General features: G+C 61.8%; 45 protein-coding genes. 27 read left to right on the top strand and 18 right to left on the bottom strand.

Going from position 1 to position 41,786, the window contains the following annotated elements:
* Nucleotides 1–554: 554 nt before the first annotated feature.
* Together trfA and AC3WKX_RS28340 are read right to left on the bottom strand one after the other, a co-directional pair.
* Nucleotides 555–1,790: a plasmid replication initiator TrfA gene (gene trfA / locus AC3WKX_RS28345; RefSeq protein ID WP_015061661.1), complete on the bottom strand. Its 1,236-nt coding sequence runs from the start codon at nucleotides 1,788–1,790 to the stop codon at nucleotides 555–557.
* Between the two features lie 51 nt (nucleotides 1,791–1,841).
* A complete protein-coding gene (locus AC3WKX_RS28340) occupies nucleotides 1,842–2,183 on the bottom strand; it encodes a single-stranded DNA-binding protein (protein WP_031942755.1) in 342 nt (113 codons plus the stop codon).
* 116 nt (nucleotides 2,184–2,299) lie between these two features.
* Between AC3WKX_RS28340 and AC3WKX_RS28335 the strand changes: the two genes are divergently transcribed.
* The 18 genes from AC3WKX_RS28335 (at nucleotide 2,300) to AC3WKX_RS28250 (ending at nucleotide 16,714) form a co-directional block, all read left to right on the top strand.
* Complete coding sequence (locus tag AC3WKX_RS28335; protein WP_015061659.1) at nucleotides 2,300–2,677, top strand: transcriptional regulator; 378 nt, start codon at nucleotides 2,300–2,302, stop codon at nucleotides 2,675–2,677.
* Nucleotides 2,678–2,962: 285 nt separating this feature from the next.
* Nucleotides 2,963–3,925: a P-type conjugative transfer ATPase TrbB gene (trbB, locus tag AC3WKX_RS28330; RefSeq protein WP_015061658.1), complete on the top strand. Its 963-nt coding sequence runs from the start codon at nucleotides 2,963–2,965 to the stop codon at nucleotides 3,923–3,925.
* 13 nt (nucleotides 3,926–3,938) lie between these two features.
* Nucleotides 3,939–4,400, top strand: a complete 462-nt coding sequence (gene trbC / locus AC3WKX_RS28325) for a conjugal transfer system pilin TrbC (protein ID WP_015061657.1) — start codon at nucleotides 3,939–3,941, stop codon at nucleotides 4,398–4,400.
* A gap of 3 nt (nucleotides 4,401–4,403) precedes the next feature.
* Nucleotides 4,404–4,715 carry a conjugal transfer protein TrbD gene (locus AC3WKX_RS28320; protein WP_015061656.1) on the top strand — a complete coding sequence of 104 codons (312 nt, stop codon included), beginning with the start codon at nucleotides 4,404–4,406 and terminating at the stop codon, nucleotides 4,713–4,715.
* A complete protein-coding gene (locus tag AC3WKX_RS28315; protein WP_015061655.1) occupies nucleotides 4,712–7,270 on the top strand; it encodes a VirB4 family type IV secretion/conjugal transfer ATPase in 2,559 nt (852 codons plus the stop codon). Before AC3WKX_RS28320 ends, AC3WKX_RS28315 begins: the two co-directional genes overlap by 4 nt.
* Nucleotides 7,267–8,031: a conjugal transfer protein TrbF gene (locus AC3WKX_RS28310; RefSeq protein ID WP_031942756.1), complete on the top strand. Its 765-nt coding sequence runs from the start codon at nucleotides 7,267–7,269 to the stop codon at nucleotides 8,029–8,031. Before AC3WKX_RS28315 ends, AC3WKX_RS28310 begins: the two co-directional genes overlap by 4 nt.
* 18 nt (nucleotides 8,032–8,049) lie before the next feature.
* Nucleotides 8,050–8,943, top strand: a complete 894-nt coding sequence (gene trbG, locus AC3WKX_RS28305; RefSeq protein ID WP_015061653.1) for a P-type conjugative transfer protein TrbG — start codon at nucleotides 8,050–8,052, stop codon at nucleotides 8,941–8,943.
* 1 nt (nucleotide 8,944) lies between these two features.
* The gene (locus tag AC3WKX_RS28300; RefSeq protein ID WP_015061652.1) at nucleotides 8,945–9,394 is read left to right on the top strand and encodes a TrbH protein; all 450 of its coding nucleotides are present in this window, start codon (nucleotides 8,945–8,947) and stop codon (nucleotides 9,392–9,394) included.
* A 3-nt stretch (nucleotides 9,395–9,397) separates the two neighbouring features.
* Entirely contained in the window at nucleotides 9,398–10,786 is a 1,389-nt protein-coding gene (locus tag AC3WKX_RS28295; RefSeq protein ID WP_015061651.1) for a TrbI/VirB10 family protein, read from the top strand.
* Nucleotides 10,787–10,803: 17 nt separating this feature from the next.
* Complete coding sequence (trbJ, locus tag AC3WKX_RS28290) at nucleotides 10,804–11,571, top strand: P-type conjugative transfer protein TrbJ (RefSeq protein WP_015061650.1); 768 nt, start codon at nucleotides 10,804–10,806, stop codon at nucleotides 11,569–11,571.
* 9 nt (nucleotides 11,572–11,580) lie between these two features.
* Nucleotides 11,581–11,805, top strand: a complete 225-nt coding sequence (gene trbK, locus AC3WKX_RS28285; protein ID WP_015061649.1) for an entry exclusion lipoprotein TrbK — start codon at nucleotides 11,581–11,583, stop codon at nucleotides 11,803–11,805.
* A gap of 7 nt (nucleotides 11,806–11,812) precedes the next feature.
* Complete coding sequence (gene trbL, locus AC3WKX_RS28280) at nucleotides 11,813–13,588, top strand: P-type conjugative transfer protein TrbL (RefSeq protein WP_031942757.1); 1,776 nt, start codon at nucleotides 11,813–11,815, stop codon at nucleotides 13,586–13,588.
* 17 nt (nucleotides 13,589–13,605) lie between these two features.
* Entirely contained in the window at nucleotides 13,606–14,193 is a 588-nt protein-coding gene (locus AC3WKX_RS28275) for a TrbM/KikA/MpfK family conjugal transfer protein (protein WP_015061647.1), read from the top strand.
* A gap of 11 nt (nucleotides 14,194–14,204) precedes the next feature.
* Nucleotides 14,205–14,849: a transglycosylase SLT domain-containing protein gene (locus AC3WKX_RS28270; RefSeq protein ID WP_015061646.1), complete on the top strand. Its 645-nt coding sequence runs from the start codon at nucleotides 14,205–14,207 to the stop codon at nucleotides 14,847–14,849.
* Nucleotides 14,846–15,103: a hypothetical protein gene (locus AC3WKX_RS28265; protein WP_031942758.1), complete on the top strand. Its 258-nt coding sequence runs from the start codon at nucleotides 14,846–14,848 to the stop codon at nucleotides 15,101–15,103. Before AC3WKX_RS28270 ends, AC3WKX_RS28265 begins: the two co-directional genes overlap by 4 nt.
* A complete protein-coding gene (locus AC3WKX_RS28260; RefSeq protein ID WP_031942759.1) occupies nucleotides 15,084–15,815 on the top strand; it encodes a TraX family protein in 732 nt (243 codons plus the stop codon). Before AC3WKX_RS28265 ends, AC3WKX_RS28260 begins: the two co-directional genes overlap by 20 nt.
* Nucleotides 15,816–15,829: 14 nt before the next feature.
* Nucleotides 15,830–16,261, top strand: coding sequence for an OmpA family protein (locus tag AC3WKX_RS28255; protein WP_031942760.1), 432 nt, complete (start codon nucleotides 15,830–15,832; stop codon nucleotides 16,259–16,261).
* A 45-nt stretch (nucleotides 16,262–16,306) separates the two neighbouring features.
* A complete protein-coding gene (locus AC3WKX_RS28250; protein ID WP_015061643.1) occupies nucleotides 16,307–16,714 on the top strand; it encodes a hypothetical protein in 408 nt (135 codons plus the stop codon).
* 29 nt (nucleotides 16,715–16,743) lie between these two features.
* On the opposite strand, the gene AC3WKX_RS28245 is transcribed toward AC3WKX_RS28250, so the two are convergent.
* Together AC3WKX_RS28245 and merR are read right to left on the bottom strand one after the other, a co-directional pair.
* Nucleotides 16,744–17,406, bottom strand: coding sequence for a recombinase family protein (locus AC3WKX_RS28245; RefSeq protein ID WP_219736778.1), 663 nt, complete (start codon nucleotides 17,404–17,406; stop codon nucleotides 16,744–16,746).
* Nucleotides 17,407–17,502: 96 nt separating this feature from the next.
* A complete protein-coding gene (merR, locus tag AC3WKX_RS28240) occupies nucleotides 17,503–17,937 on the bottom strand; it encodes a mercury resistance transcriptional regulator MerR (RefSeq protein WP_000429838.1) in 435 nt (144 codons plus the stop codon).
* A gap of 71 nt (nucleotides 17,938–18,008) precedes the next feature.
* On the opposite strand from merR, the gene merT reads away from it, so the two are divergent.
* Genes merT through merE form a run of 6 tightly spaced genes read left to right on the top strand, consistent with a single transcriptional unit; the run spans nucleotide 18,009 to nucleotide 21,156 of the window.
* Nucleotides 18,009–18,359, top strand: a complete 351-nt coding sequence (gene merT / locus AC3WKX_RS28235; protein ID WP_001294667.1) for a mercuric ion transporter MerT — start codon at nucleotides 18,009–18,011, stop codon at nucleotides 18,357–18,359.
* Between the two features lie 15 nt (nucleotides 18,360–18,374).
* Complete coding sequence (gene merP, locus AC3WKX_RS28230) at nucleotides 18,375–18,650, top strand: mercury resistance system periplasmic binding protein MerP (protein WP_000735441.1); 276 nt, start codon at nucleotides 18,375–18,377, stop codon at nucleotides 18,648–18,650.
* Nucleotides 18,651–18,652: 2 nt separating this feature from the next.
* A complete protein-coding gene (merF, locus tag AC3WKX_RS28225; protein WP_000654684.1) occupies nucleotides 18,653–18,898 on the top strand; it encodes a mercury resistance system transport protein MerF in 246 nt (81 codons plus the stop codon).
* Nucleotides 18,895–20,541, top strand: a complete 1,647-nt coding sequence (gene merA, locus AC3WKX_RS28220; RefSeq protein ID WP_000136268.1) for a mercury(II) reductase — start codon at nucleotides 18,895–18,897, stop codon at nucleotides 20,539–20,541. The genes merF and merA overlap by 4 nt, the downstream gene beginning before the upstream one ends.
* A 16-nt stretch (nucleotides 20,542–20,557) precedes the next feature.
* Nucleotides 20,558–20,923 (top strand): mercury resistance co-regulator MerD, encoded by a 366-nt coding sequence (gene merD, locus AC3WKX_RS28215; protein ID WP_003465059.1) that lies wholly within the window; start codon nucleotides 20,558–20,560, stop codon nucleotides 20,921–20,923.
* The gene (gene merE, locus AC3WKX_RS28210; RefSeq protein ID WP_001087809.1) at nucleotides 20,920–21,156 is read left to right on the top strand and encodes a broad-spectrum mercury transporter MerE; all 237 of its coding nucleotides are present in this window, start codon (nucleotides 20,920–20,922) and stop codon (nucleotides 21,154–21,156) included. Before merD ends, merE begins: the two co-directional genes overlap by 4 nt.
* 52 nt (nucleotides 21,157–21,208) lie before the next feature.
* Here the strand turns inward: merE and AC3WKX_RS28205 are convergent, their stop codons facing one another.
* The 11 genes from AC3WKX_RS28205 to traJ all read right to left on the bottom strand — a co-directional run bounded on the left by AC3WKX_RS28205 (nucleotide 21,209) and on the right by traJ (nucleotide 37,626).
* A complete protein-coding gene (locus tag AC3WKX_RS28205) occupies nucleotides 21,209–21,823 on the bottom strand; it encodes a recombinase family protein (RefSeq protein ID WP_000904941.1) in 615 nt (204 codons plus the stop codon).
* Nucleotides 21,824–21,935: 112 nt separating this feature from the next.
* A complete protein-coding gene (locus AC3WKX_RS28200; protein ID WP_488656217.1) occupies nucleotides 21,936–23,048 on the bottom strand; it encodes a TniQ family protein in 1,113 nt (370 codons plus the stop codon).
* 50 nt (nucleotides 23,049–23,098) lie between these two features.
* Nucleotides 23,099–24,007, bottom strand: a complete 909-nt coding sequence (locus tag AC3WKX_RS28195; protein WP_000393453.1) for a TniB family NTP-binding protein — start codon at nucleotides 24,005–24,007, stop codon at nucleotides 23,099–23,101.
* A gap of 2 nt (nucleotides 24,008–24,009) precedes the next feature.
* Entirely contained in the window at nucleotides 24,010–25,692 is a 1,683-nt protein-coding gene (locus AC3WKX_RS28190; protein WP_103406877.1) for a TnsB C-terminal domain-containing protein, read from the bottom strand.
* 385 nt (nucleotides 25,693–26,077) lie between these two features.
* Nucleotides 26,078–30,085 carry a zincin-like metallopeptidase domain-containing protein gene (locus AC3WKX_RS28185; protein WP_031942762.1) on the bottom strand — a complete coding sequence of 1,336 codons (4,008 nt, stop codon included), beginning with the start codon at nucleotides 30,083–30,085 and terminating at the stop codon, nucleotides 26,078–26,080.
* A 3-nt stretch (nucleotides 30,086–30,088) separates the two neighbouring features.
* The gene (locus AC3WKX_RS28180) at nucleotides 30,089–30,469 is read right to left on the bottom strand and encodes a hypothetical protein (protein ID WP_031942763.1); all 381 of its coding nucleotides are present in this window, start codon (nucleotides 30,467–30,469) and stop codon (nucleotides 30,089–30,091) included.
* Nucleotides 30,470–30,473: 4 nt separating this feature from the next.
* Nucleotides 30,474–32,549, bottom strand: a complete 2,076-nt coding sequence (locus AC3WKX_RS28175) for a DNA topoisomerase III (RefSeq protein ID WP_102606323.1) — start codon at nucleotides 32,547–32,549, stop codon at nucleotides 30,474–30,476.
* 14 nt (nucleotides 32,550–32,563) lie between these two features.
* Nucleotides 32,564–33,100 carry a conjugative transfer signal peptidase TraF gene (gene traF, locus AC3WKX_RS28170; protein ID WP_102606324.1) on the bottom strand — a complete coding sequence of 179 codons (537 nt, stop codon included), beginning with the start codon at nucleotides 33,098–33,100 and terminating at the stop codon, nucleotides 32,564–32,566.
* Nucleotides 33,097–35,001 (bottom strand): type IV secretory system conjugative DNA transfer family protein, encoded by a 1,905-nt coding sequence (locus AC3WKX_RS28165; protein ID WP_031942766.1) that lies wholly within the window; start codon nucleotides 34,999–35,001, stop codon nucleotides 33,097–33,099. The genes traF and AC3WKX_RS28165 overlap by 4 nt, the downstream gene beginning before the upstream one ends.
* Nucleotides 34,998–37,220, bottom strand: coding sequence for a TraI/MobA(P) family conjugative relaxase (gene traI, locus AC3WKX_RS28160; protein WP_031942767.1), 2,223 nt, complete (start codon nucleotides 37,218–37,220; stop codon nucleotides 34,998–35,000). Before traI ends, AC3WKX_RS28165 begins: the two co-directional genes overlap by 4 nt.
* A gap of 31 nt (nucleotides 37,221–37,251) precedes the next feature.
* On the bottom strand, nucleotides 37,252–37,626 hold the full coding sequence (traJ, locus tag AC3WKX_RS28155) for a conjugal transfer transcriptional regulator TraJ (protein ID WP_015061636.1): 375 nt from the start codon (nucleotides 37,624–37,626) through the stop codon (nucleotides 37,252–37,254).
* Nucleotides 37,627–37,966: 340 nt separating this feature from the next.
* Here traJ and AC3WKX_RS28150 point away from each other — a divergent pair, with 340 nt between their 5' ends.
* Genes AC3WKX_RS28150 through AC3WKX_RS28140 form a run of 3 tightly spaced genes read left to right on the top strand, consistent with a single transcriptional unit; the run spans nucleotide 37,967 to nucleotide 39,524 of the window.
* Nucleotides 37,967–38,359, top strand: a complete 393-nt coding sequence (locus tag AC3WKX_RS28150; RefSeq protein ID WP_031943025.1) for a TraK family protein — start codon at nucleotides 37,967–37,969, stop codon at nucleotides 38,357–38,359.
* Nucleotides 38,359–39,084: a nucleotide-binding protein gene (locus tag AC3WKX_RS28145; RefSeq protein WP_015061634.1), complete on the top strand. Its 726-nt coding sequence runs from the start codon at nucleotides 38,359–38,361 to the stop codon at nucleotides 39,082–39,084. The genes AC3WKX_RS28150 and AC3WKX_RS28145 overlap by 1 nt, the downstream gene beginning before the upstream one ends.
* Complete coding sequence (locus AC3WKX_RS28140) at nucleotides 39,084–39,524, top strand: conjugal transfer transcriptional regulator TraM (protein WP_015061633.1); 441 nt, start codon at nucleotides 39,084–39,086, stop codon at nucleotides 39,522–39,524. The genes AC3WKX_RS28145 and AC3WKX_RS28140 overlap by 1 nt, the downstream gene beginning before the upstream one ends.
* A 46-nt stretch (nucleotides 39,525–39,570) precedes the next feature.
* Here the strand turns inward: AC3WKX_RS28140 and AC3WKX_RS28135 are convergent, their stop codons facing one another.
* The 3 genes from AC3WKX_RS28135 to AC3WKX_RS28125 form a co-directional block, all read right to left on the bottom strand.
* Complete coding sequence (locus AC3WKX_RS28135) at nucleotides 39,571–40,182, bottom strand: IncP plasmid survival protein KfrC family protein (protein WP_256579842.1); 612 nt, start codon at nucleotides 40,180–40,182, stop codon at nucleotides 39,571–39,573.
* A gap of 25 nt (nucleotides 40,183–40,207) precedes the next feature.
* Nucleotides 40,208–40,555: an IncP plasmid survival protein KfrB gene (gene kfrB / locus AC3WKX_RS28130; RefSeq protein WP_031942772.1), complete on the bottom strand. Its 348-nt coding sequence runs from the start codon at nucleotides 40,553–40,555 to the stop codon at nucleotides 40,208–40,210.
* Between the two features lie 163 nt (nucleotides 40,556–40,718).
* Nucleotides 40,719–41,660: a DNA-binding protein gene (locus tag AC3WKX_RS28125; RefSeq protein ID WP_102606325.1), complete on the bottom strand. Its 942-nt coding sequence runs from the start codon at nucleotides 41,658–41,660 to the stop codon at nucleotides 40,719–40,721.
* Nucleotides 41,661–41,786: the final 126 nt, after the last annotated feature.

Raw genomic sequence — 41,786 nt, 5'->3', positions numbered from 1 at the left:
ACTTGCTAACAGGGTTATCCACAATTCCTGTGGAAAACTTCCCCGAAATCAGCCGGATACGTGCCATGAAACGCGGTTTCGGGTGGCGATCTGGCCAAAATCGACCGTAGCCCCTCAAGTGTCAGTAGTGCGCCGGCATGGTCGGCCCCTCAAGTGTTAACAACGGCCCTTCAAGTGTCATCGTCGGCCGAGTTGTCCCAAAACTATCCACACCGTCGCCGGTATCCAGGCGGCCGGTGGTCGCCGGCACTTCCTGGCTTCCGGTCGGCTCCTGGAAGGGCCACAAGGCCCGCAGGCAGGCCGCAAGCCCAGCGGCTAGGGCCATAGGCCCGGTGAGCGTCGGAAAGGCGCTGGAAGCCCCGTAGCGCAGCGAAGAGGGGAGAGACTGGCGGCCTTGGTCGCCTGGCTCGATGCGCAGCACGACATAGCCGGTTTTCGCGGCCGCGAAAATTCCCCGGAGCCTGCTGCTGTGGCTCTGCCCCTCAAGTGTCAATGAAAAACGGGAGCCGAAGCCCCCGTTGGTTGATCCTGGCCAGCTTGGCCAACTCACGCGATCACCGCTTGCAATGCACCAGGTCGCTGTTCACCCATGCGCTTTCGACCAGGCCGCTCTTTTGCAGCTCTTCGCAAGCCTCGCCTACCTGCTCGCGCCACTTCTTCGGCCGGGCCGACTGCGAGCCGCACATCAGGCGGAAGGTTTCCAGCTTCATCGGGTAAGGCTCCTGGTGCGATGCGAAGTAATCGAACATGCGTCGGGCCGTGGGCGTCAGCTTGCGGTACTTCTCCCAAATGAACTTGCTGTAATGGTCGCCGGCGAACAGGACAACCATTTCTTCGTCAATCTCGACCTGGCAACGCGAATTGCGCGTGCCACGGTTCAGGACACGGAAGCGGCGAATCAGGGATACCGATTCGAGCCGGCCGATCCGCTTGGATGAAAACTGCATGGCCGATGCTTGCAAGCGGCTAAGGCATTCTTCGGCCTTCGTGTAGTACCGGCTGTTGATCGACCAATCCAAGTCCTGGCAAAGCTCGTAGAACGTGAACGAAACCGGGTCGCCCAGCGGCGACCGTTTGGCGTACTCAAGGATCTGTTGCCACACCAGTTCGTCATCCTCGGCGCGCAGCTCGACGCCGGTGTACGTGATGGCCACGTCCTTGTTGATGTGGAAGATTTCCTTGCTCTGTAGGGCCTCACGCGCCACGCGCTTGTTGCGCGTGGTGAAGAGGGCTGACCGGGCGTAATCGTTGGGCAAGGCGCGCATGTTGTCGGGCCACGGCGCAATGTCGAACAGCGATAGCTGGTTCTCCTTGATCTGCTGCTTGGTCTGCTTGAGCAAGGCGGCCTGCTTGGCCTCGCTGACCTTGGCGGCCAGCTCGCCGCCGGCGGCCCCTGCTTTGCTCTGTTTCTTCGCCGGCATTGCGTCTCTCCGTTTGTTCTCGGCCAACGTGGCCACCTTGGCGGCCACGGTATCAACTACCGTGCGCCGTTCTTCTGGAAGGCCCAGCGTCGCCGCCAGTTCGGCCGTCTCGGCGGCCATGCGCCGCGAGCGCAGCACGGCCGCGCTCTCTTCGGCAGGCGGTAGCGGTAGCGGTGGTGCTACTTCATCGGCTGGCTTGCTGGCCAGCGTATCGAAGAGTGATCCGACCGGCCGCATGGTCTTGCCGGTGTTGCCGGAACTCCGGCGGGCCTCCGCTGTGCGGGCGGCGAGGCTCGCCGCGTCGTTGGCATTCAGCCCGCCCTCGATGAGCTTGCGCTTATATTCCTGCTCGTCGAATTGATCCGGCATACAACCTCCCTTATAAGCATAACGCCCGGCCGAAGCCGGGCGCTTTTATCGTCATTGGCCGCCTGGTGCTTTCGTATCCAGGTATTCGATCTGTTCGGCAATGAAGTCGATGCCGTATTCCGTCTTTCCTTCCTTCTCGAACTTGGTGGGTTCAACGCGGCCCTGGACGAACACCTTGGAACCTTTGCCCAGGTACTTGCCGGCGTTCTCCGCCAAGGCGCTGAAAGCCTTGATGCGGAAAAAGTCGGTTTGCTCCTGCTTTTCACCGCTGGAATTTCGCCACACCCTATTGACAGCGAGATCAAAAATAGCTCGGCTGCTGCCGGATTCACTATGCCTAACATCGGCATCGCGGGTAAGATTACCGATAAACTGGAATTGGTTATGGCTCACTCGATGGCCTCCTTTGCTATTGGAGCCTGTAGTTTAGCTAAACCTGCTCCAACGTGTCAAGAACTTTAGCGGCTAAAATTTTCTATGGGTCGCCCCACCATGAGGCAGTCAACCCGGTGTACAAGTACATCTTCTTTACTAACGTGCTTCGCATCCTCGATGAACGAGGCATGACAAAAAACGAACTCTCCGAGCGGTCGGGAGTGTCGATTTCGTTTCTGTCCGACCTCACTACCGGCAAGGCCAATCCGTCGCTCAAGGTGATGGAAGCGATTGCCAACGCGCTTGAAACCTCTCTGCCGCTACTCCTGGAATCAACCGACCTGGACAAGCACACCCTGGACGCCTTGGCCGGCGGCAAGGCTCCTAGTAGCCTGCCTGCTGGGTACGAAAGGGTGTCGGCGGTACTCCCCGAACACCGGGCCTTCCAGGTCAAAAAATGGGGTGAGGAAACAAGGAAGAAACTAGGGGGTCGGAACGCCAAGAAGAAGTAAGGGGAGGGCAGCGGCATGGATCACGCAGACAAGAATCCACGCCCAAGGTCTTTTTAGCCGCTAAAGCTCGCCGGGGTGGCTCAACCCCCGGATTCCCATCAAAAGCCAGCAGTATCGGTGCCACGGACGCGCCCGAATTGTCGCGCCGTGTTGTGGCCACCATACGCATATTCGAGAATGCCGCACTTCGGCATGTCCATATTGTTGCGCGGTGGTGCATTTCGGTATATCGTATGACCCTGTACAGCCATTGGACGATGAAACGTACATCAAGGGGCCAACGTAGTGACCGATTTAAAAGAACACGACAGCATCAAGGAACGGGCGAAGAAGAAGCTCGAAAGGGACATGGGGCCGCAGCTCCTGGAAGCCCTGCACGATCCTAAAACGGTTGAAATCATGCTCAACGCGGACGGCAAGCTATGGCTTGAGCGTCAAGGCGAGCGGTCGCAGTGCATCGGCACGCTGCGCCGCGCACAAGCGCAAGCCATCGTGGAAACCGTCGCTGGCTACCACAACAAGGAAATCACCAAGAACAGCCCCTTGCTCGAAGGCGAATTCCCGATTGACGGTTCGCGCTTCGCGGGTCAGCTCGGCCCGGTAGTGACCGGGCCAGTCTTTGCCATCCGGAAGAAAGCCATTGCGGTGTACACGCTCGCGCAGTACGTCGAAGCCGGGATCATGACCGCAGCACAAGCGCAGTCCATCGCGGACGCGGTTGCAGCGCACAAGAACATCCTGGTGATTGGCGGCACCGGCTCGGGCAAGACCACGCTGGTCAACGCGATCATCCAGGCGATGGTCGATCACGATGCCTTGGAACGGTTCGTCATCATCGAGGACACCGGCGAAATCCAATGCACGGCCGCCAACTTCGTCCAGTACCACACCAGTATCGAAGTCAGCATGACCATGCTGCTGAAAACCACGCTGCGTATGCGGCCCGACCGCATCCTGGTTGGCGAAGTCCGTGGCGAAGAAGCCTTAGACCTGCTGGACGCCTGGAACACCGGGCATCCCGGCGGCGCTGCCACTCTCCATGCGAACAGCGCATCGGAGGGCCTGACTCGTTTGAAGTCGCTTGTTTCTCGGAATAAGTCGGCTCCATCGGAGATTGAACCGCTGATCGGCGAGGCGGTTCATGTCGTTGTTCATATCGCCAGAACCCCGGATGGCTCTCGTCGTATCCAGGAAATCCTAGAGGTTTCCGGTTACGCCGATGGCCATTACAAAACTGTGTCCCTTTAAGGAGTTAAGACCAATGCAAGCACTCTTCCCGGCCTTCCGGCTCAACCAGCGCACGATGTTTTACCTGGGCCTGGCTGTTGTCCTGGCGTTCCTTCTGCTGGCTCCCCAGCACGCTTTCGCCTCTGAAGGCACCGGCGGTTCGCTGCCGTATGAAAGCTGGCTGACGAACCTGCGTAACTCTGTCACCGGCCCGGTCGCTTTCGCGCTGTCGATCATCGGCATCGTGGTCGCCGGCGGCATCTTGATCTTCGGTGGTGAACTCAACGGCTTCTTCCGCACGTTGATTTTCATTGTCCTGGTCATGGCTCTGCTGGTCGGCGCGCAAAACATGATGAGCACCTTCTTCGGTCGTGGCGCGGAAATCGCGGCGTTGACCGATGGCGCAATTCACCAGGTCAAGGTCGGCGCGCTGAACGCCTTGGGCTTTCCTGGTGATGCCGTCATGCGCTGGGTCGAAACCGGCCGGGTTGCATAAGTCATGGCTCTGCGCGCGATCCCCATCCGCCGGGCCGGCAACCGAGAAAACCTGTTCATGGGCGGGGATCGTGAGCTGGTGATGTTCTCGGGCCTGCTGGCCGGGGCGCTGATTTTTAGCGCCCAAGAAGTACGGGCAACGGTGTTCGGCATTGTTCTGTGGTTCGGCGCGCTTTGGGCGTGCCGACTCATGGCGAAATCCGATCCCAAGCTACGCAAGGTGTACCTGCGGCACCGCCGCTACAAAGGGTACTACCCGGCGCGTAGCACGCCTTTTCGTGACAACACGCCAAGTCAAGGGAAGCAATACAAATGATTGAGTCAATTGCATTTGCCATTGCTGTCCTCGGGGCGGTTTTGTTGCTCATCCTGTTTGCCCGCATCCGTGCGGTCGATGCCGAACTGAAACTGAAAAAGCATCGCTCGAAGGACGCGGGCCTGGCCGACTTGCTCAATTACGCCGCGATGGTCGATGACGGTGTGATCGTGGGTAAGAACGGCTCCTTTATGGCCGCCTGGCTGTACAAAGGGGATGACAACGCCAGCAGCACCGATGAACAGCGGGAAATGGTGTCGTTCCGTATCAACCAGGCTCTAGCGGGCCTGGGCAGCGGCTGGATGGTGCATGTCGATGCCGTGCGCCGTCCGGCTCCCAACTACTCCGACCGGGGGCATTCGACCTTTCCCGATCCTCTGTCGGCGGCAATGGATGAAGAGCGTCGGCAGTTGTTCCAGGGCCTGGGCACGATGTACGAGGGTTATTTCGTACTAACCGTGACCTGGTTCCCGCCGCTCCTGGCGCAGCGCAAATTTGTCGAACTGATGTTCGATGACGATGCAATCTCGCCCGACCACAAGGCCCGCACGATGGGGCTTATCAAGCAGTTCAAGCGCGAAACAACCAGCATTGAATCGCGGTTGTCCTCGGCCGTGAAATTGACCCGCCTACGCGGTCAAAAGGTGGTCACGGAAGAGGGCAGGGAAGTCACGCACGACGACTTCCTATCGTGGCTGCAATTCTGCATCACTGGCCTGCATCATCCGGTGCAGCTCCCCAGCAATCCGATGTACCTGGACGCCTTGATCGGCGGGCAGGAAATGTTCGGTGGTGTAGTGCCCAAGGTCGGCCGCAACTTCGTCCAGGTCGTGGCAGTCGAGGGCTTTCCCTTGGAGTCAACACCGGGCGTTCTAACCGCCCTGGGTGAGCTGGCGTGCGAATACCGTTGGTCGTCGCGTTTCATCTTCATGGATCAGCACGAGGCCGTGGCCCACCTGGACAAGTTCCGCAAGAAGTGGCGGCAGAAGGTGCGCGGCTTCTTCGACCAGGTGTTCAACACGAACAGCGGAAACATCGACCAAGACGCGCTTTCGATGGTCGGCGATGCCGAAGCCGCGATTGCCGAAGTCAATAGTGGACTGGTGGCCGTGGGGTATTACACCGGCGTCGTCGTGCTCATGGATGAGGATCGTACCCGCCTGGAACAGTCTGCACGCCAAGTAGAAAAGGCCATCAACCGCATGGGCTTCGCGGCCCGGATCGAGACGATCAACACGCTGGACGCCTTCCTGGGCAGTTTGCCGGGGCATGGTGTCGAGAACGTGCGCCGTCCGCTCATCAACACGTTGAACCTGTCCGATCTGCTGCCTACCAGCACGATCTGGACGGGCTTGGCCAACGCCCCATGCCCGATGTACCCGCCGCTTGCGCCGGCGCTCATGCACTGCGTTACGCATGGCGCTACGCCTTTCCGGCTCAACCTGCATGTGCGCGACCTGGGGCACACCTTCATGTTCGGGCCAACTGGTGCCGGTAAATCAACGCACCTGGGCCTTATTGCCGCGCAGCTTCGCCGCTATGCGGGCATGTCGATCTTCGCCTTTGATAAGGGCATGTCGATGTACCCGCTGGCCGCCGGTATTCGGGCCGCCTCCAAGGGGAAAAGTGGCCTGCATTTCACGGTGGCCGCCGATGATGACCAGCTCGCGTTTTGCCCGCTGCAATTCCTGGAAACCAAGGGGGATCGTGCCTGGGCAATGGAATGGATCGACACCATCCTGACGTTGAACGGGGTGGAAACCACACCGGGCCAGCGTAACGAAATTGGCAACGCGATCTTGAGCATGCACGCCAGCGGCGCGCATACGCTCTCGGAGTTCAGCGTAACGATTCAAGATGAAACGATCCGCGAAGCCATCCGGCAATACACGGTGGACGGCACGATGGGCCACCTGCTCGATGCTGAAACGGACGGCCTTTCGCTCTCTGATTTCACGGTCTTTGAAATCGAAGAGTTGATGAACCTGGGCGAGAAATTCGCGCTGCCGGTGCTGCTGTATCTGTTCCGCCGGATCGAGCGCGCCCTTCATGGCCAGCCCGCCGTCATCATCCTGGATGAAGCCTGGTTGATGCTCGGCCATCCGGCCTTCCGCGCCAAGATTCGGGAATGGCTCAAGGTGCTGCGTAAGGCTAACTGCCTGGTGCTTATGGCCACGCAAAGCCTCTCTGACGCGGCGAACAGCGGCATTTTGGATGTGATCGTGGAATCGACCGCAACCAAGATTTTCTTGCCGAACGTGTACGCCCGCGATGAGGACACCGCCGCGTTGTACCGGCGCATGGGCCTGAATGCACGCCAGATTGAAATCTTGGCCACGGCCATTCCGAAGCGCCAGTACTACTACGTGTCGGAGAACGGCCGCCGACTCTATGACCTTGCCCTGGGGCCTCTGGCCTTGGCCTTCGTCGGTGCATCCGACAAGGAATCGGTCGCCACCATCAAAAGCCTGGAAGCCAAGTTTGGCTACGCCTGGGTGGATGAATGGCTGGCTGGCCGGGGCCTGAATCTCAATGACTATTTGGAGGCCGCATGAGCTTTGCAGACACGATCAAGGGCTTGATCTTCAAGAAGAAGCCCGACCGCCGGCAATCGCCGCAATCATCAGAAGCCGGCCCGCGCAGTAGTGGGCTGGAAAATCCCTACCTGTCGGCACGTCGCACCTGGAACGAGCATGTTGGCTCGGTCGTCTCGTCGCGCCAGACCTGGCAAGTGGTGGGCATCCTCTCGCTGTTGATCGCACTCGCCGGCGTCGGCGGCGTGATCCATATCGGCAGCCAGTCGAAGTTCATTCCCTACGTGGTGCAAGTGGACAAGATGGGGCAGACCATCGCGGCCGGGCCTGTTACGGCGGCCGACAAGGCCGACCCTCGCATCGTCCACGCCACGGTTGCCGACTTCATCACCAGCGCCCGCATGGTCACGCCTGACGTGGCTTTGCAGCGCAAGGCCGTGTTCAAGGTGTACTCGGTTCTGTCTCCCAACGATCCGGCCACGGCAAAAATGAATGAATGGCTCAACGGCAATGCCGATGCCAGCCCATTCAAGCGTGCAGCGAAAGAAATGGTGAACATCGAAATCACTTCGGTCATTCCGCAGTCGCCGGATACCTGGCAAGTGGATTGGACAGAAACCACCCGCGACCGCCAAGGGGCGTTGAAGGGCCAGCCCGTACCAATGCGCGCCCTTGTCACCGTCTATACCGCCGAACCCACTTCGCAGACCACGGACGAGCAACTACGCAATAACCCAATGGGGATTTATGTGCGTGATTACTCCTGGTCGCGCCTTCTTTAATTACGAGGCTAATTCACCATGAAGAAACAACTTTTCGCTGTGCTGTTGGGCGCTTCGCTGACGATCCCGACCCTGGCCCTTGCCGCCGATGACCTGGCCGACAAGTATTTTTCCAACAACAACCCGACCCTGACCGCGCAGGAAAAGGCGGCCATTGCCATCGCCAAGCGGTGGGAGGCCAGTTCGGCGACCGGCATGAAGCCGGTCGCCGGCTCCAATGGCGCGATCAAGTTCCTGTTCGGCGCGCAGCAGCCCAGCATCGTTTGCGCGGTGCTCCAGGTGTGCGATGTGGCTTTGCAGGCTGGCGAGCAAGTCAACTCGATCAACCTGGGCGATACGGCCCGCTGGACAGTCGAGCCGGCCATCACTGGCAGCGGTGCCGGCGAAGTGCAGCACCTCATCATCAAGCCGATGGACGTGGGCCTGGAAACCAGCCTGGTCGTGACCACGAACCGCCGCACCTATCACTTCCGGCTGCGCTCGCATCGCACGCAGTACATGCCGCAAGTCTCGTTCACGTATCCCGAGGACGCGCTTGCGAAGTGGGACGCGATCAAGACCCGCGAAGTGCAACACCGCACCGACAACACCATCCCTTCCACCGGGGAGTACCTGGGCGATCTGTCGTTTGACTATGACGTGTCCGGCTCGGCCTCCTGGAAGCCTGTGCGCGTATTCAACGATGGCCGCAAGACCATCATTCAAATGCCGCGCTCGATGGAGCAAACCGAAGCGCCGACCCTGTTGGTTGTGCGCCGTGATGGCGGCCTGTTCCGTGACGCTGAAACCGTCATGGTCAATTACCGCGTCCAGGGCGACCGCTTCATCGTGGACACGGTTTTCGACAAGGCAATCCTGATTGCCGGCGTCGGCAGCGGGCAAGACCGCGTGACCATTACAAGGGGGAAATAACATGCGCAAGCTAATCATTGCCGCGCTGTTCGCGTTGACGCTGGCCGGCTGCGCCACGACTGGCCAATACGGCAACTTCGTTCCGGCAGCAGCAGGCCAGCAGCAGATTGCTACCGATGCCGTGCAGCAGCTCGCCACGCTGTACCCGCCGGCCAAGACCCGTTTCGAGCTGCACCAGGCCACGCCTGACGCCTTCGGGGTAGCCCTGGTCAACACGCTGCGCGAACGCGGATACGCCCTCTTGGAGTTCAACCCAGCCGACAAGGCGCAAGCCTCGGCGGCACCGGCCGAAGCATCGGGCGCATTGCCGCTGCGCTATGTGCTCGACCAGGCCGGAACGTCGAACCTGTACCGCCTGACCTTGTTGGTCGGCAGTCAATCCATCACTCGCCCATACCTGGAAGAAAACGGCACGTTTGCGCCGGCCGGGTATTGGGCGCGCAAGGAGTAAGCCATGAGCGAAACAGCCGATCAAATGGCACCTGACGCCTCGCCGGGCGCGGTGTCGAAAAAGTCCGGCGTCCGTCGCGTCAACAACCTGCCGATGTACCTGCTGGCTGGTGTGCTTGGCTTGTTCCTGCTCGTCATGGCCCTGGTGGCAGCGGATCGTTCAGCGAAGCAGAACGCGCCGGCTACCGGGCCGCAGGAACGGGCTGGAAACACGTCGATGTTCGCCAAGGAAATCGCAGGCGATCAGGACGGTGGCATGGTGGCTCCGGCTCAAGCCCTGACGCCACCCGACATGCCGACCACGGCGGCCGCCGATCCGGTATTGATTGCCCGGCCGGACAACCTGGACGCGCCGCCGGCTCCGCCAACTGGCGGGCATCTGGATCAGCCGGCCAACGATGACGAGGCCCAGCGCATCCGCATGGCGAAGCTGCAAATGCTGGAAGAAGCCATCAAGGCAAAGACCACGGTTCAAGTGGTTGCGCCGCGTAGCTCCGGCTCGGCTCCTGGTGGCGACACGTCAACCCCGCAAACCCGCGATGAAATGCTGGCTCGGCTGGCGGCGGTTCGCCAGCAGATCGACGCCCAGCGCACCGATGACCCGACAGCCGCCTATCAAGCTCGCCTGGCGCAGCTTCGCAGCTCTGGCGTGGGTGGGGCAGGGGCCGGCGGTGGCGCGCCTTCTGGCGCTCCTTCGCTGTTGCAGACCTCGGGCAACGGCAAGAACTACGCGCAGTTTGGCGCTGGCAGTGAAGGCGGCGACCGCTGGAAACTGGACTCCCAGCCGGAAGCTCCGCGTTCGCCGTTCGAGCTGCGCGCCGGCTTTGTCGTTCCCGCCACGCTGATTTCGGGAATCAACTCGGAATTGCCCGGCCAGATCATGGCCCAGGTCAGCCAGAACGTGTACGACACGCCCACCGGCAAACACCTGTTAATCCCGCAAGGCTCACGCTTGGTTGGCATGTATTCGAGCGACGTGGCCTATGGGCAATCTCGGGTGCTGATTGCATGGCAGCGCATCGTATTCCCGGACGGTAAGGCAATGGATATTGGTTCGATGCCGGGCGGGGATAGCGCGGGCTATGCCGGCTTCAAGGATAAGGTCAACAACCATTACTTCCGGGTGTTCGCGTCGGCCTTCCTTATGTCTGGTGTGACCGCCGGCATTGCCATGAGTCAGGACGATGGCAGCAACTCGGTCAATGGTCGTCCTACCGCTTCCAGCGCGATGAGCGAGGCGCTGGGTCAACAGCTCGGTCAAGTGACCGCGCAGATGATCGCCAAGAACCTGAACATCGCTCCCACCCTGGAAATCCGTCCTGGTTATCGCTTCAACGTCATCGTGACCAAGGACATGACGTTCTCGAAACCCTACCGCTCGTTTGATTATTGACGCCAAGGAGAAACAACATGAAGCAGAAGTTTTTAGCCGCTAAAGTCGCTCTCGCCGTGGCCCTGACTGCCGGGGCATTTACCTCCGTTCCTGTGCAGGCCGGCATCCCTGTTATCGACGGCGGCAACCTGATCCAGAACGTCATGTCCGCAATGGAAGCGGTTGCGCAAACTGCCAAGCAAATCGAGCAATACCAGACTCAATTGCAGCAGTACGAAAACATGATCCAGAACACCACGGCACCCGCCGCGTATATCTGGGATCAGGCGCAGTCCACGATGAACAAGCTCCTGGCCGCGCAGGACACGCTGAACTACTACAAGAACCAGGTGGGCAGCCTTGATGCCTACCTGGGCAAGTTCCAGGACGTGGCCTATTACCGCAGCTCGCCGTGCTTCTCGTCGGGCGGGTGCTCGGATGCGGAACGCGCCGCGATGGAGCAAAACCGCCGCCTGGCCTCCGAGTCGCAGAAAAAGGCAAACGATGCCTTGTTCAAGGGCTTGGATCAGCAGCAAGACGCGCTGACGGCCGATGCCCGCACGCTGCAACAACTCCAAGGTAAGGCGCAGGGCGCGACCGGCCAAATGCAGGCCATCGGCTACGCCAACCAGCTCGCCAGCCAGCAGGCCAATCAGCTCTTGCAGATTCGTGGCCTGTTGATGGCGCAGCAGAACGCCATTGCCACGCGCAACCAGGCTCTGGCTGACCGTGAAGCGCAGGAAGCTGCATCGTCTGAACAACTCCGCAAGGGCAGCTACAAGCCAAGCCCTGCACGTTCCTGGTAAGGAGGTTTCATGAAATCAAGCAAGGCTCTGGCCTTGGCCCTGGCCGCCCTCGTGGCGGCCTCGGTCGCAGGTTGCGACAACAAGCCCGCCGTGCAGCCGCTTCCAGAAGTCACCGATGCGAATTGCACCCCTGAAAAGATCAAGGCAATGCCGCAGGCGCAGCAGCAAGAGTTCTCATCGCTGTGCCTGCGTCGTAGTGGCGACTTCAAGCCCAGCCCCAAAAAAGAATGGTGAGGTAGGAATGAAAGTGCCAGCCAATCTAAAAACCGCCCTGCCGCTGTTTCTCTGGCTGGCGTTGTTTTCCGTAAGTGCTCACGCCCAAGTTGATAACTCGGGTGTGTTCGATAACGTCCTGAATCGGTACTCGGCGGCCGCGTCGGGATGGGCCGGCGTCATCACGACTGCCGCTTCCTGGCTGTTCTGGACGCTGACGGTTATCAGCATGGTCTGGACGTTCGGCATGATGGCCTTGCGCAAGGCCGACATTGGCGAATTTTTCGCCGAGTTCGTGAAGTTCACGATCTTCACCGGCTTCTTCTGGTGGCTGCTGACCAACGGCCCTAATTTCGCATCGTCCATCTACGATTCATTGCGGCAACTCGCGGGTAACGCTACCGGCCTCGGTAGCGGCCTGTCGCCGTCCGGAATTGTCGATATTGGTTTTGCGATCTTCGACAAGGTGCTGGATCAGTCCTCGGTCTGGTCGCCAGTCGATAGCGCGTGCGGGATTCTTATGGCAACGGCGATCCTGGTCATCCTGGCTCTGGTCGGTGTGAACATGCTCCTTCTCTTGGCGTCCGGCTGGGTGCTCGCCTATGGCGGCGTGTTCTTCCTCGGCTTTGGTGGATCGCGTTGGACTTCCGACATGGCGATCAACTACTACAAGACCGTGCTGGGCATTGCCGCGCAGCTCATGGCAATGGTGCTCCTGGTCGGCATCGGCAAGACCTTTCTTGACGACTACTACACGCGGATGAGCGCCGGCATCAGCCTGAAAGAAATGGGCGTGATGTTGATCGTCGTCATCATCCTTCTGGCGTTGACCAACAAGATTCCGGCCCTGCTCGCCGGCATCATCACTGGCGCAAGCGTGGGCGGTGCCGGCATTGGTGGTTTCGGTGCCGGTGCTGCAATGGGTGCCGCTGGTATGGCCGTGGCAGCGGCCGCAACTGGTGGCGCAGCCCTGGCCGCCGGTGCGGCATCGGCCGCCGGTGGTGCGCAAGCCGTGATGGCGGCATTCTCGAAGGCTAGCGAGAACGCATCGAGTGGCGGCGACGGCGGCGGCGATCTTATGTCGGCCTTCACTGGTGGCGGTGGCGGTGGTGGCGGCGGTGATGCCGGCGGCGGCGACGCTGGTACTGGTGACACTCCCTTTGCCCAAGCCGCCGGCTTTGGTGGCGGTGGCGGTGGCAGTGGCGGTGATTCAGGCGGCAGCTCGGCCAGCTCGGACGGTGGCGGCGAATCGTCCGGTTCGTCGTCCAGCAGCTCGTCCAGTTCGACCGGCGGCAAGGCATCCAGCGGTGGTTCGTCCAGCGCGGCCGCTTCGGGTGGTGGCTCGTCCAGCTCGGCCGCCTCGGCGGGTGAGTCGCCCAGCTCCGGCGGCGCATCTACGGCCAGCAGCGGCGGCAGTGACGCCGGCAGCTCGGGCAGTGGCGATTCCAAGGGCAACGACAAAGCCCAAGCGGCCGCCGCCGGCGGCGGCTTCCTCGCGTCGGCCGCCAAGGCGGGGCGTATCACGGCCGATGCCGGCGGCATCTTGGCCAAGGGCATCGGTTCGGTGGCCAAGGCCAAGGCGTCCAGCATCAAGGATTCCGCAATGGAGCGAATTGCCGACACAACGGGCGGCAAGATCGCGGCCGCCATCAAGGGGCAGGGGAGCGAAACGGTCAGCGATTCGCAAGACGCTGCCAGCCCTACGTTTGGCGCAAATAGTCTGGCTTCGGGTGAAACCCAAGCCGATCCAGAGTCCGAAGTCGCGGCATTCGTGAACCGCGATGGCGGCGAACAAACCGCATAACCACAAGGAGAATCATCATGAAGAAGAAATTGTTTGCTATCGCCGCGCTGGTTGCCGCTCTCGGCACTTCGGCTGGCTCGGCCAGTGCGCAAGAGGTTTTGACCGGCGACACCCGCCTGGCTTGCGAAGCGGTTTTGTGCCTGGCATCGGGCACGCGGCCCAGCGAATGCGCGCCGTCGCTCAACCGCTATTTCAGCATCTCGGCCCGCAAGCTCAAGGACACGATCAAGAAGCGCGCCAACTTCCTCAAGCTATGCCCGGCATCGAACCAGTCGCCCGAAATGGCGTCCCTGGTCAATTCAATGGCCAATGGTGCCGGCCGCTGCGATTCGCAATCGCTCAATAGCTCGCTGATTATGTATCGCGGCTGGGACTCCGGCGAAACGTACATCAGCAACCGGATGCCGGATTACTGCGCGGCATATACCGGCCACGCCTACACCGACTTCAATTCAAGCGGCACGATGCCACGCTATGTTGGTACGCCAGAGGAAGGCGGGTATTGGGTCGAGGCAAAGGACTATGACCGTGCCCTGGCCGAATACAACGCACGCCTGGAAGAACAGCGCCGCCGGAACCGTGAAAACGGTTGGTTGCAGCGGTAAGGGGAGGGGACATGATGCCATTCGTTGCCGACATGCCGCCGCAGATTCAGGAGCGCGTCGTGTGCTCGATCTCGGCGGCCGTCAAGTATGAAGTCCCGGCCAACATCGTGTTGGCCGTGGCTGAAAAAGAGGCGGGCAAGCCGGGGCAGTGGGTGCGCAACACGAATGGCACTCACGATGTTGGCCCCATGCAGTTCAACACGACGTACCTGCGTGACCTGGCACGCTACGGGATCACGGCGGACGATGTAGCGGCCGCTGGCTGCTACTCGTTCGACCTGGCCGCCTGGCGGTTGCGGATGCACATTCGCAACGACAAGGGCGACCTGTGGACGAAAGCCGCTAACTACCACTCACGCACGCCCCGGTACAACACCGTGTACCGGGCCGACTTGATCCGCAAGGCGACCAAATGGGCCGATTGGCTCGAAGCCCGCTTTGTGACCCTGGACGTGACGAAAGAGGGCGCTACGGCCTCCGTTCCGACCATGCCGGTGACAGTCCAGGCAGTGGCCCAACAAGCCCCTATGGCGGCCCCAGCGGCCGCCCCGGCCGTCAAGCCACACAAGCCCGCCGCGTCTGGTTCATTGAACATGGCCAGCTACGTGCCGCGCTCGATCTCCTTCACCATTAACGATCAGGACAACGCGCAATGAAATACACCTCGATTACGCCGGCAACGGATTGGTTCTATGTCCACCCGAAGGCCCCGCCAGAAACCGGCGCTGTGGTCTATCACGTCCCGGTGTTCGCCGTCGATGGCGATACCGGCGACGTGGTTGGTTTGATTCCAGTGTTCTACGGCGGCGTGCCCAAGCTCGTCGCGCCGTCTGACTCCCTGGGCGGCGTCTATCTGCACCGTGACCAGCTCACGGAAGAAGAGGCCGAGCTTGCACGCTCTACGCGCTGAAACGTCGCCAGCGTTGCCGCGCCTGGTACTGGCCGATGGCACGGTCGAGGCGTTGAAGTGGTTTGCCCTGCTGCTCATGACCGGCGATCACGTCAACAAGTATCTGTTCAACGGCACGATTGATTGGCTGTTCGATGCCGGCCGCCTTTGCCTGCCCATCTTCGTTTTTGTCTTGGCGTACAACCTGGCCAGACCGGGCACGTTCGAGCGCGGAGCCTATCCCCGCACCATGAAGCGCCTGGCGCTGTTCGGTGCGGTCGCCTCGGTGCCATTCATCGCCCTGGGTGGCTTGTTCGCTGGGTGGTGGCCGCTCAACGTGCTGTTCACGCTCCTGGTCATCACGGCCACGCTGTACCTGGTCGAGCGGGGCGGTGCCGGCAATCTCATTGCCGCCGGCCTGGTGCTCCTGGTCGGTGGCAGCTCTGTCGAATACTGGTGGCCAGCCGTGATCCTCGGCCTGGCTGTTTGGTCGTACTGCAAGCGCCCCACCTGGACAGCCGCGGTGATCGCGCTGCTGGCCCTGGCCTCGCTGTGGTTCATCAATCGCAACCTGTGGGCCTTGGCGTCGGTGCCGCTGCTCCTGGTCGCCTCTCGCCTCGATCTGCCCATGCCGCGCTTGCGCTGGGCGTTCTATGCCTATTACCCGCTGCACCTGGCCGCGCTCTGGTTGATCCGCATTCCCATGAGCAAAGCCGGATACCTATTCTTTTGATTGGAGCCTGTCCGATGCGTAAAGCGTTCTTTCTAGCCTTTTCCTTGGCGTCAATGATCTTCGCGCAAGGCGCGATGGCCACCGACTACGGCAGTGCCGCCGGCACGCCGATTTCTTCGATGGTGATGGTTTCGTTCCCGGACAGCAGCACCACGTTTCAGCCGCCGGTGGACGTTGCGGCCGTCCTCGATGACGCCCGCACCGCCTCGATGATCTACATCAACGGCCGCACCAGCACGAACCGGCCCAGCGCCCGCGACGAAGCCCTGGCATTGAAGCGTGCCTTGTCGGCGCGCAAGTACCTGGTGGATCGTGGCGTGTCGCCCCTCAAGGTCATGGTGAACTTCGCATCGGCCGCCGACTACATAACCGAGAACATCACGCCCGAAGGGCGCTACCAGAACCAGCGCGTTGAAATCGAACTCGTCTATGTGCCCATGTTCTAGGCCCTGGCCGACCGACCATTTTTTCACTCATCAGGAGGTTGCACCATGAAATACCGTTTTGCCCTTGCCTTGCCGATACTGGCTCTTGCCGGCTGCGCCGCGTTGGATCAAGTCGCCAAGGACATTCAGAAAGCCACGGCCCCGGTTATGGTCACGGAAACGCTGCCACAAATCTGCCAAGCCGCGAAGAAGAACCAGGTACAGGCCAATAGCATTTATGTCGGCAAGGGCCTGGCCATGACTGGCGAGGTGCGTTCGGTCAACGAAGGGTTCCAGCCCCACTACCGGGTGTTCCTGAAAGCTGGCCAAGTGTCGATTCATGCCGGCACCGAGAACAAAGCCAGCGTTACCGCGCTGACGGTGGGCAAGACCGCCCGCGTCTCCGGTGTCATTACGGACGTGTCCAATGATTTCAACGGCTGCGCAATCTCGCTGAAAGACGCGACGTTCTAGCTTCGCTGCCGCATAGACAGACTGGTAATTCAGCCCGCCTTGCGCGGGCTTTTTCCTTTCTGGCCGTCCACGTCGCCGCGCATTGCCCACACTCGTTTGACTTGGCTTTCGCTGCACCTGGCCAGCCTCGCCGTTTCCGCGATGCTGTGGCCGGCAGTGCGTAGCGCGATGATCCGATCATGCGCAAGGGTGTCGGCCTTCCTGCCGGCGTATTTCCCGGATTGCTTGGCCAGCTCGACGCCTTGCCGCTGACGTTCGCGGCGATCCTCGTAATCGTCGCGTGCGATCTGCAAGGCCAGCTTCAAAAGCATGTCCTGGACGGATTCCAGGACAACCTTGGCCACGCCCTTCGCTTCGGCGGCCAGCTCCGTCAAATCGACTACACCAGGCACGGCCAGCCTGGCGCCCTTGGCCCGGATCGACGCCACTAGGCGTTCGGCCTCGGCCAGCGGCAAGCGGCTGATTCGGTCGATCTTCTCGGCAACCACGACTTCACCGGGTTGCAGGTCGGCAATAAGACGCAGCAGCTCGGCGCGATCGGCGCGTGCGCCCGATGCCTTCTCGCGGTAGATGCCGGCGACATAGAAGCCGGCCGCCTTCGTGCTCTCCACGATGGCATCCTGCCGGGTTAGGTCTTGTTCCTCTGTGCTCACGCGCAGGTAGATTCGAGTGTCACTTTCAGAAGGCGACAGCACGAAATATCAAAAGTCGACCGCACGGTCTTTTCTGACGTTGGAGTCGCCTCAGAAAACGGAAAATAAAGCACGCTAAGGCGTAGTTCCCTCGGGCTACACCGCGTCCGCACTGCGCGGTTCTTTCTTCCCTTGCAGTGACGCAATCAGCGGGCAGGAAACGTTCCCCTTCCGCGCATGGCAGGCGCACACCAAATCAGACAGCACGGCCTCCATGCGCGCCAGGTCAGCCATCCTCTCGCGCACGTCCTTGAGCTTGTGCTCGGCCAGGCTGCTGGCTTCCTCGCAATGGGTGCCATCCTCAAGCCGCAGCAGCTCGGCGATCTCATCCAGGCTGAAGCCCAACCGCTGGGCTGATTTCACGAAGCGCACCCGCGTTACATCCGTCTCGCCATAGCGGCGAATGCTGCCGTAAGGCTTGTCCGGTTCCGGGAGCAAGCCCTTGCGCTGATAGAACCGGATGGTCTCCACATTGACCCCGGCCGTCCTGGCGAAAACGCCAATGGTCAGGTTCTCCAAATTGTTTTCCATATCGCTTGACTCCGTACATAACTACGGAAGTAAGCTTAAGCTATCCAATTCAGATTCGAAAGGACAAACGTATGTCTGAACCTCAAAACGGGCGCGGCGCGCTCTTCACTGGCGGGCTGGCCGCCATCCTCGCCTCGGCTTGCTGCCTCGGGCCGCTGGTTCTGATCGCCTTGGGGTTCAGCGGCGCTTGGATCGGCAACTTGACGGTGTTGGAACCCTATCGCCCCATCTTTATCGGCGTGGCGCTGGTGGCGTTGTTCTTCGCCTGGCGGCGCATCTACCGGCCGTCAGCCGCCTGCAAACCGGGTGAGGTTTGCGCGATTCCCCAAGTGCGAGCTACTTACAAGCTCATTTTCTGGGGCGTGGCCGTGCTGGTTTTGGTCGCGCTCGGATTTCCCTACGTCGTGCCATTTTTCTATTGATCACAGGAGTTCACCATGAAAAAGCTGCTTTCCGCCCTTGCCCTCGCTGCCGTTGTTGCCCCCGTGTGGGCCGCCACCCAGACCGTTACGCTGTCCGTACCGGGCATGACCTGCTCGGCCTGTCCGATCACTGTCAAGAAGGCGATTTCCAAGGTCGATGGCGTCAGTAAAGTTGACGTGACCTTCGAGACGCGCGAAGCGGTGGTCACCTTCGATGATGCCAAGACCAGCGTGCAGAAACTGACCAAGGCTACCGAGGATGCGGGCTACCCATCATCAGTCAAGAACTGATCATGAAAGACCCGAAGACACTGCTGCGGGTCAGCATCATTGGCACAACCCTCGTGGCGCTGTGTTGCTTCACCCCTGTTCTGGTCATTTTGCTCGGTGTGGTCGGCTTGTCCGCGCTGACCGGCTATCTGGACTATGTGCTGCTGCCTGCGCTGGCGATTTTCATCGGCTTGACCATCTACGCCATCCAACGAAAACGCCAAGCCGATGCCTGCTGCACCCCGAAATTCAATGGAGTAAAAAAATGACCGAAATCACCGTGAATGGCATGACCTGCACATCCTGCGCCACCCATGTCAAAGATGCTTTGGAAAAGATTCCCGGCGTGAATGCCGCTGTGGTGTCCTATCCAGAAAGCCGCGCGCAAGTCATGGCAGACACCGCCGTGAGCCACAACCAACTGCTGGCCGCCATCGCCGCATTGGGTTATCAAGGCTCGATCCGGGTTGGTGATTTCAAAGATGAACCAAAAATCCGTGATGCACTTGAGGGCGCCGGTTTGCATATCGCCATCATTGGCAGCGGCGGGGCCGCGATGGCGGCGGCGCTGAAGGCCGTCGAGCAAGGCGCGACGGTCACGCTGATCGAACGCGGCACCATCGGCGGCACCTGCGTCAATATCGGCTGTGTGCCGTCCAAGATCATGATCCGCGCTGCCCATATTGCCCATCTGCGCCGGGAAAGTCCGTTCGACGGCGGTATTGCGGCAACTGTGCCTGCGATTGACCGCAGCAAACTGCTGGCCCAGCAGCAGGCCCGTGTCGATGAACTGCGGCACGCCAAATACGAAGGCATCCTGGACGGCAATCCAGCCATCACCGTTTTGCACGGTGAAGCGCGTTTCAAGGACGACCAGAGCCTGGTCGTCCGTTTGAACGAGGGTGGCGAGCGCGAGGTAACGTTCGACCGCTGCCTGGTCGCCACCGGTGCCAGTCCGGCCGTGCCGCCGATTCCGGGCCTGAAAGAGTCACCCTACTGGACTTCCACCGAAGCGCTTGTCAGCGACACCATTCCCGCACGCCTGGCCGTGATCGGTTCGTCGGTGGTGGCGTTGGAACTGGCGCAAGCCTTTGCCCGGCTCGGCAGCCAGGTCACGATCCTGGCACGCAGCACCTTGTTCTTCCGGGAAGACCCGGCCATCGGCGAGGCCGTGACAGCCGCTTTCCGCGCCGAGGGCATCGAGGTGCTGGAGCACACGCAAGCCAGCCAGGTCGCCCATGTGAACGGCGAATTCGTGCTGACCACCGGACACGGTGAATTGCGCGCTGACAAGTTGCTGGTTGCCACCGGTCGGGCACCGAATACGCGCAGCCTCGCGCTGGACGCGGCGGGGGTCACTGTCAATGCGCAAGGGGCCATCGTTATCGACCAAGGCATGCGCACGAGCAACCCGAACATCTACGCGGCCGGCGACTGCACCGACCAGCCGCAGTTCGTCTACGTGGCAGCGGCCGCCGGCACCCGTGCCGCGATCAACATGACCGGCGGCGACGCAGCCCTCAATCTGACCGCGATGCCGGCAGTGGTGTTCACCGACCCGCAAGTCGCCACCGTGGGCTACAGCGAGGCGGAAGCGCACCACGATGGCATCGAGACCGACAGTCGCACGCTGACACTCGACAACGTTCCGCGAGCGCTTGCCAACTTCGACACACGCGGCTTCATCAAGCTGGTCATCGAGGAAGGTAGCGGACGGCTCATCGGCGTGCAGGCGGTGGCCCCGGAAGCGGGCGAACTGATCCAGACGGCGGTGCTCGCCATCCGCAACCGCATGACGGTGCAGGAACTGGCCGACCAGTTGTTCCCCTACCTGACAATGGTCGAGGGGTTGAAGCTTGCGGCGCAGACCTTCAACAAGGACGTGAAGCAGCTTTCCTGCTGCGCTGGATAAAAAAAGGAGGTTTTCAATGAGCGCCTACACCGTGTCCCGGCTGGCCCTTGATGCCGGGGTGAGCGTGCATATCGTGCGCGACTACCTGCTGCGCGGATTGCTGCGTCCGGTGGCGTGCACCCCGGGCGGCTATGGCCTGTTCGATGATGCCGCCTTGCAACGGCTGTGCTTCGTGCGGGCGGCCTTCGAGGCGGGCATCGGCCTGGACGCGCTGGCGCGGCTGTGCCGGGCGCTGGATGCTGCGGACGGCGATGAAGCGGCCGCGCAGCTTGCCGTTCTGCGCCAGTTCGTCGAGCGTCGGCGCGAAGCGTTGGCCGATCTGGAGGTGCAGTTGGCCACCATGCCGACCGAGCCGGCACAGCACGCGGAGAGTCTGCCATGAACAGCCCCGAGCGCTTGCCGTCCGAGACGCACAAACCGATCACCGGCTACCTGTGGGGCGCGCTGGCCGTGCTCACCTGTCCCTGCCATTTGCCGATTCTCGCCATTGTGCTGGCCGGCACGACGGCCGGCGCGTTCATCGGAGAGTACTGGGGTATCGCAGCCCTCACGCTGACCGGTTTGTTCGTCCTGTCTGTGACACGACTGCTGCGGGCCTTCAAAGATCGATCATGAGCGCTTCCCATTGAGACAAACCACGCTGTCGCTACGTTGCCTCATGCCGGCATCAAATTCGGCTGAGTAGCTTCTCGCCATCTGGACGTAGCTCACCCTTGGGTGAAACATGCCGATACAGGGTCTGCCGCGTGACGCCAAGTTCCTGGCACAGGTCGCCGACCTTGGTCTCTGGCTGACCCATTGCCGCCATCGCCAGCCGCAGCTTGGCGGCGGTCATCTTGAACGGCCGGCCGCCTTTCCGCCCGCGCGCGCGGGCCGAGGCTAGGCCGGCAATCGTGCGCTCCGCGATCAACTCGCGCTCGAACTCGGCCAGGGCGGCGAAGATGCCAAAGACCAGCTTGCCGGCGGCGGTCGTGGTGTCGATGGCCGCGCCGTGCCCGGTTAATACCTTCAAGCCGATGCCGCGCCCAGTCAGGTCGTGCACGGTGTTGATGAGATGTCGCAGGTCGCGTCCGAGCCGATCCAGTTTCCACACGACCAGTGTGTCGCCAGTTCGCAACGCCTTCAGGCAGCTCGTCAAGCCGGGCCGATCCTCGCGCATGCCGGATGCCTGGTCCTCGTAAAGATGTACTGGATCGACCCCGGCGGCAATCAGCGCGTCGCGCTGCAAATCGGTAGCCTGGGAGCCGTCCGCCTTCGATACCCGCATGTAGCCTATCAGCATGTCGTACCTGTCACATATACGTTCGATTATGTGACAGTGTGCACCGGAAAGTTCTGGTCGTCAAAATTTGTCACTTAACCCGTCATTCTGTCTAAGACATGCAAAGGGTCCATCAGGCACGTAATGTGACAGAAATTCCGGGGGGGATGCCTTCCTTTGCGAAGGTGGCGCGCAACTGTTCCAGGGAAGCGGGGTCGCGCCGACCATAGGAAGCCAACGCGAACAGCGAGCGTGCCGTCTCGGGGTCGTGCCGCGCTTCAATGATGGCCTCATCGATGGCCTGGATTGCCCGTTGCCAGTGATCGACGGGTTCGGGCTTCGGCGTTTTCGCCGACAGGCCACTGGTGAAACCGGTTTGGGGTTCGGACCAGAACAGCTTTGCATGCTCGCCCGGCGGGCTTATATCCCTCACCTCAATCAAGCTGATTGCCGTTGCCGCCGCCTCCAGCATCTGCAACCGTACTGCCGGGTTCAGGGTTTCATACGGTCGCCACAGACTTTGCCCAGCACGCAGCGGATGCCCGCAGCCTTCCCAGACTTGGCGGAGATACCCCGCGCAGGTTCCGCACGTCGAAAGCGGGGTGTTCAGCTCATCGAGCAGCGTGCGTAGTAGCCGAAACCACAATCCAGCGTGGATGCGTCGGCGCGGCAGCTCCACATGGCCGGTCGTCAGTGCCTGCCAGGTGCGCCGGTCCATCACCGCAATCGCGTCGCTGGCGGTGCGCGGCGCAGTGTCGGCGTTCTCCCAGCCGAGAAACCGCCCAGGCACGCCCCAATAGGATTCCAGCCAGCAGCCATGCAGCGGGCAGCTCAGCATCAGGGGCAGCTTCCATGCAAGCAGTACGGCTTGGTTTGCCGGGTCGTTCAGACAGAGCGGGCAGGCGCGATGTATCGGCTGGCTGGGCAGCCAGGCACGCCAGCTCGTGATGGATCGCGTCCTACGGCGGAGTTTCGGCAGCAGCACCGAGAGCTGGAACGCATAGGTTTCCAATGCGTCTGGAATCTGATCATCAAGGCTGTCCAGTAGCCAAGGCACCCAGCCGGCGAAACTCATGCAACGCAGCCGGTCCGGCTCGATGCCGCTCCGCTGGGAGAGCATCGCCAGCAGCGCCAGTGGTGGCGCGGTGTCCAGGTCATCAACCTGGCCGTGACCAAGATCGTGCTCCAGCAGCTCGGACACCTCCATGTGATAGCAAAGGGCCACGCGGTTGAGCCACGAAGACAAGGCTTCGCCTTCCCTGGGAGCCGGATGCAGTGGCCAGTGTGGCGCTGGCTTCACATCAGTTCCCGCTCGAATTGCCGCCGCCGCTCGCTGGGACCGGTGTAATCGGCCATGCTGAGCGTGCGATGGTTGATCGCTTCCTCACCGCTCTCCACGGCAGCGACGGCCGCCGCCATCAACAGGTGCGCCAGCTCGCCGATGGTGCCCTCGCTGCGCGTGAGCAGGTAGCGGGCCATATCCAGCGTGGCAATCGACGAGGGTCGCCGCAGCGGGAGCGAAGCCGCGAAGCTGGCCAGCAGTGAGCAGCAATCGTCGTTGGCCTCCCACACCGGCAGCATCATCGGCTCGAAGCGGTTTTCCAACTGGTCGTCCGAGCGGATCGCCAAGTAGGCATCGCGTGTGCCGACCCCGACCAGCGGGATGCGCAGCTCGTTGCCGAGGAAACGCAGCAGGTTGAGGAATTCCCGGCGGTTGACGCTGTTGCCGGCCAGGACGTTGTGCAATTCGTCGATCACCAGCATGCGCACGCCGACCTTGCGTAGCAGTGCCAGCGCCAATTGCTCCATTTCCGGCAGCCGTGGGCGCGGGCGCAATGGCGCGCCCATCGCGGCAAGTAGCGCGACGTAGAAGCGGATTACCGACGGTTCGGATGGCATCTGCACGACCAGTACCGGAATGTGCTCCTGGTCGGCGTCGGAGCTGGCCGGGTGGGTGCGGCGGAATTTCTCGACGATCATCGACTTGCCGTTGTTGGTTGGACCGACCAACAGCAGGTTGGGCATGCGTTGTTTGTTCGGCCACGCATACAGGGCTTCCAGCCGATTCAGCGCCTCGACTGCTCGCGGATAGCCGATCCAGCGGTCAGCGCGAAGGCGATGGATGCGTTCGTCCGCCGGAAGACGGGCCAAGCCCTGGGCCACCGGCATCAGGTGGGACAAGTCGATGATGGGATATTCTTCCACGGCTACCACTCCTCAATCTGGTCGAACGGTTTGGCAGGTGACTGGTTGTCTGCCTGCGGGTCAGCCATGTCCGCGTCCGGTGGTGGCGTGGTTTTGAAAAGAACTGCCGTTGCCTTGAGATGCTGGCGTCGATCCGCGTCGCGCCGCGCCTTGCGCGTAGCTTTCTGCGCGGTGGACACGATTTCGCGCATCTGGCCGATCATGCGAAACAGCGCCGACTCATCCACCTGTTCGCGCCCTTGCTGCCGCAATTTCGCCAGCGCCTGTCGTTGTTCCCAGAGGGTGACAGCCGGGTGCGACAAGGTGCGGTATGGAATTTCCAGATAGTGCTGCCCCTCCGGCTCCAGCACCCAAATGCGGCTGATGTCGCGCGGGTCGCGCCGGATCAGGAACGCAGGCAAGCGGTCGCGCCGAGCTATCCACGGCTTGAGCGCATCGGCGTAGTAATGGATGTGGTCGATGACGAAGCCGGTGCGGGTCAGCGTGCGGCGGATGATGGGCAGAAAATCGACCAGAAAAGCCGTGGTGCGAGTGATGACGGTTGGCACGCCGGTCCGCGCGATAGCTTCGGCCCAGCGCGCTGCCGGCGGCTGGAGCAGGCCGTTGTGCACGGAGCCGTGGTAGGTGCCGACCGCCAATGTGAGCCAGCGCTCCAGCTCACGCAGCGTCAGGGCGGCCTTGTTTTCGGAATCGTAGTCGCCGCGCTGGTCAGGGTTGGAGAAGGTCGTCCCTGGCAATTCGTCGTGGATCATCTGCATCGCCGTGCCGATGATCCGTTCCACGATGCCGCCGTAGTGCGGCTGCCCGAGCGGGCGATAGTCAAGCCGGATGCCATGCTGCTCGCAGCCTCGGCGTAGCGCTTCGCTCTTGAACTCGGCCGCGTTGTCCAGGTAGAGCAGCCTGGGCTTGCCGCTCATCGGCCACTCCATTTCTATGTTCAGACCCTCCAGCCAGGGACGCTTGTCGCAGGCGACATGCACAAGGCACAGGCCGACCGAAACAGATGACGGCGCTTCCAGCGTGACGACCATGCCGAGCACGCAGCGGGTAAACACGTCGATGGCGATGGTCAGATACGGACGGCCAATCGGTTGCCGGTCGCGCTCGTCCACCACGATCAGGTCGATGACCGTGTGATCAATCTGCACTTGTTCCAGTGGCGCGGTCACGGCGGGAGGCTCACCACCGACACCTTGCAGGCTGCGGGACGCATCCTGACCTTCCCGGCGGCGAGTGGCCTTGAGCGGATCGAGGCCGGCGATCCGCAGAGCCACGGTGTTGCGCGCCGGCGCCCGCAGCTTTTGCGCTTTGCAAGCCTGCGCGACCTCGCGGTGGAACGCTGCCAGGCTACGCTTCTGCTTGGTCAGGAAGCGCTTTTGCAGCAACTCGCGGATGATGCGCTCAACTGATTCCGGCAAGCGTCCCTTGCCTTTTCCGCCGCCGGATCGGCTGCGAGCCAGGTCCGTCACAAGCCCAGCACCTTGCCGGGCACGGCGGATTAGGACATACACCTGCCGCCTGGACAGGCCAAGCGCGTGAGCAGCGGCATCGGCGGCTTCATGCCCGACCACATCAAGCGCTGCCAGCGGCCCGATGATTTCCGCCCGTTGCCGGGCCTGCGCCCAAGCCGCATCGGGCAGGGTGGCCACGCCTTGCTCGGCAATCAATGATGTGTCTGACGCCATGCTCACACCTCGCTTTGGTGCACACGAGTATTGAGCATAGTCGAGATTGGTGCAGATGACTTCTGATATTGCGTTGTCAGGAGTCGCCTGCACATCTGGCGTTACGCCCCGTCAATTGGTGCAGTCGTCTTCTGAAAATGACATCGAGCGACTTTCATTCGGCCCCCTGGTCAATTTGGGTATAGGGAAAATGGCTATTGTTCCATGCCTAGCCAAAATGGGAAGGCTCCCGACTCAAATTGGCTAGGTTATTTTTGACCATGCAACTTGGCCGCGTGGATCTCGTTGTGGATCTCGCCGGCGTGGATCTCCGACCTGGCCAGCACGCCAAAAAAAAACCGCCCCGGAGTGCGGGGCGGCGAAGTGGTGCAGGGTGGTGGTGGGGTTATCCGATCTTGGCGGCCCGCTTCGGCCGCTGCTCTTGCTTCTGCTCGCGCTTCTGCTCCTGTTCCAGTTTCTGCGCCTTCTGCTCCTGGCCAACGTCGATCAGCACCTTGCCCACCGCCGTAGTGACCTGGCGCTTGACGCCTTCGCGGCCCAGCTCGCTCTTGTTGGCCAAGTCGTTGAAGTCGGTGAAGCCCTTGGGATCGCCCGCCTGCTCGCCTGGCGCGAAGATCGGGAAGATGGCCTTGCCGCCGACCGCCTGCGCCGCTTCCTCGGCCTTGGCCCGGCCGGGGTTGTGGCCGCGCTCGATCTCCTGCTGTTTGTCATCGTCGCCGGCGATGATGATGGGCTTGTCCGGGTACTTCTCATGCAAGGCGCGGGCGACGTGGGGCAGATTGCCGGAGTCAAACGCGGCGACGGTAGCGAAGCCCAGCGCCTCGGCATTGCTCGCGGCCGTGGCGTAGCCCTCGGAAATCACCAGCGCCGGCGCTGCGGCCAAGGCATCCATGCCGCCGACCGGATGGAAGCATCCTTCCTTCTTCGAGTCCTTGGCGAATCGCTTGGTGCCGTCCTCCTGGATGTACTGCATCGTCCACTGCTTGCCGTCCACGTCGAAGGCGGGGATGTAGGTTTTCTGGCCGTCCTTGTCGGTCAGCGCCCCGGCCTGCGGCTTGATGCCCTTGGCTTCCAGGTACGGCGTCGGCTGCTCGATGGCGGTAAGGCCGTCCATCTGGCGGCCGACCCGCTGCGCGGTCGCTTCCTGCTGCTTCTCGATCTCGGCGCTGCGCTCGGCCAGCTTGGTCGCGGCCTCGGCTTGCAGCTTGGCTTTTTCCTCGTCGCTCAAAGCGTAGCCCTTGCTCTTCCAGGTCACGTCCGTGCCGGTCTTGTTGTTGATGATCCGGCCCGCCGGGTGGCCGTCCAGGTGGCCGACATAAAAGCCGTCCAGCGCGCCGGCCTTGCCGCCCTCGACCGGAACACGGTGCTTCTTGCCGTCCATGATCGGATGGTCGCCGGCCGCGCCCTTGACGGTTCCAACCTGCAAGCCGGCCGCCTTCATCGCCTCGGCAAATTCTTCCCTGGGCGTCATGGCCGGCCCCTGCTGGGTCGATACGTTCTCGGGGTTCCAGCGTTCCAGCTTGGCCAAGTCGGCACGCGGGCCGGCATACCAGGACTTCGCGGCCTTGTCCCAAAGCGCGCCGGCGGCCTTCGCCTCGCCGCGTTCGGCGTAGGGAACGGCCAGATAGGTGCGGCCCTGGGCGGCTTTCTGGCCCTCGGGCTGGGCTTGGGGTGCTGCGGCCTCTGAACGGGCCTCTGTGGCCGCCGTAGCGGCTCCCTGCGCCCATTTGGCGAATGGGGCGGCATCGACGCCCGCCGGCACGTACCAGGACTGTTGCTGGCGATCCCAGCGCGCCCCGAGTCCCTTGGCTTCGTCCTTTTCCTTGAACGGCACATTGATGTACTCGCGTTCGGGCTTCTGCTGCTCCGGCTCGGCCGCCACGCCTTGGGCTTGCGCCTGCTGGTCGCGTTCAAGCTCGGCAATGCGGCGCTGCAAGTCCGCATCGTTGAGCATGGCGGTCGCCTCGGCATCCTTCCGGGCTTCTTTAGCCGCTGAAATGTCCTCGTCGGTGCTGTTGGGGTCGCGGCGCACCCGCTCTTCATGTACGCGGGCCAGCTTTGCCGCACGCTCAAGGTCGTTGACCTCGGCATGGGCATCGACCGCCGCCAGTCGCTGGGCCAGCTCGTCGGCCTGCTGTTCGCTGTCGAAGTCAGCAAGCCATTGGTGCGTACCATCTTCACGGCGGGCATACACGCCATAGAACTCGGGTTCGACGCCAAGGGATGCGGCGGCCGTGACGCTCTGCTGGTCGCCTTCGCCCTCCATGACGTTGCCCTGGACTTGCACCAGGCCGCTCCAATCAGCGGGCAGGGTGAAGCCGAAAGCCTGCTGGCTGGCCTCGTCCAGTGCCTGGCTGTCGATTGCCCTGGTGGCGTCGGTGCCGGTGTGCAAGTCACGTAGCGCGCTTGTGACCTCGGCATCCGGCCTGGACATGATGCCGTTGTCGGCGAGTCGATCCACCAGGCGGCCAGGCAGGCTGTCGATGTTGATTGGTGTCTGCATGTTTGTTCCTTCCTCCTGCTGCGCCCGCGCCTCCGGGAACTGCGCTACCAGGTCGGGGTACTCGGCCAGCACGGCCGCCGGCGGGAAGGTCGGCTTGGTGCCGATCTCTGCCGCTCCGGGCGTGTTCAAGTACAAGGCGTTGTTGACGGCCCCGCGATGCACGTCCGCAATGGCGGCTTCGGGGTTCTCGGCATCGGAAAACGACGAATAGCGGTCGCCAAGGGTGACGTTCCACTGGCGGCCGTGGTTTTCCAGCTTCTCGGTGGTGGCCTGGGCGGCGAACTCGGCCAGCGTCATTTCATGCGGCTGCCGCAAGTCGGCCTGCTGTTCCTGCACCTGCTTTTGCTCGAAGGCCAGCACGTAATCGTGAATCTTCTCGGCGTCGGACGATGCGCGGAAGATTTCCAGCGGATCGTCTTGCAGTGCCTTGATCCAGGAACCGACATAGGCGGCGTGCTGTTCGGGATCGTGCCCGATGCCCAGCTCGTCGCCCACGATCATCGAGGAAATCTCGGCGCGCAGCTCTTCCTTGGCGTAACCCTCCGACCCGAAGGGATGGGCAAGGTCGCGGTCGAGGCGCGAAGGGTGGCCAGTCCAGTGCCCCAGCTCATGCAACGCGGTCGCATAGTAGCGGTCGGCGCTCTCGAACTGGCTCTTTTCTGGAAGGGTGATGCTATCGGTCGATGGCCGATAGAAAGCCCGATCCCCGGCGCTGTGGCTGATTCTGGCCCCGGACGCTTGCAGGATGTGTTCGGCCCGCTCCACGGCATCCCATTGCTGTTCGGCCTTCGGTTTGATCTGCTGCGGGGGCAGGCCGTCGATCTGTTCGGCGTTGAACACGGTAGCGAAGAAAACGCGGGGTCGTTCGAGCTGGACGGTTTGCTTGACCTTCTCGCCGTTCGCATCGCGTATCGGCCGGCCCTGGTCATCGAGCTTGTCTTGCTCTTCGCTGAACTTCCAGTATTGAACCGGCGTGCCTTTCTCGCCCTTGCGCACCTGTGCGCCGGCGGCCCCCGCCTGCTTGTAGGTCATCCAGCGCGAATCATCGCGGCCCTGGGCCATCAGGTGAATGGCGTTGATTCCCTTATAGCGTTTGCCGGTGGTGGGGTTCATCGGCATCAGCGAGTTGGGTTCGCCTGGCTGCCACGGTTTTTGCCAAGGTGCGGTGCCGGCCTTGAGCTGTTCGATCAGCTTTTCGGCCACCACTTCATGAAACGGCTTCTTCGGTTCCATAGTGTTGTCCCTTCTGAATAGTTCGTTGATCTCCGGGAATGTCTGCTGTGTCCTGGTGCGGTCATGCAGGCCCTGGGCGACCATGCAAACGATGTTGTGCAGGTCGTCGGCTCCCATCGGCCGGACTCGGGCGATGCAGGTTTCCTTGAAAGATTGCTGGCCTCGCTGCTGCACCTGGTCGTTGCCAACGTGGTGACGTGGTGCGATGCCTTCGGATTGCAGGGCAATGACTTCCTCGGCGCGCATGTCCAGCGACGTGCCGGCATAGCGTTCGTTGATGTCATCCCATAGCGGCTTGAGCGTTGGTTCTTCGCGGCCGGCGATCACGCCATCGAGCAAGGCCCGCTTCTCGGCCGGTGCGAAGGTGTTGGCTCCGTAGTGCCCTAGAACTTCATGGCGCAACGTGATGAGCAAGTCGCGGGCGTCCTGGACGTTATCCAGGGGCACGTCCACGCGGCCCCGGTAGGTGCGACCGTTGGCGGCTGTCGTCTCTTTCGGAACATAGCCGCCCTTCATGTCCTGGGGCACTTCCACGGCACGCGGCCCGTAAAGCTGGGCCGTGTTGTCGCGGAACTTATAGGCCAGCTCAAGCGCGCCGGGGTAGTCGCGCAAGAACAGCCGCGCTACCCCTTCGGCCTCGGCCTTGGTGATGGCCATCTATCAATCCTCCTTGGCGTTGTGCCTGGCGATTGCCTCGGGCACCGTCTCGCCGTCCTTCATGCCGAATCGCTCGCGGGCGTTCGTGCGGGTGATGAAGGTCGGGATTTCCGCGCTCGGGCCTTCGTCGTCCAGGAACTCCGGCTGCTCTTCGCCCGGCACGTCCACCAGGTCAGCGTTGCTGTCGGTGGCGTCCTGCTCGCTCAAGGCATCCTCCACGAACGCGCCGGCGCGTTCGGCTTCCTCGGGGTCGAATTCGGCCTGGTAGCCGGGCGTCTGTGCATCGGCCAGCTTCTCGCGCAGCGCCTCGGTGGCGGTGGCGTAGTCATCGACCGGCGGCAGCGCCGCATCGGTGGTGTTGGTTTGGTTCTTCGGGTCAGTCATGGCGTTACTCCTTGTCGGTGGTTGAATCTGCTGGGCCGCTGCGGCCCTTGCTGTAGTCGGGCCGGCCTTTCAGGTCGGGATAGGTCTGTTTGCACCCTGGGTAGTTGCTGCATCCCCACCAGAAATGCCCCTTCTTCTTGCTCGGCCGCCGCGAAAGGCCGGTGCCGCACGCCATGCACTTGTGCAGGGTGGACACTGGCGCGGCTTCTTTGCCGCCGGCGATGGTCACGGCTCCGGTGTTGGCCTTTGTCACCTGGTCGCGGATGAAGGCTTCTTGCTTCGTGATGAACGCGGCCAGCTCGGCGGTGCCCTGCTCAATGCCCTTCAACATGCGTTCGTACAGGGCGGTGAGTACCGGGCTTTTCACAACCTCGGGCAGCGCGTCGATCACGCTGCGGCCCAAGGTCGTGCTGATGATCTGCTTGCCCTTGGTTTCCAGGAACTCGCGGCGTTTCAGCTCGGCCAGAATGGAAGCGCGGGTTGCCGAAGTGCCGATGCCGTCGCCTTCGCGCAGCATCTTTTTGTGTTCGGCGTCGGCCACGAACTTGTGGATGTTCTCCATTGCGCGGGTCAACGTACCTTCGGTGAACCGCTGCGGTGGCTTCGTTTTCGAGTCCTTGCGGGCGGCGTCGGTGCAAGTCACGCCGTCGCCTTGCTTCATCGCCGGCAGGCGCTGGCTGTCGCTGTCGTCTTGCTCCTTGTCGGCGTCCTCGTCCACCTGGTCGTACACGTCACGCCAGCCGTTTTTCGTGACTACCTTGCCGCTGGCCGCGAATGTCTCGCCGGCAACGTCCGCGCCCACGGTGGTCTGCATGTATTCGTGCAGCGGGTAGAACTGCGCGATGTAGGCCCGCACGATCAGTTCATAGATGTTGCGTTCGCGCTCGCTCAAGCCGGCCTTGCTGCCCTTTTGCATGGTCGGCACGATGCCGTGGTGCGCGGTGATCTTCGAGTCGTTCCAGGTCTTGGACTTGATGCGCGGATCGGCGGCATCGACCAGGCTGGCCAGCTCCGGGTTCACATGCTTGACGGCATCGAGCACGTTGGCCGCGTCGGCGTGCTGCGACTCGGGCAGGTACGCGCAATCGGTTCGCGGGTAGCTGGTCAGCTTGTGAGTTTCATAGAGCGACTGGCAGGTATTCAGCACGTCCTCGGCGCTGTACCCGTACTTGTTCGAGGCCAGTACCGTAATGTCGGACAGTGCGAACGCCAGCGGTTGGTTCTGCTTCTTCGCTTCCTGTTTGTACTCGGCAATGCTGCCGGGCTGGCCCTTGACGCTGGCGACCAGGGCATCGGCCACGGCGGTATCGACAAGGCGGCCCTCGCTGTCCAGGCCGGCTTGATCTTCCTTCGCCTTCCAGGCGGCCATGAACGTCCCGCCTTCGTGCTGAATCGCTGCGCGGATCGTGTGATACGGCACCGGCTTGAAAGCCTCGATTTCACGGTCACGATTCACGACCAGGGCCAGCGTCGGAGTCTGCACCCGGCCCACGGTCAGCAAGGCCCTGGAACCGCCGCGCTGCGCCCGCAAGGTGTAGGCGCGGGAAAGGTTCATGCCGATCAGCCAATCGGCGCGTGCGCGGCCTCGGGCAGCGTCGGCCCAGCCGTGATAAGTGTTGTTTTCTTTCAGTGCGGCCAAGCCCCGCTTGACCGTCACGGTGTCCTGCGCGGAAACCCAAAAGCGGCGCGTTGGCTTGTTGGCCTTGAAGTGGTGCAGCACTTCATCGACCAGCAACTGGCCTTCACGGTCGGGGTCGCCAGCGTTGACGATTTCGCCCGCCTCCTTGATGAGTTTGCCGATCACGGCAAGCTGCTTCTTCGCGTCGTCCTTCGGCCGCAAAATCCACGTTTCCGGGATGATTGGCAGCTCTTCGATGCGCCAGATTTTTTTGCCGTTGCTGTTGCGCGGCACGTCATCGGGCGTGTACTCGTCCGGCTCGGCCTGTTCCAGCATGTGACCAAAGCACCAGGTTATTTTGTCGGTGCCGCATTCGATGTAGCCGTCGCCTTTGCTTGTGACGCCCAGCGCCTCGGCAATGGCTTTCGCTACGGATGGTTTTTCAGCGATGAAAAGTCGCATGGTGATCCCCTTCCCTACCAGGTGATGACCGGACGAATCACGGTCTTGATTTGCGAACGATTGATGGGGCCGAAGTAACGGCCATCGAACGATGTGCCGCTTACGTCCGACATAAGCAGCACTTCGGAATTGCCTAGCGTGTAGTGGTCGGCCTGGAAGCGTGGCAACGGCCGGCCAGCCGAATCGGCCTTGATGGGCTTGCTCAAGGGCAGCAGCTCGCCATTCACGCGCACACCGTCATCACTGACAGTCACGGCGTCGTTTTTAGCGGCTAAAACGCGCTTCATCATGTAGCCGTATCCGCCTGTGCAGAACCCGGCCCCGATGTAATCCCTTTCCTTGGCGTCATCGAATACGCCCGTTTGCGGCGGACACCAAAGCACATACGCGCCCTTCTCCACCGGCGCGCTGCTCGTCCAGTACAAGCCAACTGGAATGCTCTTGGTGGTGTTGATCCGGGCACCGGCGGCATAGCCGCCAGCGCCCAGCACCAAGACAGCAATGCCGGCGATGGCTACGCCGGCCGTGATGCGTTTCGCCACGTTCTTCATATCGTGATCCCCTGCCCCGCGTCCTGGATGTGGATGGTCTTGTCGCTGACCTTCGGAGCGGGGATTGCGGCACGCGCCTGGAATACCGGGTCTTTGAAGTACAGCGGTTGCTTGCCGTAAATCGCGGGATAGCCGGCGACATAAACAACCATGTCGCCCGCCTGCTCGATTTCGCCTGTGGCCGACTTGCGCGGCCCTGGCATTCGCAGGCACTCATCGGGGGTAAGCAAGGGGCGCTGCACTTCCTGGAACGTGCGTGACACCTGGCCCAGCATGGCGGCCGTGCGGCGGCCGCTAGTCGTGATCTGTTCCTTGACGATGGTGGTCTGGCCGGTCAACCGCGAAAGGTGCTCGGCAGTCTCGACACGGTTGGGCGGATAGGCGTTCTGGACGTGGCAGTTACTGGTGATTGTCTCGTCGTGGCCGTATCCGGTTTCGCGGCTCTTGAGCTGGTTAATGTCCTGGCAAATCAGGTAGCACTTGATGCCGTAGCCGGCGACGAAAGCCAGCGACTCTTGCAGGATTTCCAGCTTCCCAAGGCTCGGGAACTCGTCCAGCATCATCAGCAGCCGGTGCTTGTAGTGCGCGACCGGCCGGCCATCCTCGAAGTCCATCTTGTCGGCCAGCAACCGCACAATCATGTTGACCATGATTCGCACCAACGGGCGCAGTCGGGCCTTGTCGTTGGGCTGCGTGACGATGTACAGGCTGGCCGGGTCGTCCTGGTGCATCAGGTCTTTGATGCGGAACTCTGACTTGCTCACGCTGCGGGCCACAACCGGATCGCGGTACAGGGACAGGTACGATTTCGCGGTGGACAACACCGATCCGGCTTCTTCCTCCGGCCGATCCATCATGTCGCGGGCCGCCGATCCGATGGCATGGTGGTTCTGGCCGTCAACGTGGCCGTAGGTCGTCATTTCCATCCACAACTCGCCAATGTCGCGGTTGGGATCGGCCAGCATGGCATCGACCGATGGCAACGTGGCATAGGTGCCGTCTGCCTTGGCCTTGTAAAGCGCGTGAAGGATCACGCCAACCAGCAGCGAAAACGCGGTTTTCTGCCAATGGGAGTCCAGCCCCTTGCCGTCCGGGTCAACGATGAGCTGGGCAAGGTTCTGCACGTCGCCCACTTCAAATTCGGTTCCCAGCCGGATTTCGTCCAGGGGATTCCAACAAATTCCGCCGCTCGATGAGGCCGGCTCGAAGCGCAGAACCCGGTTCTTCGCGTGCTTCTTCCGCCAGCCGGCGGTCAAGGCCCACAACTCGCCCTTGAGGTCGGTAATGACGGCACTGGCGGGCCACGAAAGCATCGTCGGGACAACCAGGCCGACACCTTTACCGGATCGCGTCGGCGCGTAGCACAAGACATGCTCCGGGCCGCTGTGGCGCAGGTAGTAGAACGAACCGTCTTTGTCCTCCCAGCCGCCGACATAGACGCCGGTGGCCGTTGCCTCTTCCTTGCCGGTCACGACTTCCAGGACAGTGCGCGGCCGGGGTAGCAGGCCGGCCGCCTGAATGTCCTTCTTCTCGGCCCAGCGCGCCGATCCGTGCAGGTATTCGTTCGCCTTGGACGTGTTCGACGCGACTACCTTGGCAATGGCCACGCCCAGCAGCCCCACGGTCGTCACCAGCATTCCCATGCTGCCGGCGCTCATGATTTCGTTGGGATAGTGGCCGTACCACTTCGACGCCCACTGCAAGATCGACCAGGGCGCATAGACGTGGCCGATGTTCGGGCCAAGGCTTGCCTGGTACTGGAACGTATGCGCGAAAAACTGCGTTGAGGCTTGCAGGCCGCCGGCCAGCGACAAAACGCCCAGCGTTGGCAGCAGCTTGCTCGGCTTGGGCTTTGCAGAGCGCACCTGTGGGCCAACTGCGTTGTTCATCTTGATTTTCATCTGCTCCTTCCTTTCGACGTTTTGATCGAGCCTTTTGGTGTGATCGAGACGGCATCGCCTATGGCAATGCGCTTCAAGCGGCGGGCGGTGGCCTGGTCGATGGGCATAACCATCACGTCATCGCCACGCCTTACCAGGGCCAAGTCCTGGCCCTCGACGTTCCGCATACCGGCAAACGACAACGCGCCATCACCGTCAGTATAACGCGAGTGTTTCGGTATATCGAAACCTTTTAGCCTCTTGCCTTCGCGTTCGGCAATGTATTTATCCATTGCCTTGACCTGCTCGGGCTTGTGTTCCGGTCGTGCGTCTAGCCTTCCTCCTGGCCCAGAAACTCCCCGTCGCAGTGCGTTATCTGGTTGGGTTCCTTGCTGCTCCATGTGACCAGGAACATCACGCGGCAATAGCACTTCACTTCCGCTGGCGATGCGAACCACACCGAGTTTGGACAGTGCTCGCAAACGGTTTTTGCTTTGGGGCGGCGGGACTCTTCCAATGCGTCCAATGTCGGGCTTCCTGTGCTGTCCGGCGGCGTGAATCCCTCCTGCTGGATCGCGCCCGCTTCCTCCGGCGTTGATGCCGGATCGGGTAGCGTTGTCGTCGGCAGCGGGTCTTGATCCAGCGCGGCCAGTGCCGCGTCCAGTTCGTCCTCGATCTTGTTCGGGTCTGTCATGGGTGTTCTCCTTCTTCAAAAGAGCCTGCCGCCGGCTTTCCAGCGCCGGATCGGCAAACGTGATGGGTAGTTGTGAATCGACGGCTGCGCGGATGATCTGCGCCTTGAACTCGGCGGTGCCATTGACCGTGATGCGGTTGCCGTACCGCTCCATTGCCAGCCGTAGGGCTTGCTGCAAGCCCTCGCGGGTGGCTTCGCGGGACACTTGCAGCTTGTCGCCGTCATCCCGCACCGCAGTCTTGCCAGCGCGGAAAATGATCGTTCCCTTCTTCGTGATGTTGTCCACCACGGGCGCGTGCCCTGGCTTCGCCTGGCCCTCGCCCTTCACGGTGTTGCCCTTGAGACCTTGGGCGGCCTCTCTGGCGCGCAGGGCGGCCAGCGCCTCGCTGTTGCCCTGCAAGGCTTCCTTCTTGAGCCAGTCGGCCCATGTGCGCCGCTTGTGGGCGTCGTAGCAGTCCTGGCGATCCTTCTGGTACTGCTTATTGATGCTGTCGATCTCGGCGCGCAGCGCCTTGCTGGCCTGGGCGTACAACAACTTCTTGTTCAATCGGTTTTCGCCCAAGACCTTGATCGTGGCCCGCCGTAGCCGATTCGACCGCTTGGCATCCTCGACCTTCCGGGTTTTGCGCTGCCTGGCCTTGTCCAGCGCGGCCCGTTGCGTGGCCGCCAAGGTTTGTTGATCGGCCTTATATCTGGCGTACAACTCAACGGTGTTGACCCGCAGGCGTACCGGCTTCTTCTGGTACTGCCGCTTCGCTTTGGTTTCCGCTTGCCGTTCGGGCGATGCCTCGAACGGGCCAAACCTCGCTTCCAGCTTCGGTTTGGAAAGTTCGCGGGCTACTGTGCTTGCCTTAACCTGGGTGCCGTCGCCGGCTTCGATTACGAAGCCATTGCCTTTTGCTCGCAGCTCTAGGCCGTTGGCCTGCAACGCTTGGTGCAGTTCCGTCCAGGACTGCGCGGCCTTGATCTCTTCCAGGCATTCGCGCTTGATCCATCCGACCAGGCTTTCCACGCCGGCATGTCGTTCCATGTCGGCCGCCCGGCCTTCGGCGATGCTGCGCGCCGGGGTGTGGTTGTCTTTTTCCAGCCCGTAGTCGCGTTCCAGGACTTCGCACAACTCGCCCAACGTCCGATAGGACTGGAAGGGTTCGTGCATCGTGTTGCGCGTCGGATGAATCTTGTTGATGGCGATGTGGATGTGCAGGTTGTCGGTGTCGTGGTGCACGGCACTGATTCGTTGATGCTCGCCATAACCCAGCCCCGCGCAAATACGCTCTTCAATCGCTTTGAGGGTGTCGGCGTCGGGCTTCTCGCCAGCGCGAAAGCTCACCAGCAGGTGAAAGGTCTTGTCGCCAGTGGCGCGCGTGTTCATGTGCTGCGTCGCCAGCACTTCGTCCGTAGCGGCCTGCACGGTGCCGGCCTGGCAGTTCGTGACTGTGACCAGGCCCAGCCGTTCGGTCTTGCTTTGCGCGTCCGTGATGTACTCCGCCAAGCCAGCGAAGTCGCTCTTGCCAAGCGAACGCATGGGAACGTGCTTGGCGATCATCGGGCACGCTCGATTTTTTTAGCGGCTAAAGTCATGGCTCGGCCCTCGGCCGCACCACGGCTTTCATGACGCGCCCCATTTCGTCCTGGGTCGCCTCTATGCGCCCCAGCAGCGCCCGAAGGGTCGCTTCTCCGATGTGGGCGGTTCGCACGTCATCGGTCAGCCAGAGTTTCAGCAAACCGCCCAAGCGGCCAAGGTCGCCATTGATCCTGGCCAGCTCGCGCACGCGCTCGTAGTCGGTTATGCCCTTGATCTCGTAGCCCTGGCCGACCTCGCGCAAGTAGCGCGCAACGCTCAAGCCCGCTTGCCGGGCTTGGCGTTCGATCTCTTCCTTCTCGTCCGGGAACACCGGCACCCGAAGGTGCTGCCGGCGCTTCCGGCCTGTTTGCTTTTCGTCTTGCTCCATCGTCCAACCTCGCTTGTTGCTTCTTGCCGGCGGTAGCCGGCTGGCCTCGCAGAGCAGGATTCCCGTTGAGTGCCCCCGGCGCGAATAAGGGACAGTGAAGATAGATAACCGGCTTGCCCGGTTAGCTAACTTCACCCATCCTGCCCGCCTTACGGCTCCTTTGACGCCAAGAATGAAATCAGATTCACATTCGATTTACTAGCGATTTTGCCTCAAAACTAGAACGATTGCATCAACGATATAGCGAAACTGGCTAGAGTTGCGCTAGAATCGTGGATGTAGTGCTCCAATCGACCTAAAATCGGGAAGGAATCGTATTGATGAAGGATGAAAAATCGTTATGGCTAAGAGCCTTTCAGAACGCATTGCCCAGCGGGTAAGCACCAGGCAGCCGAGTCGAACCGGGAAGAACCGGGCATCGTTTCTTGCGGTTCGGGACGATGTGAAAAAGGCGCTGGATGATGGCTGGCCAGTCAAGGTGATCTGGGACACCTTGCGCGATGAAGGAAAGATCGAGTTCGGGTATGACGCCTTTATCGGCTACGTGAACCGGCTCATTCGCAACGTGGAACCAACGCCGCCCGCCAAGCCGCCGGCCGACCAGGTGAAGGCCGACAAGCCAGCACCGAAGGCCAAGGCGAAAACCGATGCACCACAAGAACCGAAGAAAGAAGCGACGCCCATTGGTGGCTTCAACTTCAACCCGAAACCGAATAAAGAGGATTTACTGTAATGGCGAAAATTCACATGGTTTTGCAAGGCAAGGGCGGCGTCGGCAAGTCGATGATCGCGGCCGCAATTGCCCAGTACAAAGCGAGCAAGGGGCAAACACCGCTTTGCATCGACACCGATCCGGTCAACAGCACCTTTGAGGGGTATCGGGCGCTGAACGTGCAGCGCCTGAACATCATGGATGGCGACGAAATCAACACCAGGAACTTCGATGCCCTGGTGGAGCAAATCGCCTCAACCAAAAGCGACGTCATCATCGACAACGGGGCCAGCTCGTTCGTCCCACTGTCCAGCTACTTGATCGGCAACCAGGTGCCGGCGCTGCTCCAAGACATGGGGCATGAACTGGTGGTGCATACGGTCGTCACCGGCGGGCAAGCCTTCCTGGACACGTTGAATGGCTTTAGCACGCTTGCCCGGCAATTCCCGGCCGAATGCGTGTTCGTGGTCTGGCTCAACCCGTATTGGGGGCCAATCGAGCATGAAGGCAAGGGCTTCGAGAAGATGAAGGCGTACACCGACAATAAGGCGCGGGTGTCGGCCATCATCCAGATTCCGGCTCTCAAGGAAGAAACCTACGGCCGCGACTTCTCGGAAATGCTCCAGGAGCGCCGGACGTTCGATGAAGCCCTGGCCGACTCGGCCCTCACGATCATGACGCGCCAACGGCTCAAGATCGTGAAGTCGCAGCTCTTCCAGCAGCTTGAAAATGCGGCGGTGCTCTGATGGCAAGCGACGACAAGATCGAGGAAACCATCAAGGCCATTGCGGCACGGCACGGCATCGCTGTCAGCCGCGATGACCCGATCCTGGTACTGCAAACGATCAATGATCGTTTGATGCAGGACAGCCAAGCCGCCCAGCAAGAAATCCTGGAAGGCTTCAAATCGGAGCTGGAAGCCATTGCACACCGCTGGGGTGAGGACTCCAAGGGGAAGGCCGAAAGAACGCTTAACGCGGCCCTGGCGGCCTCCAAGGAGGCAATGGCGCAAGGCATGAAGGATGGCGCGAAAGCGGCGGCCGAAGCGGTGCAGCGTGAGTTTGACGCCAGCGCGGCAAAGCTGGCCGGCTCGATCCGGGAAGCGCGCCGCGTGTCCATGCTGAACATGGCCGCCGCCGGCCTCGCCGTGCTGGCCGCCGCACTGGCCCTGTGGGCCTCGATGTAGGCCCGCCGCCGCTCCAAGAAAAAGCCCGGCAGTGCCGGGCTTTTGTTTATACGGTGCGGGACAGTCCCAAGGATTGCGACCGTCCTAGTCGCTGCTCCTGGGCCTGCTTTCGTTCTTGTTCCTGCTTGCGCATAAGCGCCTGGTGCCGGCGCTGCGCTTCGCGCATTGCGTCCCAATCCGAAGCCAGTTCGGGGCGCTCGGCGCGCATCTTGCGCGTGGCCAGCTCTTCGACCTTGGGCGCATGGATGCCCATGCCTTCCTTGATCTCGCGGACAACCTCAAGGCGAGTATGCAGCACCTGCAAGCGCGCTTGCTGCTGTACTTGCTGGCTTTGCCACGCCTGCCGCGTACCTGGCCGCGCCAAAAAACTCGGCTTCCCTGCCTGCGCCTGCTGCAAGCGGGCCTGCTGCCGGTCGATCAGGTTTTCTAGGCGATCCTCGATATGCTCGACCTGGGCGAACTTCGCCTGGACGTACACGGCCAGCGCCTCTTGATAGGTCTGCTCGATTGGGGCGGCCTCCAAGGCCGCCTGCTGCTCGCGCTCGATTTCCTGCGCGGCCTCTAGCAGCTCTTCGCCGCCGCTCGTAGCGGCAGCGGCACGGCCCGGCTTGGTAGGTGTCGGGGCGCTGCTGTCTCGTCGGGATGCTGATTTGTTCAAGGAAGCCTCCTTTAGCCGCTAAAAATTATCGGGATCGCCCTCGGCTAAGTTTTGCGGCTTCGGCGGCCACCGTGGCCTTGCCCTGGGCGTCGTAACTAATACTCTTTGATGCTCCTACTTCTGGTACTTTATCGAAATTTTGTCGTTCGTGCATGACAAAATTTTTCCCGATCTGCTGATACACGTTGCTACTGTCCGCGTGAACGATCAGCCCATCATGCCGTTGGCCCTTGTCGGCCTCTTTCGCCATGTACAGGTTGTAAATGCCGGGCTTGAGTGCGCCGGCCTTGTCCACCTTCTCGTTTGTCCACGCGCCTCCTTGCTCGGCCTGAACGATGCGTTGCCCGTTCATGACCAATAGGCGTTGTTTCATTGGACACTCCTAATCGTTGGTACTGGTTAAAAAATGGATGTTGGCACCTCCATACGCCACAACGAAAAAAGCCGACCTCGGCAGTTCGAGGCCGGCTTTATCCATCTTGCCGGGGCGCGCTTGTCAAGGTAACTGTTAATTTTAGTGAAAACCCTCCGATAAATCAGGATTTATCACTCTTACCCCGGCCACGCTCGGCCTTCTCGGCCCTCGCCATGACGGTTTCCAAGGCTTCCAAGCGTCCCCGTAGGGTAGCGGCTTCCTCGCGGGCCGTAGCGGCCTCCTGGCGGCTGCTGTCGCGCTCTGCCTGCGCCTTGGTGTAACGCTCGGCCTGTCGGGCGGCCTCCTGGGCGACCGTCTTACGCTGCTCCTGGTGCGCCTCGCGCTCGGCGTTCGCCTTGGCCTTGATCTCGGCAATCTGGCCCAACACGTCCAGGGCTTCATCGCGGGCGGTGTCACGCTCTGCCTCGGCGGCCTTGGCCCGGCCCACGGCTTGATCGCGCTCTTGGCGCAGGCGGTCGGCTTCCTGGTGTGCCCGATCCAGTTCGGCGCGCAGCTCGCGGGCGCGATGCTCGATCTCTTCGGCCTTCTGCTCGGCCAGCGCGGCCCGCCGCTCGGAAGCTGAAAGGTTGGCTGCAATCTCGTCCAGCGTCTTGTCTTGGGCCTCGATCTGCTTGCCCGCCGTGGCCAGCTCCCTCCCAAGCTCCGCATTCTGCTCTTGCACCGCTTCCAGCTCGGTCGCCTGCGTTTCGTATGCGTCGGCCAGCTCGGCCCGCATGGCGTCCAGCTCGGCCCGCTCGCCCTCCCAGCCGGCTTGTGCGGCCCGCAGCGACTCGTTCGCCAGCTCCTGGGCCTGCTGCCACAACACGGCCACCGCCTGGCCGCCGGCGGCCGACACGGCCTCGGGCACCTGGACGGCTACCGGGGCCGCCTGGGCGGTCTGCGCTCGCCTCCACTCCTTCATGCCGCTGCTGGCGTCATTCATGTTGACGCGGGCGGCCTTGCGCACGGCATCGACGGTGGGGAAGGCATCCCGGCCGTTCTGCTCGAACAGTGCATCGGCGGCAGCATAGATGCGGTCGCGGGTTTCCTTGGTCAGCTCCATTGTGTCGCCCTCTTGGTAGTTGGTAAGAATAATAATATTCTTCTTATTCTTACCTGTCAAGCGTTTTAGCTAAACTTTTTAGCGGCTAAAGCGCCCGGCCTGGCGCGTGTTGGCCGGCGTTCAGGC

The sequence above is a fragment of the Pseudomonas sp. GP01-A4 genome (assembly GCF_058780865.1).
The sequence above is the reverse complement of the archived record's forward strand: the minus strand, read 5'-3'. Positions and strand labels throughout refer to the sequence as shown.

Excerpts from the sequence above, each read along its gene's own strand:
- trfA (WP_015061661.1), bottom strand. The coding sequence starts at position 1,790 with ATGCCGGATCAATTCGACGAGCAGGAATATAAGCGCAAGCTCATCGAG.
- trbC (WP_015061657.1), top strand. The coding sequence starts at position 3,939 with ATGCAAGCACTCTTCCCGGCCTTCCGGCTCAACCAGCGCACGATGTTT.
- AC3WKX_RS28320 (WP_015061656.1), top strand. The coding sequence starts at position 4,404 with ATGGCTCTGCGCGCGATCCCCATCCGCCGGGCCGGCAACCGAGAAAAC.
- AC3WKX_RS28315 (WP_015061655.1), top strand. The coding sequence starts at position 4,712 with ATGATTGAGTCAATTGCATTTGCCATTGCTGTCCTCGGGGCGGTTTTG.
- AC3WKX_RS28310 (WP_031942756.1), top strand. The coding sequence starts at position 7,267 with ATGAGCTTTGCAGACACGATCAAGGGCTTGATCTTCAAGAAGAAGCCC.
- trbG (WP_015061653.1), top strand. The coding sequence starts at position 8,050 with ATGAAGAAACAACTTTTCGCTGTGCTGTTGGGCGCTTCGCTGACGATC.
- AC3WKX_RS28300 (WP_015061652.1), top strand. The coding sequence starts at position 8,945 with ATGCGCAAGCTAATCATTGCCGCGCTGTTCGCGTTGACGCTGGCCGGC.
- AC3WKX_RS28295 (WP_015061651.1), top strand. The coding sequence starts at position 9,398 with ATGAGCGAAACAGCCGATCAAATGGCACCTGACGCCTCGCCGGGCGCG.
- trbJ (WP_015061650.1), top strand. The coding sequence starts at position 10,804 with ATGAAGCAGAAGTTTTTAGCCGCTAAAGTCGCTCTCGCCGTGGCCCTG.
- trbK (WP_015061649.1), top strand. The coding sequence starts at position 11,581 with ATGAAATCAAGCAAGGCTCTGGCCTTGGCCCTGGCCGCCCTCGTGGCG.
- trbL (WP_031942757.1), top strand. The coding sequence starts at position 11,813 with ATGAAAGTGCCAGCCAATCTAAAAACCGCCCTGCCGCTGTTTCTCTGG.
- AC3WKX_RS28275 (WP_015061647.1), top strand. The coding sequence starts at position 13,606 with ATGAAGAAGAAATTGTTTGCTATCGCCGCGCTGGTTGCCGCTCTCGGC.
- AC3WKX_RS28270 (WP_015061646.1), top strand. The coding sequence starts at position 14,205 with ATGATGCCATTCGTTGCCGACATGCCGCCGCAGATTCAGGAGCGCGTC.
- AC3WKX_RS28265 (WP_031942758.1), top strand. The coding sequence starts at position 14,846 with ATGAAATACACCTCGATTACGCCGGCAACGGATTGGTTCTATGTCCAC.
- AC3WKX_RS28255 (WP_031942760.1), top strand. The coding sequence starts at position 15,830 with ATGCGTAAAGCGTTCTTTCTAGCCTTTTCCTTGGCGTCAATGATCTTC.
- AC3WKX_RS28250 (WP_015061643.1), top strand. The coding sequence starts at position 16,307 with ATGAAATACCGTTTTGCCCTTGCCTTGCCGATACTGGCTCTTGCCGGC.
- merR (WP_000429838.1), bottom strand. The coding sequence starts at position 17,937 with ATGGAAAACAATTTGGAGAACCTGACCATTGGCGTTTTCGCCAGGACG.
- merT (WP_001294667.1), top strand. The coding sequence starts at position 18,009 with ATGTCTGAACCTCAAAACGGGCGCGGCGCGCTCTTCACTGGCGGGCTG.
- merP (WP_000735441.1), top strand. The coding sequence starts at position 18,375 with ATGAAAAAGCTGCTTTCCGCCCTTGCCCTCGCTGCCGTTGTTGCCCCC.
- merF (WP_000654684.1), top strand. The coding sequence starts at position 18,653 with ATGAAAGACCCGAAGACACTGCTGCGGGTCAGCATCATTGGCACAACC.
- merA (WP_000136268.1), top strand. The coding sequence starts at position 18,895 with ATGACCGAAATCACCGTGAATGGCATGACCTGCACATCCTGCGCCACC.
- merD (WP_003465059.1), top strand. The coding sequence starts at position 20,558 with ATGAGCGCCTACACCGTGTCCCGGCTGGCCCTTGATGCCGGGGTGAGC.
- merE (WP_001087809.1), top strand. The coding sequence starts at position 20,920 with ATGAACAGCCCCGAGCGCTTGCCGTCCGAGACGCACAAACCGATCACC.
- AC3WKX_RS28205 (WP_000904941.1), bottom strand. The coding sequence starts at position 21,823 with ATGCTGATAGGCTACATGCGGGTATCGAAGGCGGACGGCTCCCAGGCT.
- AC3WKX_RS28190 (WP_103406877.1), bottom strand. The coding sequence starts at position 25,692 with ATGGCGTCAGACACATCATTGATTGCCGAGCAAGGCGTGGCCACCCTG.
- AC3WKX_RS28185 (WP_031942762.1), bottom strand. The coding sequence starts at position 30,085 with ATGGCCATCACCAAGGCCGAGGCCGAAGGGGTAGCGCGGCTGTTCTTG.
- AC3WKX_RS28180 (WP_031942763.1), bottom strand. The coding sequence starts at position 30,469 with ATGACTGACCCGAAGAACCAAACCAACACCACCGATGCGGCGCTGCCG.
- AC3WKX_RS28175 (WP_102606323.1), bottom strand. The coding sequence starts at position 32,549 with ATGCGACTTTTCATCGCTGAAAAACCATCCGTAGCGAAAGCCATTGCC.
- traF (WP_102606324.1), bottom strand. The coding sequence starts at position 33,100 with ATGAAGAACGTGGCGAAACGCATCACGGCCGGCGTAGCCATCGCCGGC.
- AC3WKX_RS28165 (WP_031942766.1), bottom strand. The coding sequence starts at position 35,001 with ATGAAAATCAAGATGAACAACGCAGTTGGCCCACAGGTGCGCTCTGCA.
- traI (WP_031942767.1), bottom strand. The coding sequence starts at position 37,220 with ATGATCGCCAAGCACGTTCCCATGCGTTCGCTTGGCAAGAGCGACTTC.
- traJ (WP_015061636.1), bottom strand. The coding sequence starts at position 37,626 with ATGGAGCAAGACGAAAAGCAAACAGGCCGGAAGCGCCGGCAGCACCTT.
- AC3WKX_RS28150 (WP_031943025.1), top strand. The coding sequence starts at position 37,967 with ATGGCTAAGAGCCTTTCAGAACGCATTGCCCAGCGGGTAAGCACCAGG.
- AC3WKX_RS28145 (WP_015061634.1), top strand. The coding sequence starts at position 38,359 with ATGGCGAAAATTCACATGGTTTTGCAAGGCAAGGGCGGCGTCGGCAAG.
- AC3WKX_RS28140 (WP_015061633.1), top strand. The coding sequence starts at position 39,084 with ATGGCAAGCGACGACAAGATCGAGGAAACCATCAAGGCCATTGCGGCA.
- kfrB (WP_031942772.1), bottom strand. The coding sequence starts at position 40,555 with ATGAAACAACGCCTATTGGTCATGAACGGGCAACGCATCGTTCAGGCC.
- AC3WKX_RS28125 (WP_102606325.1), bottom strand. The coding sequence starts at position 41,660 with ATGGAGCTGACCAAGGAAACCCGCGACCGCATCTATGCTGCCGCCGAT.